Origin of the sequence: Streptomyces physcomitrii, assembly GCF_012273655.1 — a bacterium.
GTDB classification, from domain to species: Bacteria; Actinomycetota; Actinomycetes; order Streptomycetales; family Streptomycetaceae; genus Streptomyces; species Streptomyces physcomitrii.
On sequence record NZ_JAAWWP010000007.1, the window covers coordinates 282,872 to 329,573 of the forward strand.

A 46,702-nucleotide genomic window follows, 5' to 3' on the forward strand; every position below is an offset into this window, starting at 1 on the left:
TCCAGGACCACCCGGAGCAGGGTCTGCATGTCCTGCCAGCCGAAGCTCGCCGAGCCGCGGACCACCTGCACCACCGCGTCCCCGGCCGGGGGCAGTTCGACGAAGCGGTCCCGGGAGTCGAAGAGGGTCTCGTGGCACTCGGCCCAGTTCTGCGCGAAGGCGGCGGCCAGCCCGTCCACGGCGGGGCCCCGGACCTCCACATGGGTGTCCCGCCACTCCTTCGGCCCGCGGGCGTCACCGCACCACTCCTCGGCGATGCCGACGCCGCCGGTGAAGGCCTGCCGCTCGTCGACCACCAGGACCTTGCGGTGGCAGCGGTGGTTCTGCTTCAGCGGGGAGATCCAGGCGGGCCGCCGGAACCAGGAGACGTCCACCCCGGCGCGCGCCATCAGATCGAGCTGGTCCTGCTCGATGAGGCGGCTGCCGAAGCCGTCGAGCAGCAGCCGCACCCGCAGCCCGGCGCGGGCCCGGTCGGCGAGGGCCTCGGCGAACTCGCGGGCGATGCCGCCGGTCCAGTAGACGAAGGTCATCATGTCGACGGTGTGCTCGGCGGCGCGGATGGCCGCCAGCATCGCGGGGAAGATCTCGTCGCCGTTGCGCAGCGGCCGGACGCTGTTGCCCTCCGTCGCCGCGATGCCGATCAGCCGCTCCAGGCGGCGTCTTATCTCGGTTCCGGGCGGGGTCTCGGTGCTGGTCATGGTGTCCTCGGGCTTCTTCGGGGAGGGGGTGGGGAGCGGTCCGTCCGCGGTCCGTCTTGTTTCCGGGTACGCGGCGGGGGCAGCCGATGAATGCCGAACGGCAACGGTTCGCCCGGCACACAGTAGCCAGCGGAGCCGTGAGAGAGGACGGACATCATGATCATTATCGGAATTGTGGGCATCTGCCTGGTTCTGCTCGTCCTCGCCTTCCTGATGCCGCGCTTCTCGCGGCACCCGGAGCGGGGCACTCAGAAGGCCCTCGGCCTGGGCACCCGGACCGGTGGCAAGGCGCCCGGCCCGCTCGGCCGCCTGCTGAGCAAGCCCTTCCGCAGCAGCCAGAAGGCGGTGGGCCGCAGCGGCTCGGCCGGCCGCCGGGGGCGCGGCAAGCTGCCCTTCTGACCTTCCGCGGGACCCGCCCGGCCGTCCTTCCACGGGACCTGCCCCGCGGCTCCGGGCCCTTGAGCGCCCGGCACCACCCCCCTGGGGGTGGCCTGACTTCGTACCTGGCACCGCGGCACCGAGTACGGTGCGGCGAGACCGTGCCGATGGGCCGCCGAGGCGGCGGGCACGGCGAACGAGAGGACTTCGATGCAGCCCCTGACCGAGCAAGTGGAACTCGACTTCACGGACGAACTCCGGGCCAGAGCGGGCCTCTTCGCCGATGAGCACGTGGGCCTGTGGGTGGCCGTCACCGCACCCAACACGGTCAACCTCGGCGGCGCGCGCTCCGCCGAGGTCCTGCAGGCCGCGGCCGACTGGCTGGCCGCGGACGAGAGTGCCGAGGTGACCGCCCTCGCCTGGTCCCGCAGCCCCGAGGACCCGCCGCTGCGCCTGAGCATGCGGCTCGCCCAGGCCCCGGTGAAGTAGCCGCCCCCGCCCGGCCCGCGCCCGGCGCCCCGCCCGCGTCCGGCGCCCGCCCGCCGGTCCGCCCGCGCCGATCACGCGTAGAGCCCCGGCCCGCCTCCTTCGGGAAGCGTGCCGGGGCTCGAACGCGTCGGCCCGTTCCGGTGCCGGTCAGGGGCGGTTGACGAGATAGCCGCCCATCGCGGTGAAGTACTCGGTGGCGGGCAGCTCCCGGCCGTCCTCGGTGCGGACCCGGGTGATCGCGAGCCCGTGGTTGCGCCCGGTGCGGGCGTCCGCCCCGGCGACGATCACCACGCCCTCGCCCTCGCGGTAGAAGATCCGCCCGGGGGTGCCGCCGTAACGGCCCTCGGAGACCTGGGCGGTGAGCACGTCGAGCCGCTTGCCCTTGTGGAAGGTGTACGCGCTCGGGTACGGGGCGGACTGGGCGCGCACCAGGCGGTCCAGGTCGGCCGCGGGCCAGGTCCAGTCGAGGCGGCTGTCCTCGGCGGCGCGCTTGTGGAAGAAGCTGGCCTGGGACCGGTCCTGCTGGGTGAACTCGCTCTCGCCCGCGGCGATCCGGGCCAGCGCGCCGGTGGTGACCGGGGCGATCAGCTCGACGGTCTTGTGGAAGAGGTCGGTGGCGGTGTCCCGCGGGCCGACCGCCACCGCCTGCTGGAGGACGATGTCCCCGGCGTCCAGGGTGTCGTCCATCATGTGGGCGGTGACGCCGACTTCGGGCTCGCCGTTGATCAGCGCCCAGATCAGCGGGGAGAAGCCCGCGTACTTCGGCAGCAGCGAGTCGTGGACGTTCAGGGTGCCGTGGCGGGGCAGGCCGAAGATGCGCGGCGGGATCCAGGTGCGCCAGTTGTTGGCGACGATGATGTCCGGGTCGGCTTCCTTCAGCCGGGCGAACAGCTCCTCGTCGTCGGGGCGGTTGCGGATCAGGACCGGGACGCCGTTCTCCTCGGCGAGGTCGGCGACCGAGTCGCTCCAGATCTTCTCGTAGGCGTGCTCGCTCTTGGGGTGGGTCACCACCATGACGACGTCGTGTTCGGAGTCCAGGAGGGCTCGCAGGGTGCGGTGCCCCCAGGTCTGATATCCGAACATGACGACCCGCATGGGGGGTTCCTCCTCTGGGCAGGGATTGGTCGGCGCCCAGTAAAGCAAGGCTTACCTTAGCCTGCAATGGCGCGTGACTGAGGCGGAGTTCACGTCCCGCCGTACCGCTTGACCGGTTTGTCCCGTCGACACTCCACAAGGTTAAGCTTAGGCTTACCTAAGTCCCGGGGGTGTGCGGCGTGGAGCCGCCATGCCCTCGGACGCATGCCCCCTTCCCCCGCGCCCGAAAGCGGCTGCCCGCATGATGGGAGTGACATGTCTCAGGCTCTTCCTGGCGACGACGCACCTTTGATCCACGACCTCATAGGGATCGGCTTCGGCCCCTCCAACGTGGCCATGGCGATCGCGCTCAGCGAGCACAACGCACGCGTCGGAAGGCAGGAGGCGGTCACTGCTCACTTCTTCGAGCGGCAGCCGAACTTCGGCTGGCACCGCGGCATGCTGATCGACGACGCGACCATGCAGGTGTCCTTCCTCAAGGACCTGGTGACACTGCGCAACCCGGCCAGCGAGTACAGCTTCCTGTGCTATCTGCAGAGCAAGGGGCGCCTGGTCGACTTCGTCAACCACAAGAACCTCTTCCCGCTGCGGGTGGAGTTCCACGACTACTTCGAGTGGGCCGCGGCCAAGGCCGACGACATGGTCTCGTACGGGCACCAGGTGGTCTCCGTCGAGCCGGTGGAGCGGGACGGCGTCGTCGAGTACCTGGACGTGACCTCCCGCTGCGGCGAGGAGCTGGTCGTCCACCGGGCCCGCAACCTCGTCGTCGGCACCGGGCTCACCCCGAGGATGCCCGAGGGCGTCGCCCGCGGTGAGCGGATCTGGCACACCTCCGACCTGCTGCGGAAGGTGGACGCCCTGGAGGGCACCGAGCCCACCCGCTTCCTGGTCGTCGGCGCCGGGCAGAGCGCCGCGGAGAACGTGGCCTATCTGCACCGCCGCTTCCCCACCGCCGAGGTCTGCGCCGTCTTCTCGCGCTACGGCTACAGCCCGGCCGACGACAGCGCCTTCGCCAACCGGATCTTCGACCCGGACGCGGTGGACGACTACTTCAGCGCGCCGGAGGCGGTCAAGCGCAAGCTGATGGACTACCACGGCAACACCAACTACGCCGTGGTGGACATCGACTTGATCGACGACCTCTACAAGCAGGCGTACCGGGAGAGCGTGCTCGGCACCGAGCGGCTGCGCTTCCACAACGTCTCCCGGCTCACCGAGGTGCTGGCCGGACCCGACAAGGTCCGCGCCACCGTCGAGTCCCTGGTCACCGGCGAGAAGACGCCGCTGGACGCCGATGTGGTGGTGTACGCCACGGGGTACGAGCCCGCCGACGGCCTGGCCCTGCTCGGTGAGGTCGCCGGGAGCTGCCTGCGCGACGAGGCCGGCCGGGTCCGGGTCGAGCGCGACTACCGGGTGGCGACCGAGCCCGCGCTGCGCTGCGGCATCTACCTCCAGGGCGGCACCGAGCACACCCACGGCATCACCTCCTCGCTGCTGTCCAACACCGCGATCCGGGTCGGCGAGATCCTCGACTCGATCGTGGAGCGGGGCCTGAAGTCCGCCGCCGACGAGGCCCGTCCGGTCGTGGACGGCATCAGCACCGCGCGCTGACCCCCGTAGCCCTGGTGGGGCGCACCGCCCAACCGCCCTGCCCCGCCCATTGGTTCACCGTCCCCACGTCCGCCGAGCCACCCGGCCCGGCACCTCGCTGAGCCGCAGCCCCCCGCAGCAACGCCACCCCCTGGAGAGCCTGCCCCGAGCACCGGGGCTACTCTCACCGCCGCGCGCCGCCCGCTCGCGCTGCCGTCCGGCAGCCCGGCGGCGCCGTGAACTCCCCGAAAGGAAACAACGTGTCCCAAGGCACACCCGTGCTGACGCGGTTCGCGAGATACCTCCCCAAAGCGGCCGTGGCCGTGGCCGCCGCGCTCGCGCTGACCGCCTGCGGGGGCGGCTCCGACGACTCCGGCTCCGAGGGGTCCAAGGACGCCAAGGGCGGCTCCAGTTCGGGGGCCTTCCCGGTCACCGTGGAGCACAAGTACGGCTCCACGAAGATCGACAAGGCGCCCGAGAAGGTCGTCACCCTCGGCCTCTCGGACCAGGACACCGTGCTCGCGCTCGGCATCAAGCCGGTCGGCTCGGTGGACTGGTTCAAGGAGCGCCCGTACGGCAAGTGGCCCTGGACCAAGGCGAAGTGGGGCTCCGAGACGCCGCAGATCGTCGGCGAGCGCGACGAGTTCAACATGGAGAAGATCGCCTCCCTCAAGCCGGACCTGGTCATCGCCCAGTACTCCGGCATGAAGAAGGAGCAGTACGAGACGCTCTCCAAGTTCACCAAGGTCGTCGCGCAGCCCAAGGGGCACCCGGACTACGCCGCCCCCTGGAAGGTGATGACCCGTCAGATCGGCAAGGCGCTGGGCAAGGACGCCGAGACCGAGAAGCTGATCAAGGGCATCGACGCGCGGTTCGAGAAGGTGCGCACCGAGCACCCGGAGTTCGCCAGGATGACGCTGGCCGTCGCGGACAGCTTCGAGGCGGGCAAGTACAGCGCCTTCACCAAGACCGACCCGAAGGCGATCTTCTTCGAGGAGTTCGGCTTCAAGCTCAAGCCCGAGGTCGACAAGCTCGCCCAACCCGGCATGAACGCGGCCGAGTTGAGCGCCGAGAAGCTGAGCGTGCTGGACACCGACCGGCTGGTCTGGGTCACCTCCAGCACCGAGGCGAACGAGCGCATCAAGGGCGAGGCGCTCTACAAGAAGCTCAAGGTCCACCAGGACAAGCGCGACCTGTTCGTGCCCTACCAGGACCCCGACATCGGCGCGGCCTTCTCCTTCAACACCGTCCTGTCGATCCCGTACGCGATCGACGAGATCCTGCCGCTGCTGACCGACATCAAGTAGCCGCGGCCGCCCTCAGGCACCACAAGACCGGCGGCCGGTGGCGAACTCCCGCGCAGGACAGCGGAGTTCGCCACCGGTACGCCCGGCGGGGCCGGCACAGCAGCATCGTGCGGCCCCGCCGAGCCGCGCCCGCCGCCCCCCCCCCCCCGCGGGCACCCACCCGCACCGCACGCACCACGCGCACCACCCGCACCGCCCCGCTCCATCGCACCCCCCACCTCCTCGCCATCGCTCCACCAGAGAAGGGCCCCCGAAGATGTCTGACGCCGCGCCGGACCGGACCGCCACCGCCGGAACTCCCCTCACCGGCGGGCAGTCGGGCATCTGGCTCGCCCAGCAGATCGAGCCGGACAGCACGGCCTTCCACATCTCCTTCGTCCTCGAACTGAGCGGCGAGGTCGACCTGGAGCGCCTGACCGCGGCCGTCCGGCAGGCGGTCGACCAGGCCGAGGCCCTGCACGTCCGCGTCGAGGACCACGGGCAGGGACCCCGGCAGACCGTCGCGCGCCGGGAGTTCGAGGTGCCCGTGCTCGACTTCCGTGCGGAGGCGGACCCGGCCGCGGCGGCCCGCGACTGGCAGGAGGCCGAGCGGAGCCGGCCGGTGGACCTCGCCGCCGGACCGCTGTTCGCGCAGGCGGTGCTGCGGGTCGGCGACCGGCGGGTGCTCTGGTACCAGCGCTACCACCACCTCGTCCTGGACGGCATGGGGGTCGCCCTGCTCACCCGCCGCGCCGGACAGCTCTACACCGCGGGCGCGGGGGCCCCCGCCCCGGCCGACTGGTCCCTGTCCGGGCTCCTCGACGCCGAGGCCGACTACCGCGCCTCCGCGGCGTACGCCGAGGACCGCGCCTACTGGCAGCGGACTCTGGCCGGGCGCCCCGAGCCGGTACGGCTCGTCGAGCGCGGCCACGCCCCGATGTCCCGGCGGCTGCGCACCACCACCGAACTCACCGCCGGGGACCTGGAGTTGCTCGGCGCCGCCGCCCGGCGCGCCGGGGTCAGGCCCTCCCGGCTGCTGCTCGCCTCCGTCGCCGCCTATCTGCACCGGGTCAGCGGCGCCCAGGACCTCGTCCTCGGACTGCCGATCCCGGCCCGGCAGGACGCCGTCTCGGCGACGGTGCCCGGCATGGTCTCCAACATCGTCCCGCTGCGGATCGCCGCCCGGCCCGGCACCACCGGCGCCGCACTCGTCGCCGAGGTGGGCCGCGCGGTCTCCGGTGCGGTACGGCACGGGCGCTACCGCGCCGAGGAGCTGGCCAAGGAACTCGGCCTGACCGAGGGCGTACCCGAATTGGTCGGGCCGACCGTCAACATCATGCCGCGCGCGGAGGACCTGCGGTTCGCCGACCACGAGGCCGACATCCACCCGGCCTGGCTCGGCCCGGTCAGCGACCTCGCGGTCAACTTCGCCGAGTGCGACGGCGGCAACGGCGTCCGCCTGCACCTCGACGCGGACGCGGACCTCTGCGACGAGCGGCAACTCCGCGCCCACCAGGACCGGTTCCTGCGGCTGCTGCGCGCCTTCCTCGCCGACCCGGACCTGCCGCTCGGCCACCTGGAGCTGACCTCCGCCGCCGAACGCACCGTCCTGCTCGACGAGTTCGGCCTCGCGCCGCACGAGTCGCCCGAACTCACCTGGCCCGCCGCCTTCGAGGAGCGGGTGCGCCGCGCGCCCGAGTCCACCGCCCTGGTCTTCGAGGACCAGGAGCTGAGCTACGCGGAGCTGAACGCCGCCGCCAACCGCCTTGCCCGGCTGCTGACTTCACGCGGAGTGGGCGCCGAGGACATCGTCGGCATCGCGCTGCCCCGCACCCCCGAACTCGTGGTCGCCCTGCTCGCGGTGATGAAGGCGGGCGCCGCCTATCTGCCGCTCGACGCCGACCATCCCCGTGAGCGCCTCGCCTATATGCTCGCCGACGCCGGTGCGCGCACCGTGGTCACCGTCCGCGGACTCGCCGGTGACCTGCCCGCCGAGCCCGGGCCCGCCCTGGTGCTGCTCGACGACGCGGCCACCGCCGCCGAGCGCGCCGCCCAGGACCCCTCCGACCTCGGGCTGCCGCTGCCGCTGGACCGGGCCGCGTACGTCATCTACACCTCCGGCTCCACCGGGCGGCCCAAAGGCGTCGTGGTCAGCCACGACGGCATCGGCAGCCTGATCGCGACCGCCGCCGAGCGCCTCGGTGTGGACGCCTCCAGCCGGGTGGCGCAGTTCGCCTCGGTCGGCTTCGACGTGACCGTCTGGGACCTGGTGATGTCGCTGTGCGCGGGCGGCCGGGTGGTCCTGGTGCCCACCGAACGCCGCGTCGCCGGGCCCGCGCTCACCACCTATCTGGAGCGGCACGGCGCCACCCATATGATCCTGCCGCCCTCGCTGGTCTCCGCGCTGCCGCGGGAGTGCCGCCTGCCCGAGGGCGCCGTCCTCGTCGTCGGCACCGAGGCCGTGCCGAGCGAGCTGATCGCCCGCTGGTCCGACCGGCTCCAGGTGGTCGTCGCCTACGGACTCACCGAGGCGAGCGTCAACTCCACCCTCTGGCGCGCCGAGGCGGGCCGCCCCGGCCCCGCCCCGATCGGCGTACCCGACCCCAACACCCGTGCGTACGTACTGGATTCGGCGCTGCGGCCGGTGCCGGTCGGCAGCGAGGGCGAGCTGTACGTGGCCGGCCGCGGACTGGCCCGCGGCTACCTCGGGCGGCCCGGGCTGAGCGCCGGGCGCTTCGTCGCCGACCCCTTCGGCGCGCCCGGCAGCCGGATGTACCGCACCGGTGACCGGGTCCGCTGGAACGCGGCGGGCGAGCTGGACTTCCTCGGCCGCGCCGACGGGCAGATCAAGATCCGCGGCCACCGCATCGAACCCGGCGAGGTGGAGAGCGCCTTCATGGCCTGCCCCGGGATCGCCCAGGCCGGGGTCCTGGTCCGCGAGGACCACCGCGGCGTCAAGCGCCTCGTCGCCTACCTGGTCACCGGCGGCGAGGACCGCGAGGCGGGCGAGGCCGCGGTGGCCGCCGCCCGCGCCGAGGTGGCCGCCACCCTGCCCGACCACCTGGTGCCCACCGCGGTGGTCGTCCTGGACCGCCCGCTGCCGCTGACCCCCAACGGGAAGCTGGACACCGCCGCCCTGCCCGCGCCGCGCTGGACCGCGCTCAGCGGCGCCGACGCCCCGGCGGGCCCCGCCGAGAGCGCCCTGGCCGCGCTCTTCGCCGAGGTCCTCGCCCTGCCCTCGGTCGGCGTGCACGACAGCTTCTTCGAGCTGGGCGGCGACAGCATCGTCGCCCTCCAGCTGGTCAACCGCGCCCGCGAGGCCGGCTATCTGCTCAGCCCCCGCGAGGTCTTCCGGCAGCGCACGGTCTCCGCGCTCGCCCGCACCGCGGCGCGCGCCCCCGAGCGGGCCGCCGCCCCCGCCCTCCGCCTCGACGAGGACGCCCTGCCGGTCTCCCCGCTCCAGGAGGGCTTCTTCTTCCACGCCTCCTTCGAGCCCGAGGCCGCCGACCTCTACCTGGTGCAGGAGGTCCTCGACCTCGCGGGCGAGATCGACCCGGGGAGGCTGCGCGGCGCCCTCCAACTCCTCCTGGACCGGCACCCCTTGCTGCGCGCCGCCTTCCGGCAGCTGCCCGGCGGCCGGGTCGTGCAGCGCCTCGCGCCCGGGGCCGAGCTGCCCTGGCGGGAGGCCGACACCCGCGAGGCCGCCCTGGCGGAGATCCTCGCCGCCGACCGTGCCGAGGGCTTCGACCTGGCCCGGCCTCCGCTGCTGCGCGCCACCCTGATCCGGGACGGGCAGCGCCACCGGCTGCTGCTCACCCTGCACCACATCATCGCCGACGGCTGGTCCGTCGCCGTGCTGCTGCGCGAACTGGGCACCGCCTACCGGGGCGGCGCCCTGCCCGCCCCCGCCTACCCGGGCGGCTACCTCTCCTGGCTCGCGGGCCGGGACCGCGAGGCGGCGCGCGAGGCCTGGCGCACCGCGCTCGCGGAGCTGCCCGAGCCCGCCAGGCTGCCCCAACTCGCCGCCGCCGAGGGGGAGAAGGCTCCGGCCAGCCCCCGGCATGTGGACGCCCGGCTGCCCGCGGAGCTGAGCACCGCGCTCGCCGCCTACGCCCGCCGGGAGGGACTGACCCTGAGCACCGTGGTGCACGGGCTGTGGGGCGTCCTGCTCGGCGGACTCACCGGCGGCGACGACCTCCTCTTCGGCAGCACGGTCTCCGGACGCACCACCGAGGTCGCCGGACTCGACTCCGCCGTCGGCCTGTTCATCAACACGGTGCCCGCGCGGGTGCGGCTGCGCGCCGGGGAGAGCCTGACCGGGCTGCTGCACCGGGTGCAGGACGAGCACGCGGCGCTCCTGGAGCACCAGCACCTCGGCCTCGCCGAGATCCAGCGCCTCGTCGCGCCCGGCGGCGGTGAACTCTTCGACACCCTGGTCGTGTTCGAGAACTTCCCGGCCGCGGAGCCCTCCGGCGCAAAGGACCCGGACGCCCTGCGGGTGACCGGCGTCGAGGTGCACGACGCGGTGCACTACCCCCTCGCGCTCATCGTCGAGCCGGGCGGGGCGGACCGCGCGGAGCTGCGGCTGCGCCTGAAGTACGACGCCGCCCGCCTCGGCCGGCACGAGGTCGCGGTGCTGGCGAGCCGCTACACCGCCCTGCTGCGCACCCTGGTCACCGAGCCCGGACTCCCGCTCGCCCGCGTCGAGTTGCTTTCCCTCCGCGAGCGGGACCGGCTCGGCGAACTCAACGCCACCGCCCGCCCGGTGCCCCCCGCCACCCTCGCCTCGCTCTTCACCGCGCAGGCGGCCCGCACCCCGGAGGCCACCGCCGTGGTCTTCGAGGGCAGCACGCTGACGTACGCCGAACTCGACGCCCGGGCCGAGGAGTTGGCACGGCGGCTGCGGGCCAGGGGCGCCGGTCCGGAGGGCTTCGTCGGGGTCGCGGTGCCGCGTTCGGCGGAGCTGATGGTCGCCCTGCTCGGGGTGCTCAAGTCGGGCGCCGCCTATCTGCCGCTGGACCTGGACTACCCGGCCGAGCGGGTCGCCTTCATGCTCACCGACTCCGGCGCCCGCACCGTGGTCACCACCGCCGGGGCGGCCGGACGGCTCCCGGAGGTGCCGGGCCTGGACACCCTCGTACTCGACGGGCCCGGTACGGACGGGACCGGTGCGGAGGGGACCGCCACGGACGGGACCGCGGCGGAGGCGGGAGTGCCCGCCGCGCCGCACCACCCCGCCTATCTGATCTACACCTCCGGTTCCACCGGCCGCCCCAAGGGCGTCGTCGTCACCCACGAGGCGATCGCCAACCGGCTCGCCTGGATGCAGGGGGAGTACGGACTCGGCGCCGGGGACCGGGTGCTGCAGAAGACGCCGTCCAGCTTCGACGTCTCGGTCTGGGAGTTCTTCTGGCCGCTCGCCGAGGGTGCGGCCGTCGTCCTCGCCCGGCCCGAGGGGCACCGCGACCCCGCCTACCTCGCCCGTCTCATCGCGGCCGAGCAGATCACCACCCTGCACTTCGTGCCCTCCATGCTGGGCGCCTTCCTCCAGGTCATGGAGGCCGAGGGCGAGCCCGGCTGGGCGGCGAGCCTGCGCCGGGTGTTCTGCAGCGGCGAGGCGCTGAGCGGCGCCGACGCCCGGCGCTGGCGGCAGCTGACCTCCCGCGACGGCCGCACCCCGGTCCCGCTGCACAACCTCTACGGGCCCACCGAGGCCGCCGTGGACGTGACCTGGTTCCCCTGCGCGGCGGGGGAGGGCGACGGGGCGGCGGGCGTGCCCATCGGGCGGCCGGTGTGGAACACCCGGCTGCATGTCCTCGACCCCTTCCTGCGGCCCGTCCCGGACGGGGTGCCGGGCGAGCTGTACCTCGCCGGAATCCAGCTGGCCCGCGCCTACCACGACCGGCCGGGCCTGACCGCCGGGCGCTTCGTCGCCGACCCCTTCGGCGGGCCGGGGGAGCGGATGTACCGCACCGGTGACCTGGTGCGGCGGCGCGCGGACGGGGCCTTGGAGTACCTGGGCCGCACCGACCGGCAGGTCAAGATCCGCGGCAACCGGGTCGAACTCCCGGAGATCGAGGCGGCGTTGGCCGCACTGCCGGGGGTGGCCCGGGCCGCCGTGATCGTCCGCGAGGGCGCGCTCGCCGGGTACGCGGTGCCCGCGCCCGGCGCCGGACTCGACCCCGGGGAGCTGCGCGGGGCCCTCGCCGCGGTGCTGCCCGCCGCGCTGGTGCCCGGCGCCGTCCTGGTGCTCGGCGAACTCCCGCTCACCGCCAGCGGAAAGCTCGACCAGAACGCGCTGCCCGCGCCCTCCCACACGCCCCGGGCGGGCGGCCGCGCCCCGCGGGACGCCCGCGAGCAGGTGCTCTGCGAGGTCTTCGCGGCCGTGCTCGGGGTGGACGGCATCGGCCCCGAGGACGACTTCTTCGTGCTCGGCGGCGACAGCCTCACCTCCATCGCCGTCGCCACCGGCGCCCGCGAACGCGGACTGCCGCTCAGCCCGCGCGAGGTCTTCACCCACCGGACCCCGGCCGCGCTCGCCGCCGCCCTCGCCGAGGCGGAGGCCGAACAGGCCGCCGAGGAGCCCGAGTCGGGCCCACCGGCCACCGACGCCGTCACCGTCTCCGCCGCCGACGCCGGAGCCGCGGCCACCGCGCTGCGGGCGATGCTCGCGCAGCAGGAGCAGTCCGGCGCGGCCGTCGACCCGGCGCTGCGCGCCCTCCTCGACCAGCTGAACGCGGGGGCCCCGGCGGAACCGGAGCCCGCAACCCCCGGCCCGCTGGGCGGACTTGAGCTGACCGAGGAGGAGCGGGCGCGGGTCGCCGAGGTGGCCGGGCTGCCGCTCGCCGACCTCTGGCCGCTCTCCCCGCTCCAGGAGGGCATGTACTTCCACGCCACCTACGACGCGGGCGAGGCGCTCGACGTCTACCTCTCCCAGGAGACCCTGGACTTCGACCGCCGGGTCGACCCGGACCGGCTGCGCGCCGCCTGCCGGAGCCTGCTCGACCGCAACCTCAGCCTGCGCGCCGGATTCACCAGCGACGGACTGCCCCGTCCGGTGCAGTTCCTGGTCGACGGCGCCGAAATCCCTTTGTACGAGGAGGACTTGACCGGCCTCGGCGCCGAGGAGGCGGACGCCAGGGTCGCCGGCCTGCTCGCCGCCGACCGGCGCCGCCGCTTCGACCTCTCCGCGCCGCCGCTGTGCCGACTGCTCCTGCTGCGGCTGCCGGACGGCCGGGACCGCCTGGTCGTCACCCACCACCTCATCCTCTGGGACGGCTGGTCCGCCTGGCTGTTCCTGGAGGAGCTGTTCACCCTCTACGAGCGCGCCGGGGACGCCACCGGCCTTGCCCCGCGCGGCAGTTACCGCGACTACCTGGCCTGGCTCGACGAGCAGGACGCGGGCGAGGCGCTGACCGCCTGGCGCACCGCGCTCGCCGGTTTCGAGGAGCCGACGCTGCTCGCCCCGACGGGCCGCGACAGCGGCCCGGTGATCCCGGTCGACCACGAGTCCGTACTCGACGAGGCGACCGGCGACCGGCTGCGCGCCGCCGTCCGCCGCCACGGCCTCACCCTCAACAGCGTCCTCAACGCGGCCTGGGGCCTGGTCCTCTCGGCGCTGACCGGCCGCGCGGACGTCGTCTTCGGCATCGCGGTCGCCGGGCGCCCCGCCGAGGTCCCCGAAGTCGGCGGCATCATCGGCATGTTCCTCAACACGGTGCCCGCCCGCGTCGCCCTCGACCCCGCCGAACCGCTGCCCGCCCTGCTGCGCAGGCTCCAGTCGGAGCGCGCCGCCGTGATGCCCTACGAGTACGTGGGGCTCGGCACGCTCCAGCAGGAGACCGGCCACCGGCGCCTCTTCGACACGCTGTTCGTGCTGCGCTCGGCGGACGGCGAGGACCGGGCGGCGGCGCTGCGCGAGCGGCACGGCATCACCGGGGTCTCCAATGTGGACGGCACCCACTTCCCGCTCACCCTGATCGTCACCCCGGGCACCCGGCTGCGGGTCACCCTCGCCGCCCGGCCCGACCACTTCGACGCGGCGGCCGCGGGCACCATCCTGGCCCGGTTCACCGCCGTCCTGGAGCGCCTCACCGAGGCCCTCGCGGCGCCGGACGCGGAGGCGGCCCGTACCGTCGGGCTCGATCTGCTGCTGCCCGCCGAGCGGCGCGCCCTGCTCGCCGAGGGGGCCGCCGCCCGGGAGCCGGTGCCGGACGAGACCATCGCCGACCTGCTCGCCGCGCAGGCCGCCCGTACCCCGGACGAGGTGGCCGTCGTCTTCGGCGAGCAGGCCCTCAGCTACGCCGAACTCGACGCCCGCATCAACAAGTTGGCCCGGCTGCTGCTGGCCAGGGGCGCCGGTCCCGAGCAGGCGGTGGCGCTGGCGCTGCCGCGCTCCCTGGACATGGTCTGCGCCCTCTTCGCGGTGCTGCGCACCGGCGCCGCCTACCTCCCGCTCGACCTGGACCACCCGGCCGAGCGGCTGCGCCTGATGATCGAGGACACCCGCCCGCTGTGCCTGCTCTCCACCGCCGCCACCGCACCCTCGCTGCGCGCGGCCGAGGGCCCGCTCGCCCCTGAACTCCTGCTCGACGCAGCGCAGTCGACCGAGGAGCTGGCCGCCCTCTCCGGCGCGGAGATCGCCGACGCGGAGCGGCCCGCCTTCGCCCGCGGGGTGCCCGGACGCCTGGAGCACCCGGCGTACGTGATCTACACCTCCGGCTCCACCGGCCGCCCCAAGGGCGTCGTCACCCCGTACCGGGGGCTGACGAACATGCAGCTCAACCACCAGAAGGAGATCTTCGACCCGGCCATCGCCGCGGCGGGCGGACGGCGGCTGCGCATCGCGCACACCGTCTCCTTCGCCTTCGACATGTCCTGGGAGGAGCTGCTCTGGCTGGTCGAGGGCCATGAGGTGCACGTCTGCGACGAGGAGCTGCGCCGGGACGCCGAGGCCCTGGTCGCCTACTGCGACCGGCACCGCGTCGACGTCGTCAACGTGACCCCGACCTACGCCCAACTCCTCATCGAGGAAGGCCTGCTGGAGCAGAGCGCCGAGCAGCACCCGCGCGGGCGGCACCGTCCGGCCCTGGTGCTGCTCGGCGGCGAGGCCGTCTCGGAGACCGTGTGGAGCAGGCTGCGGGACACCGAGGGCACCTACGGCTACAACCTGTACGGGCCCACCGAGTACACGATCAACACCCTCGGCGGCTCCACCACCGACAGCGCGAGCCCCACCGTGGGCCGGCCCATCCGCGCCACCCGTGCGCACATCCTGGACACCATGCTGCGCCCGGTCCCGCCGGGCAGCCCCGGTGAGCTGTACATCGCCGGGGTGGGCCTGGCCCGCGGCTACCACGACCGCCTGGCGCTGACCGCCGAGCGCTTCGTCGCCGACCCCTTCGGGGAGCCCGGCGAGCGGATGTACCGCACCGGCGACCTGGTGCGCCGCCGCGCGGACGGGCAGCTGGACTTCCTCGGCCGCACCGACGACCAGGTGAAGATCCGCGGCTACCGGGTCGAACTCGGCGAGATATCCGCCGCGTTGACCTCGCATCCGGGGATCGCGCACGCCGCCGTGGTGGTCGCCCCGCACGCCGGGACCAAGCGCCTGGTCGGCTATCTGGTGCCCGAGGAGGGCGCCCCGGCGGCCGAGGAACTGCTCACCGCGGTGCGCGCCCGTCTGAAGACCCTGCTGCCCGACTACATGGTCCCGGCCGCCCTGGTCACCGTGCCCACCCTGCCGCTGACCGTCAACGGCAAGCTCGACACCAAGGCGCTGCCCGCCCCGGAGTTCGGCCAGGGCGGTACCAGCCGCCCGCCGCGCACCCCGCAGGAGGAGACCCTCTGCGGCCTCTACGCCGAGGTGCTCGGCCTGCCCGCGGGCAGCGTCGGCATCGACAGCGACTTCTTCGACCTCGGCGGCCACTCGCTGCTCGCCACCCGCCTGGTCAGCCGCGCCCGTACGGCACTGGAGGCGGAGCTCGCGATCCGGGACCTCTTCGAGGCGCCCACCGTCGCCGAGCTGGCCGAGCGGGTGGCCCGCGCGGGCGGTGCGGCCCGTCCCGCGCTGACCGCCGGGGAGCGCCCCGGTGAACTCCCGCTCTCCTACGCCCAGCAGCGGCTGTGGGTGATCCAGCAGATCGAGGGCGCCTCCGCCGCGTACAACTTCCCGCTGGTGATGCGGCTGCGCGGACCGCTCGACCCGGCCGCCTGGCGGGCCGCGCTCGGAGACCTGACGGGGCGTCATGAAGCCCTGCGGACCCTGTTCACCGAGCGCGAGGGCCAGGTCTTCCAGACGATCCTGCCCACCGCGCAGGCCCAGCCGGTGGTCGAGCAGCTGCCCGCCACCGAGGCGGAACTGCCCGCCCTGGTCGACGCCGCGGTCAACCGGCCCTTCGACCTCTCGGCCGAACTCCCGCTGCGCGCAACGGTCTTCGAGGTCGGCCCCCAGGACCACCTGGTCGTCCTGCTGCTGCACCACATCACCACCGACGAGTGGTCCGACCGCCCCTTCCTGCGCGATCTGGCCACCGCCTACCGGGCCCGGCTCGCGGGCGGCGCCCCCGCCTGGGAGCCGCTGGCCGTCCAGTACGCCGACTACGCGCTCTGGCAGCACCGGCTGCTCGGCGACCCGGCCAGCCCGGAGAGCCTGGCCGCCCGCCAACTCGACTACTGGGAGCGGTCCCTGGCCGGGGCGCCGGAGGAACTGGAGCTCCCCACCGACCGCCCCCGCCCGGCCCGCCCGGCCTTCACCGGGGCCGAACTCGACCTCGCCTTCCCGGCCGAGGTGCACGAGGGCCTCAAGCGGCTCGCCCGGGAGAGCGGCGCCAGCATGTTCATGGTGGTCCACGCGGCGGTCGCCGCACTGCTGCACCGCCTCGGCGCCGGCAGCGACCTCCCGCTCGGCGCGCCCATCGCGGGCCGCGGCGATGAGGCCCTGGACGAGCTGGTCGGCTTCTTCGTCAACACCCTGGTGCTGCGCACCGATGTGAGCGGCGACCCCTCCTTCACCGAACTCCTCGGCCGCGTACGGGAATTGGACCTGGCCGCCTTCTCGCACGCGGATGTGCCCTTCGAGTCGGTCGTGGAGCGGATCAACCCGACCCGCTCGCTGTCCCGCAATCCGCTCTTCCAGGTCATGGTCGGCTACCACGCCCGCGGCGGCGAGGACGTCCGACTGCCGGGCCTGCAGGCGGAGTACGTGCCCTTCCGGGTCCGCAACGCCAAGTTCGACCTGGTCTTCAGCTTCACCGAACGGCTCGGCGCCGACGGCGATCCGGGCGCCCTCGGCTGCCGCCTGGAGTACGCCGACGAACTCTTCGACCACGCCACCGCCGAACGCCTCGGCGCCCGGCTGCGGCACCTGCTCGCCGCCCTGGTCGCGGCGCCCGGCGCGCCCCTGTCCCGTACCGAGATCCTCGCCGAGGGCGAACGGGAGCTGGTGCTCGGGGAGTTCAACGCCACCGCGCGGGAGGTGGCCGAGGAGTCGCTGCCCGCGCAGTTCGCCCGGCAGCTGGCCGCGAAGCCGGACGCGCTCGCCGTCACCGGCCACGACCGCTCGCTGAGCTATGCCGCACTGGACGCGCGCGCCAACCGGATCGCCCGGCTGCTCGCCGCCCGGGGCGTCGGCACCGAGAGCGTGGTCGGGGTGGCGGTGCCCCGCAGCACCGACATGGTGGCCACCGTGCTCGGTGTGCTGAAGCTCGGCGCCGCCTTCCTGCCGCTCGACCTGGTCCACCCCGCCGACCGGCTCAGCTATATGACGAAGGACTCCGGGGCCGCGCTGATCGTCGGCACCGAGCAGGTCGCCGGGAAGATCCCCGAGGTGGCGGGCGTTCCCGTGCTGCTGCTCGACGCCCCCGGGACCGCCGCCGAACTGGACGGGCTGCCCGGCGAGGCACCGGCCACCGGCCCGATCCCGCTTGACCGCGCCGCCTACGTCATCTACACCTCGGGCTCCACCGGGCGGCCCAAGGGCGTCGTCGTCCCGCACGAGGGCATCGCCAGCCTGGTGGCCACCGCGGTCGACCGGATGGGCCTGCGCGAGGACAGCCAGGTCCTGCAGTTCGCCTCCATCGGCTTCGACGTCTTCGTCTTCGAGCTGGCGATGGCGCTCTGCCACGGCGGGCGCCTCGTCCTGATCACCGAGGAGGCCCGGGTCGCGGGCGCGGCCCTGACCGACTTCCTCGCCGCCGAGCGGATCACCCATATGATCCTGCCGCCCTCGCTGGTCTCCGCCCTGCCGCCGGGCTGCCAACTCCCGGACGGCTCCACCGTGTTGGTCGGCACCGAGACGGTCCCCCCGGACCTCTTCGCCCGCTTCGGCGAGCGCGCCCACCTGATCTGCGCGTACGGACTGACCGAGGCCACCGTCAACTCCACGCTCTGGCCCGCCAGGGAGCACGGCGGACTGCCCTCGGGCCGGGTCCCGATCGGCCGCCCCGACCCCAACACCCGGGCGTACGTGCTCGACGAGAACCTGCGGCCGGTGCCGCCCGGGGTGGCCGGCGAGCTGTACATCGCCGGGCGCGGACTCGCCCGGGGCTACCTCGGCAAGGCCGCGCTGACCTCCGAGCGCTTCCTCGCCGACCCCTTCGGGGCGCCCGGCAGCCGGATGTACCGCACCGGGGACCGGGCGCGCTGGGCCGCCGACGGCAACCTCGACTTCCTCGGCCGGGTCGACACCCAGGTGAAGATCCGCGGCTTCCGTATCGAACTCGGCGAGATCGAGGCGGCGCTGGCCGCGCACCCCTCGGTCGCCCAGGCCAGCGTGGTCGCCGACCGGGACGCCGACATCGTGCGCCTCGTCGGCTACGCGGTGCCGGAGTCCGGCGCCGCGCTCGACGCCGGGGCCCTGCGCGCCCATGTCGCGGGCCTGGTACCGGAGTACATGGTCCCCGCCCTGGTGGTGCCGCTGGTCGGGCCGCTGCCGCTGACCGCCAACGGCAAGGTCGACCGCAAGGCGCTGCCCGCGCCCGACTGGTCGGAGCTGACCGGCGGCGCCCGGCCCGCCACCGGCACCCAGGCCCGGCTGGCCGCGCTCTTCGGTGAGATCCTCGGCCTGGCGGACGTCGGCGTGCACGACAACTTCTTCGCCCTGGGCGGCCATTCGATGGCCTCGATGCGGCTGCTCGGCCGGATCCGCGCCGAGTTCGGTGTCGAGCTGCGCATCCGCGACATCTTCGACGCGCTCACCGTCGCGGGCATCGCGGCCAAGGTCGAGGGCGCCTCGGCCTCCCGGCCCCCGCTGCGGGCGGCCGGGGACACCGGCGGCGACCCGGGCGCGGACGGGCCGCTCGCCCCGGTGCAGCACTGGCAGTGGGAGGCGTACCGGGCCGCCCCGGCCTTCGACCACGCCCTGGTGCTGCGCTCCCCGGGCGGCCTCGACGCCGGGGCGCTGTCCGCCGCGCTCGCCGATGTGACGGGCCGTCATGAGCCGCTGCGTACCGCCTTCGCGGTGGACGCGGCGGCCGCGGTCCGCGCCCGGGCCGTCGAGGCCCCGGTGCTCGCCGTGGAGGAGTGCGCGGGCGACCTGGACGCACGGGTGGCCCAACTCGCCCTGGAAGCACCGGACCTGGCGCGGGAGGCGCCGCTGCGCGCCCGCCTGCTCACGGCCGCCGACGGCAGCCAGGCGGTCCTGCTCACCCTGCACTACCTCGCCGTCGACGAGTGGTCGGTGGTCCCCCTCTTCCGCGACCTCAGCACCGCCTACGCCGCCCGCAGCCGGGGGAGCGCCCCCGAGTGGCCGCCGCTGCCGGTCGCGTACCGGGACTACGGCCGCTGGGCCCGCGAGGTCCTGGGCGACCCGGCCGACCCGGAGAGCCGCGGTGCTCGCCAACTCGACTACTGGCGGCGGACCCTGGCGGGCGTCCCGGCCCGGCTGACGCTGCCCTCGGGCGGATCCGGTACGGACGCGGCGGGCGATCGTGTGCCCGGGGCGGCCGAACGGCCCGTCCAGCACGTCGACTTCACCCTCGACGCGGAGCTGCACGCCGAGGTGGACCGGCTCGCCCGCGCCACCGGCACCAGCATGTTCATGGTGCTGCACTCGGCGCTCGCGGCCGTGCTCACCGCGCACGGGGCGGGCACCGACCTGCCGATCGGCACCATGGTCGCGGGCCGCACCGACGACCAACTCGCCGATCTGGTGGGCTGCTTCCTCAACACCGTCGTGCTGCGCACCGACACCGCGGGGGACCCCTCCTTCGCCGCGCTCCTCGGCCGGGTGCGGGAGACCACCCTGTCCGCGCTCGACCAGCAGGAGGTCCCCTTCCACGAGGTGGTCCGGGCCACCGCGCTGCCGCCCGGCGGACCCCAGGTCATGGTGATCCACCACGAACAGGCCGACCTGGCACGGCTGGAGGGCGGCATGGGCGACCTCCTCGCGGTGCCGACCGCCTCGGCCCGCGCCCAACTCGCCCTCAGCTTCTACGAGCCGCGCGGCGAGGGCCCGGTGCACTGCGCCCTGCTGCACGCCACCGCGCTGCTCGGCACCGCCGAGGCGGAGCGGCTCACCGGCGAACTCCTCGCCGTACTGCGGACGGTGGCGGCCGACCCCGGGCTGCGGCTCTCGGAGGTGATCACCACCGCGCGCCTCGGCTGAGCGGCCACCCGATCGGGTCACGTGCCGGGGCGGCGCGTGACCCGGTGCCGCCCGCCGCGTTCTGCACCTTAGTCGGCCGGAGCAGGCCGGCCGGTCGTGGTCGTGCAGACAGGTGGAGAGCTCAATGGATCTCGCGCAGCAGGGCGCCGGTACCGTCGCGGAGCAGCTCGGCGAGGTGGTGGCGCGCAACTTCGGCGTCGATCCCCGCGAGACACCCGAGGACACGCCCCTGCACGGGCTGCGCCTGGACTCCCTCGCCCTGGAGGAGCTGCGGCTCCTCGTGGAGGACCGGTTCGGCATCGACCTCGACGATGTGGAGCTGACCACCCGCGACAGCTACGGGCAGCTGGTGGCGGCCGTCCACGGCAAGACCTCGGCATGACCGCGCCGGGCACGCCCTTCCCGGTGGCCGTCACCGGCCTCGGGATGGTCACCGCCGCGGGCCTGGACGCCGCGCGCACCTGGCGGTCCGTCACCACCGCCACCGCGCCCACCGGCATCACGCACCCCGAGGAACTGCGCGAACTGCCCTGCGACTTCTTCTACGCCGCTCACGAGCTGGACGTGGACGCGCACCTCGGGGTGGCCGCCCGGCGCCTGATGGACCGGGTCGGGCAGCTGGCCGTGATCGCCGCCCGCGAGGCCGTCGCCGACGCCGGTCTGGACACCGGGTCCTGGGACGGCGCCCGGGTCGCCGTGGTGATCGGTTCGGCCCACGGCGGCCTGCCCTTCTACGACCGGCAGGCCGCGGTGCTCGCCGAACGCGGCGCCCGCCGGGTCTCCCCGATGGTCTCCGTGCTCAGCACCCTCAACGGGCCCACCGGCAGCGTCTGCCGCGACCTGGACGCCCGCGGCCCGAGCCTCTCGCTCTCCACCGCCTGCGCCTCCGGCACCGACGCCATCGGCACCGCCTACCAGATGCTCCGCGCGGACATGTGCGACCTCGCGCTCGCGGGCGGCGCCGAGTCGGCCCTCTCCCGGCTGCTCATCGCCAGCGGCTGCCAGATGAGGGCGATGAGCACCCGCCGCGAGGACCCGGCCGCCGCGGTGCGCCCCTTCGACGCCGACCGGGACGGCTTCGTCACCGGCGAGGGCGCCGGACTGCTCGTACTGGAGCGGCCCGAGCACGCCGCGGCGCGCGGCGCGCGGGCCCGCGCCCACCTCATGGGGTACGGCTCCACCAACGACGCCTACGCGCCGGTGGCCCCCGAGCCCGACGGCCGCGGTCTGGAGCGCGCCCTGCGCACCGCGCTCGCCGCGGCCGGGCTGAGCGGCGCGGACCTCGGGCACGTCAACGCGCACGGGACCTCCACCGCGCTCAACGACCTCGTCGAGTCCCGGGTGCTCCACCGGGTGTGCGGGGAGGGCCCGTTGGTCACCTCCACCAAGGCGATGACCGGCCACACCCTGGGCGCCTGCGGCGGCATCGAGACCGCGCTGACGGTGCTCGCGCTCCAGCACGGGCTCGTGCCCCCGACCGTCAACCTGGACGCCCAGGACCCGGAGGTCCCGGTCGAGGTGGTCGCCAAGGCGGCCCGCGCCGCGGACCTTCAGTGCGCGGCCAAGACCTCCCTCGGCTTCGGCGGCCACAACGCGGCGCTGGTCCTCACCCGTGCCTGAGCCGCCCGCGGCCGAGGGCCCCGGCCCGGCCCCCGCACCCCGAAGAGCCGCGCCCGGGGAGGTCATCCGCACCCTGACCGTGGACGGACTGCGCTACGCCTACCGGCGGCTGCCCCACCCCGCCCCGCTCACCGACCCGGTGCTCGTCCTCGGCGGCGCGCGGCAGGGCATGTACGGCTGGACGCGGATCGAGGAACTGCTGGGTCCGGTCACCGAGGTGATCACCGCCGACCTGCCGGGCATGGGCCGCGCCGACGCCCTGCGCCCCGGCGACGACAACCTGCTGCTCTGCCGCGCCGTCGAGCGGCTCATGGACGAGCTGGGCCCCGCCCCGCTCGGCATCTTCGGCTACTCGCACGGCGCCTCGCTCGCCTTCACCTGCGCCCAGCAGCGGCCGGAGCGCGTCGCCCGCCTGCTGCTCGGCGGCGTCCCGTACGGCACCACCGAGGCGGAGCGCGCCTACTGGGTGGCCACCGTCGACGAGCTGGCCGCCGGGCGTCCCGAGGAGTTCGCCACCCGGGTCGCCGAGGGCATGCTCTGCACCGACCCGGCCCGCCATGTCCACCGCCGCCGCCTCGCCTACAACTACGTACGCCGACTGCATCTGTACGAGGTGGCCCGCAGGCCGGACGCCGCGGCCGAGCTGTACCGCTCGCTGCGGCGGGCACTGCCCCTGGACGGCGGGCTGACCGGCGTCCCCACCCTGGTCTTCTGCGGCGAACACGACAACCTCACCCCGCCGCACCGCCAGCGCGCCTTCGCCGCCACCATCGCGGGCAGCGCCTTCACCACCCTCGCGGACTCCGACCACTGGGTCGTACTCGAACGCGGCGACGCGGTCGCGGAGTTGGCGTACGCGTTCTTCACGGGGGCGACCGGCACCCCCGCCGGGGAGGCCGTGCCGCTGCCGGGGCCCCGGCGGAAGGAGACCGCCGGGCCGCGCGCCGGGCGGCACTGACCGCGGCACGGTTTCCGGTGCCCGGGCGGCCGGGCACGCTGCTGGCAGGAGGTGGTGGCTCATGGCGGACAACGGGGCGGGACCCAGCCTCCTGACGATCGGTGCCGCGCGGGTGGCCTTCACCCAGCAGCCGCTCACCGGGCGGCAGTTGGTGTACTACGCGATCAGCTCGACCGGGCCGCGGGGCAGCCTGGGCTGGGACGCGGTACGCGGTCTGGCCACCGAGCGGGCGCGGTGGCAGGCGGCGGAGGAGCGCTTCCACGCGGACGTCAGGGCGGCCTGGGAGGGGTACCGGGCGGCGGTGCCCGAGGGGGCCGCCCGTCTGCTGCCGGGGGCGCGGCGGCGGTCCGTACGGGCCGAGGAGCGCATGAGCCGGGCCCTCGACGAGGCCGAGGAGCGGTACCGGCCGGTGCGCGAGGAGCTCGAACGCCGTCTGGCCCGCCACGAGCGCGAGGAGCGCCGCGCCCGGGAGGAGCGCGCCCACCACTGGGAGACCGAACGCCTCGCCGCCCGGGAGCGCGAGCGGATCCGGCGGGAGCGCGCGGACCGCTGCTCGGCCCTCGCGGTACGGCCGCTGTGGGGCTGGCGGCTCGACGAGAGCGGCGGGACGGCGTACGTCCACCGGCACGACGTGGACCCCGCCGAGGCACCGCCCGCCGGTACCCGCGGCTCCACCCGGCCCTGGTGCGCCTACGACCTGGAGGACCAGCTGCTGCGGCTCGGCGCCGAGGGCACCCGGCGGCTCGTCTGGGACCAGGCGGCCAGGGAGGCCGTCGTGGTGGAGTGCTCGACGCCCCGGGACCCGATGGCCTTCGAGGAGTGGTGGGCCACCGTCACCCGCCGCCGCTGGACCTCCTCCCAGCTCATCCCACCACCCGAGCCGCCCGCCCCCGATCCCGGCAACTCCCCGCCCCGGCACGGCCCTTCGGGCTCCGACTACGGCGGCACCGGCGGGATCGGCGGGTTCGGCGGGGACTCCGGCGGCGGGCACGGCGGTGGGTGGAGCGGCGGGCACGGGGGCTTCGGGGGGTACTAGGGGGTGCCGGGGCGGGAAGCCGGGAGGCCGGTTTCCATGGCCAGACCTCGGCCGCCCCGGCTCAGTCCTCGGCGGCCACCGGCTCGCGCGCCGCGGCTCCGGGGTCCGAAGCCGCGGGCGCGGACGGCGACTTGGCCGCCTCCGGCTCCGAAGCCGCCGACCCCGCCGCCGACTTGTCCGCCGCCGGGACTGAATGAGCGCGCCCTTCACCCGACTTGGCCGCCCCCGGCTCCGCCGCCCCCGCCTGCTCCGGTACCACGCCCGATCCCTCGCCCCCCTTGCGGCTGTCCGACCAGGCGGTCCAGAGGGCGGCGTAGCGGCCCCCGGCCGCGACCAGTTGCTCGTGGGTGCCGGTCTCGACGACGCGGCCGCGGTCCAGGACGACCACGCGGTCGGCGGTCGCGGCCTGGGGGAGGCGGTGCGCCACCAGCAGTCCGGTGCGGCCCTCCAGGGCGCGCAGCGCGGCGGCCTCCAGGACACGGGCGCCCGCGCTGCCCGCGTCGGCGGTGGCCTCGTCCAGGATGGCGATCGGCGGATCCGCGAGGACCAGCCGGGCCAGCGCCAGGTGCTGGGCCTGGGTGACGGTGAGCCGGTGGCCGCCCTCGCCGACCACGGTGTCCAGGCCCTCGGGCAGGGCGCCGACCCAGTCCAGGGCGTCCACCGCGGTGAGCGCGGCGCGCAGTTCCTCCTCGGTGGCCCCGGGCCGGGCGAGCCGCAGGTCCTCGGCGAGCGGTCCGGCGAAGACGTGCACCTCCTGGCTGATGAGGGTCACCGCCCGCCGGATGCCCGCCGGGCCCAGTTCGCCGGTGCCGGTGCCGCCGAGGCGGATGGTCCCGGCGGAGGGCTGGTGGACGCCCGCGATCAGCTTGGCCAGCGTGGTCTTGCCCGCGCCGCTCGCGCCGACCAGCGCGATCCGCTCGCCGCCGGCGACCTTGAGGTCGACCCCTTCGAGCACCGGGTGGCCGGAGACGTAGGAGTAGCCGAGGCCGGACACCTCGACGGTGCCGTCCACCGGGCGGGGCGCGTCCTCGGCGTCGGGTTCACCCGCGAGCGAGGAGACCCCGACCAGGCGGGCGAGGCTGGCGCCCGCCGACTGGGCGTCGTCGATGAGGAAGAGGGCGGCGTTGATCGGGTTGAACAGGCTGTGGAAGTACAGGGCGGCCGCGGTCGCCGTACCGATGCTGACGGTCTCCCGGTCGACCAGCCAGAAGCCGGTGACCAGGACCGCGGACAGGCCGATGAACTCGGCGAGGTTGAGCCGGGAGAAGAAGCCGGTGACCACCCGGGTGCCGCGCACCGCGAGGTCGACGGCGGACTGCGAGCGGCGCGCCACCAGCTCGGTGTGCGCCTCGTTGAGCCGGAAGGCGCGCACCGTGCGCACCCCGCCCATGCTGTCGAGGAGCTGGTGCTGGAGCGCCCCGGTCGCCACCCGGTGGGCGGCGTACACGGGCGCGGCACGGCGCAGATACCACCGTACGGACAGCCACTGGACCGGCATCGCGAGCAGCGCGGCGAGCAGGAAGCGCCAGTCCAGTACGGCGAGGCCGACCAGGGTGAGCAGGATCGTCAGGGTCGAGCGGGCGAACTCGGGCAGCGCCTGGCGCACCGACTTCGCGATCGTCGAGACATCGCCGGTGACCCGGGAGACCAGGTCGCCGGAGCCCGCCTCCTCCACGCGTTCCAGGGGCAGCCGCAGGGCCCGTTCGATGAACCGCTCGCGCAGCGCGGCGAGTACGGTCTCGCCGAGCCGGGCCACCAGGGAGCTGCCGAGCGCGGTGGCGCCGCCGCGCACCAGGGCGACCACGACCAGCAGCACCATCGGCAGGTGCAGGGAGCCGGTGCCCCGGTCCTCCACCACCAGGTCGACGATGTGCCCGAGCAGCGGCGCGGTCAGCAGTCCGATGCCGGTGCCCGCGACCAGGACGCCGACCGCGCCGAGGGCGAGCAGGCGCTGCCCGTGCAGCATGCCGCGCACCGCGGCCAGGGTCTCGGCGCCGCTCGCGGTCGGCAGCAGGGTGCGCTCGGGGGACTTCGCCGGATCGCTCATCGTGGGGTCGGTCCGTTCCTCGCCGCGGGGCGGTACGTCCTCGGACAGGGGCTGGGCTTCGGTGGACCGCGCGGCAGCGGGCGCGGTGGTGTCGCGGCCGGTGCTCATGCCAGCACCGCCGCCCGGTAGGAGGCGTCCTCGGCGACGAGCCGGGCGTGCGGTCCCTCGTTGCTGACCGTGCCGCCGTCGAGCACCACCACCCGGTCGGTGACCGCGAGCAGCGCCGGGCTGGTGGTGACCAGGACGGTGGTGCGGCCCCGGCGGATCTCGCGCAGCCGGGCGGCGATCCGGGACTCGGTGACCGTGTCCACCGCCGTCGACGGATCGTGCAGTACGAGGACGGGCCGGTCGGCGGCCAGGGCGCGGGCGAGCGCGACGCGTTGGCGCTGACCGCCGGAGAGGGAGCGGCCGCGCTCGGCGAGCACGGTGTCCAGGCCCTCGGGCAGCAGGGCGGCCACGTCGTCGGCCGCCGAGGCCGCGAGGGCGGGGGCGATCTCCTCGGGGCTCGCCCCGGTTCCGGCGCGGACGTTGTCGAGCAGGCTGGTCTCGAAGAGGTCCGCGTCGTGCGGGGCGACCAGGACGAGGCGGCGCAGCGCGTCCGGGTCGAGCCCGGTCAGCGGGACCCCGTCGAGGCTGAGGCTGCCCTCCTCCGGGTCCGACTCCCGGGCCAGGCAGCGCAGCAGGGCGCCCGCCACGGCCGGGTCCCGGGCCACCACGCCGGTGAGGCTGCCGGGCGCGAGGTCGAGGTCGAGTCCGCGCAGCGCCCCGTGGCTCACCCCGCTGAGGCGGATGCTCCCGGCGACCGGCTCGGGGACGGTGGCGCCGCCCGGCTCCACGGCGGCGGGCGAGGCGAGCACCTCCTCGATACGGCGGGCCGAGGCGCGGCCCTGGGCGTACTCGGCGTTGACGTAGGTGAGCAGCTGGAAGGGGCCGATGAGGAACTGCGCGAGGCCGACGGCGGCGACGAGTTCGCCGACGCTGATGTCGCCCCGCATCGCGAGGTAGGCGCCCGCGAGGCCGATGAGCGCGATGAAGACGCCGGTCAGCGAGAGCACGGCGCCCTCGTGTCCGGCGCGGCTGCGGGCGGCGCGCAGCGCGGCGCCGAGCGAGTCCTGGCTGGTGCCGCGGTACCGGGCGACGGCGGCCGACTCGGCGCCCATGCCCTTGAGTACGCGCAGCCCGGCGACCAGGTCGGCGGCGACCCCGGAGGCGTGCGCGGCGCGGTCCTGCTCGGTCTCGCTGCGGCGCTCCAGCGGCCGGCTGATCCGGTGGCCGAGCCAGAGCAGCGGCGGGATGCCGAGCAGCACGAGCAGGCCGAGCGGTACCGAGATGCGCAGCAGCAGCACCGCGCTCAGCGCGAGCGCGGCCAGCGCGGCCGTCCCGTAGGGCAGTACGCCCGCGGCGGCGCCCACCCGCCTGGCGTCGTTGGTGGCGATGCTGGTGAGCGCGCCGGGCAGCCGGTCGGCGTCGGCGCCGCCGCGCGGGTCCAGGACCCGGGTGCTCAGCTCCAGGCGCAGGGCGTGCGCGGCGCGTTCGGCGGCGGCCTCGGTGATCCGCGCGCAGATCCGGTACGCGGACGACAGCACCAGGAAGAGCACCGCGAGGACGAGCAGCCAGCGCAGCAGGGTGCCGGTGGAACCGGTGGCCACCGCCTCGTCGATGATCACACCGATGACCACGGGCACCAGGGCCTCGCACACCTGATGGGTGCTGGCGAGGAAGGAGGCCCCGATCACGCCCCGGCGCTCCCCCCTGATCGCTCCGCGGAGGACGGATCCCCCGGTCGCTCCTCCAGCTGGCATGCGGTTCCTCCGCGGTGGTCGGATCGTGCGGGACGTGGGTGGTGCGGGACGTGGGTGGTGCGGTGCGGCCGGTGGTGCGCTCCGGCCGGGCGCGCGCGTGCTCGAAGGGCGCGCGTGCCCGGACCGTACGCGTGCCCGATCCGTACGCGTGCTCCGGCGGGTGGGGATGATCGGCTGGTTAGGTAAGCCTAAGGTGAGGCTACCGCAAGGGTGTTGTCCACCCGGCCGGGGCGGGGGCTTTCCCGGGGCCGCGCAAACCCCGGTCCGGTAAGGGGAATTGAGGGACGATTGCGGACATAGGGCCGGGGTGGGCGGCTCGCCCCGAGGGTCCGTTGACCCTCCGACCGGTGCTCGGTTAGGCTCGCCTAAGTAGCGCCCGGCCGTCCGTGCGTCCACATGTCCTGCCGTATGCACCGCCGCTCGCCGCACCCGGGGCCCGCCCCGGATCCCTCGCGGGCTCCGCCGCGGGCAGACGCCGGTGAACCGCAGCCAGGGGGAGTTGTCCGTGTCGGTCGAAGCCCAGGTGGTGCCCGGGAAGCCGGGGAGCGGGGACACCGGTCCCGAGGCGCCGCGGGCGCGCCCCCGTGTGCAGGCGCTGCGCGGGTTCGGGCTGCTGCTCGCCCTCGGCGCCCTCGTCCTCGTCGGACTGCTCAGCATCTGGCTGGGCACCGCGGGCATCCCCTTCACCGCCACCTGGCGGCTGCTCTGGCAGCCCGACGGCTCCGAGGCCTCGGTGATCATCCACGACTACCGCATCCCGCGCACCGCCCTCGGGATCCTGGTCGGCGCCGCCCTCGGGGTGTCCGGCGCGCTGATGCAGGCGCTCACCCGCAATCCGCTCGCCGACCCCGGGCTGCTCGGCGTCAGCCTCGGCGCCGCCTCCGGCATCGTCCTCGCCCTCGCCTTCCTCGGGGTGGGCTCGGTCCTCGGCCACGTCTGGTGCGCGCTGCTCGGCGCCGCCCTCGCCTCCGTGGTGGTCTTCCTGCTCGGCTCCTCCGGGCGCACCCTCGCCACCCCCGACCGCCTGGTGGTCGCGGGCGCCGCCCTGACCGCCGTGCTCTACGCCGTCAACTCCGCAGTCCTGCTGCTCAAGCCGCGCGCCTTCAACGAGTTCCGCTTCTGGACGGTGGGCGCGCTCGCCGGCCGCTACTTCGAAGTCCTCTGGACCGTCCTGCCGTTCATCGCCGCCGGACTCCTGCTCGCCCTGCTGCTCGCGCCCTCCCTCAACGCCCTCGCCCTCGGCGAGCAGGTCGGCCGCGCCCTCGGCGTGCACGTCGGGCGCACCCGCGTCCTCGGCGCCCTCGCCGTGATGCTGCTCTGCGGGGCGGCCACCGCCGCCGCCGGGCCGATCGGCTTCGTGGGCCTCGCCGTCCCGCATGTGGCCCGCTTCCTCACCGGCCCCGACCAGCGCTGGATCCTCGCCTACTCGGCCCTGCTCGCCCCCGTCCTCCTCGTCGGCGCCGACGTCCTCGGCCGCGTCCTCGGCTCCCCGGGCGAGATCCAGGTCGGCATCATCACCGCCTTCCTCGGCGCCCCCCTGTTCATCGCCCTCTGTCGCCGGAGAAAGCTGGTCATGCTGTGAGCGCGCCACCCCAGGCCGACGCGGTACGCAAGGACCCGGCACCCGGCACCGCCGGGGACCGGCTCCCGCGCGCCGTCAGCGGTTTCGTCGTGCGCGCCGGGCGCGGCCGCCTCTCGCTGCGGCTGTACCCGCGCCCGGCCGCCGTCTCCGTCCTGCTGCTCGCGCTGCTGCTCACGGTGATGGGCGTCAGCCTGACCACCGGCGACTTCGAACTCTCCCTGACCGAGGTGCTGAAGGCGCTTACCGGCAACGGCGACCCCGGCGCCGACTTCATCGTCAACACCCTGCGGATGCCGCGCCTGGTCACCGCGCTGAGCGTCGGCGCCGCCCTCGCGGTCAGCGGCGGCATCCTGCAGAGCCTCACCGGCAACCCGCTCGGCAGCCCCGACATCATCGGCTTCACCAACGGCTCCGCGGTCGGCGCCCTGATCGTCATCGTCACCCTGCACGGCAGCATGACCGACATCGCGATCGGCGCCCTGATCGGGGGCCTGGCCACCGCGCTCGCCATCTACCTGCTCATCCGCGGCCGGGGACTCCAGGGCTTCCGGCTCGTGGTCATCGGCATCGGCGTCAGCGCGCTGCTGCTCGCCGTCAACTCGTATCTGATCACCCGGGCCAGCTGGCAGGAGGCACTGGAGGCGCAGGCCTGGCTGATCGGCAGCCTCAACAACCGCGGCTGGGACCAGGCCAGGGCGATCGGCCTCGCCTGCCTGATCCTGCTGCCGCTCGCCTTCGTCCTGGCCCGCAGGCTGTCCATGGTCGAGCTGGGCGACGCCACCGCGACCGGGCTCGGCGTCGAGGTGGCCCGCACCCGTACCGTGCTGCTCTTCGTCTGCGTCGCCCTGTCCGCCTTCGCCACCGCGGTCGCCGGGCCCATCACCTTCGTCGCCCTGGCCGCCCCGCAGCTCGCCCGGCGGCTGACCGGCTCCAGCGGGCCCGCGCTGATCCCCACCGCGCTGATGGGCGCGGTCCTGCTGACCGGGGGCGACCTCGCCGTCCAGCGGCTCTTCGCCCCGACCCCGCTCCCGGTCGGCACGGCGACCGGCACCCTCGGCGGCCTGTACCTGATCTGGCTGCTGATCACCGAGTCCCGCAAGAGCCGCGCGTGACGGACCGCGAGAACCAGGCACGTGAAGGAGAGGAGCCGCGCATGAAGGACGGGAAGGAAGGGCGGATGAGCAAGTCCGGTACGGGCGGCATCCGTACGGCCAAGTCCGGTGCGGCGCCCGGCACTTCGGGTGCCCGGGCAGCGGCGGACGGCCCCCGGCTGCGGGCCGAGGACCTGACCCTCTGCTACGACCAGCGCACCGTCGCCACCGGCCTCGGCGTGGAGATCCCCGACGACTCCTTCACGGTGATCATCGGCCCCAACGCCTGCGGCAAGTCCACCCTCCTCAAGGCGCTGGCCCGGATGCTCAGACCGCAGCGGGGCCAGGTGTATCTGGACGGCGCCGCCATCGCCTCGTACCGCTCCCGGGAGGTGGCGCGCAGGCTCGGGCTGCTGCCGCAGTCCTCGACCGCGCCGGGCGGCATCACCGTCGGCGACCTGGTCGCCCGCGGCCGCTACCCGCACCAGCGGCTGCTGAAGCAGTGGTCCGCCGAGGACGAGGCCGCCGTCGTCGAGGCGATGGAGCAGACCGGCGTACGGGAACTCGCCGACCGCCCCGTCGACGACCTCTCCGGCGGCCAGCGCCAGCGCGTCTGGCTCTCCATGGTGCTCGCCCAGCAGACCCCGCTGCTGCTCCTCGACGAGCCGACCACCTTCCTCGACATCGCCCACCAGGTCGAGGTCCTCGACCTCTGCGCGGGCCTGCACGCCCGCCGCGGCCACACCGTCGTCGCCGTCCTGCACGACCTCAACCAGGCCTGCCGGTACGCCAGTCACCTCATCGTGATGCGGGCGGGCGGGGTCATCGCCGCCGAGGGCGACCCGGCGAGCGTGATGACCGCCGAACTCGTCGAGGACGTCTTCGGACTGCCCTGCCGGATCATCGAGGACCCGGAGACCGGCACGCCGCTGATGGTGCCCGCCGCTCCCAAGTACCACGCGCCGCAGTCCGGGCAGCCCGGTCGGCCGCAGGCCGCCCCCGGCACCCCGTCCACCGCCGCCGTCCTGGCCGAGACCCCCTAGGGACACCGCCGATGCTGCTGAGTACGAGGCTGACCAACGCGCAGTTCCTCACCATGGACCCGGACCGCCCGCTCGCCCGCGACCTGGGCATATGGCAGGGCCGCATCGTGGGGCTCGACGAGGCCGTGACCTCGCTGCCCGCCCGCGAGGTGATCGACCTCCAAGGGGCCACCGTGCTCCCCGGGTTCATCGACAGCCATGTCCACCTCGCCTGGACCGGGCTGCGCGAGGCCACCGTGAGCGTCGCCCCCTGCGCGCGCGTCGAGGACGTCCTCGCGGTGGTCGCCCGCGCGGTCGCGGACGCCCCCGAGGACGCCTGGGTCAGCCTCGCCGGTTACGACCAGCGCGGCCTCGGCCGCCACCTCACCGCCGCCGAACTCGACACCGTCAGCGCCGGGCGCAAGCTCTTCCTCCTCCACGACTCCGGCCACGGCTGCCTGGTCAACTCCGCTGTCCTGCAACGGCTTCCGGACGGCATCCCGCACCAGGACGGCTTCCTCGCCGAGGGCCCGATGGCCGCCGTACGGGCGCTGCGGCCCCCGTACACCCAGCAGGAACTGGCCGCCGCGCTCGCCCGCGCCGCCCGCACCTGCCTGGCCGAGGGCGTCACCGCCTGCGCCGAAGCGGGCATCGGCGGCGCCCTGTTCGGCCACAGCCCGGTCGAACTCGGCGCCTACCAGCTCGCCCGCGAACAGGGCCAACTCCCCCTGCGCGTCCAGCTGATGGTCTCCGCCGACACCCTGCGGCAGTCCACCGCGCCCGAGGCGGACGGCATCCCGCGCGCACTCGACCTCGGGCTGCGCACCGGCTTCGGCGACGACTGGCTCTCGGTCGGCGCGCTGAAGATCTGGACCGACGGCGGCATGATGGCCCGCACCGCCGCCCTGACCAGCCCCTACGAAAACCTCGACCACAGCGGGGAGTTGCAGGCCGACCCCGAGGCGCTCACCGACACCATCGTGGCCGGCCACCTCGCGGGCTGGCAGCTCGCGGTGCACGCCATCGGCGACCGCGCCGCCGACCTCGCCCTCGACGCCCTGGAGAAGGCCCAGCGCCTGCGCCCCCGCCCCGGCGCCCGCCACCGCATCGAGCACGCCGGACTCATCCGCCCCGACCAGCTGCCCCGCTTCGCCCAACTCGGCGTCAGCGCCGTCGTCCAGCCCAACTTCCTGCGCTACTTCGGCGACGACTACGCCGCCGTCATGGGCCCCGACCGCGCCCCCTGGCTCTACCGCGGCAAGGGCTTCCTCGACCACGGCGTCACCCTGGTCGGCAGCTCCGACCGCCCCGTCACGGACGGCTCCCCGCTGCGCGCCATCCAGTTCCTCGTCGAACGCGCCTCCCTGACCGGCCAGTTGATCGGCCCCGAGGAGGGCATCACCGTCGACCAGGCCCTCCGCACCTACACCCTCGCCGGCGCCCACGCCTGCCACTGGGACACCCACGCCGGCAGCCTCACCCCCGGCAAACGCGCCGACCTGACCGTCCTCGCCGACGACCCCCGGCGGGTGGACCCGTCGCGGATCGGGGACATCGAGGTGGCGGGGACGTGGGTGGATGGGGTGGATCGGCTCAAGGTCGGGGGTTAGGGCGGGAGTTGGGGGCGGCGGATCGGGTACGTCGAGCCGGGCACATCGAGTCGGGCGCGCCGGGACGGGTGTCGGTACGGGGGCGGGAAGGAACCGGGGCAGCTTGCCGGACGGGGCCCTGGCCGGGCCCGCCGTCCCGCACGAACTAAGGCGAGGCTAACCTTGGTCCCGCTGCTTCGTCAGGCCGCCCGACAGGGCACGTACGCCTGCCGCCGCCGCACCCCACACCCGGTGAACCGAGGAAGGAAAGCCTTGATCACGGCCGCCCCGCCCCCTGCCGCCCTGCCCTCCCGCACCCGGCTCGCCAGCGCCGGACCCGCCACCGGTGGGGCCTGTCGCCGGGACAGCGGGATCGTGGGGGGACGTGGACGGGAGGCCACGGTCACGGCCACTGCTTCGGTCCGTGGCGGCCGGGAGGCCGTAGCCACCACTCCGGTCCGCGGCGGTCGGGAGACGGCGGCGGCCGGGTCCCGGGTGCGGGTGGCGCGGCCCACCGACGCCCCCGAACTCGCCCTGCTCTCCGGCCTGTTCGTCCGCTCCGGCGCCCTGCGCCCCCGCCCGCTCGCCCTCTACGCCGCGCACGCCGCCGACTTCCTCGTCGCCGAGGGCTCCGACGGCACCCTCGAAGGCTTCCTGGGCCTGCGCCACCACCCGGCCGCCCCCTCCGCCGACCGGGGCCCCTCGGCCGTCCTCTACAACTTCTGCGTCGCCCCCCACCGCCAGGGCCACGGCGTCGGCGGCCGACTCCTCCGCGCCGCCTTCACCCAGGGCCGCGCCCACGCCCTCGACACCCTCTTCACGGCCACCACCGGCACCGGCGACCTCTTCCTCCGCCATGGCTTCACCCCGGCCCCGGCCCATCTCGCCCCGCCCCGCTGGGTGGGGGCCTTCGACCCGGGGCGGGCTACTCGGGTGTTGGCGCGGGGGTTGTGAGGGGGGGCTTGGCGCGGGGAGGTATGGGGTTCGGGCAGGCATGCTGTGGATCGGGGAACGACTCCATGCCTGGAACACTGTCCGTACGCTTGGCGGGGTGGGAGTCGGCGCGGTAAGCCGGGCGCATCGGAAGTGACGGAAATCGGTGGCTGGGCACGGAAAACCTGCAGGTCACTTAGTGTGCTCCCCGCGCGTGCGGGGGTGGTCCTGAGCCACGGGTGCTGCACTATGTACCTGCCAAGTGCTCCCCGCGAGCGCGGGGATGGTCCCAAGGAAGGCCCCCAGGCCCGACGGCTGCGACGCTGCTCCCCGCGCATGCGGGGCCCGAGTGGACTCCTCCCGGCCTCGGCCGACCCCCGGGCTCTCACGCCTCCCGAACCGTCGTGCCCGGGAATGGCTGGCGGGAGCCGCTACCTCGTAGCCCTCAAGTACGTACCGTCATGACTTCGTACGTGCGGCCCGTCGCTGTCCAGGGCGTCGAGCAGCCGGATCGCGTAGGCCTCGGACATCCGCTCGGTGATCTCGGCCGGGGTGAGCCACTCGACGGCGGACGATTCGCTGGACGTTGTCTCGGTGCCGCCGGAGGGCTTGCAGCGGAAGACCAGGGCCACGATGCCGCGGGTGGTGTTCTTGTAGACGCCGGTGAGCCGGTCCACCTCGATGTGAATGCCGGTCTCTTCCCGGACTTCGCGCCGGACTCCGTCCTCGGGCGTCTCCGTCAGTTCGAGTACGCCACCCGGAAGCTCCCAATTGCCGTTGTCGGCACGGCGGATGGCCAGCAGCCTGCCGTCTTCTCGTACCACGGCTCCGGCCACGGACACCGAATGCAGTGGCGTTGACGGGGCTTCCCGGGCGCTGTTACTCATGTGCAGGAGCATAGGAGGCAGAGAAGGACTATGGGAAACACTGCAGGAGGTGGCAAGGCGGTGCCACGGTACATGCAGATCGCCGAGGAAGTCGTGGGGCAGATTCAGGCGGGCGTCCTGAAGCCCGGCGAACTGATCCCCAGTGAGTCGGAACTCGTCAGGACCTACGGCGTATCGGGCGGCACGATCCGTAAGGCGATGGCCGAGGTCCGTGCCAGCGGGCTGGTGGAGACCCGGCACGGCAAGGGCTCGACCGTCGTGGACAGGCCGCCCGTACGGCATCGCTCCTCGGACCGTTTTCGCCGCTCACACCGGCAGGGTGGCAAGGCCGCCTACCTGGCGGAGTCCGCGCAGTCCGGTGCCACCGCGGAGGTGAAGGTTCTCCATATCGGTCCGGTGGAGGTGCCTGCGGAGATCGCAGACCGCCTCGGAGTGGACGCTGCCGCACAGGTCCTCGCCAGGCGGCGCCTCTATCTCCGTAATGGCACACCTGTCGAGACGGCCACCTCCTACCTGTCGTGGGACGTGGTCAAGGACATCCCGGAGTTGTTCGCCGAGAACCCCGGCGGTGGTGGCATCTATGCCCGACTCGAAGACCACGGCCATGAGTTCGCCGAGTTCGTGGAGACGCTGCAGGCGCGCCCCTCCTCCAAGGTGGAGGCCGCGGAGCTGGCGCTGACCTCCGGAGCGCCGGTGATCCGCCTGGTCCGGGAGGCGGTGACGACGTCGGGCCGTGTGGTCGAGGTCTGCGACACCCTCATGGCTGCTGACCAGTTCGTATTCCAGTACCGGATCCCGGCGGCGGACTGAAGAAGGCCCCTTCTCCGCTCACTGCGCGCAGTCGACCCGTCACGTTCACCCTCGTGACGGGTTGACTCATGTATAGGAGTGATGCACTCTTGCTTCTGTCGCTCCTTTGCATGAGTGACTAACTCCGTTACATGTAGAGGAGGTTGGCTGTGGTGCCTGACTCCCTCGTCGAACAGGACAGGTCCCGATCCGGCTCACCTGTGCGCGGTTTCGACGTGAGCTTCCCGTCGCTGGAGTCGCGGGTGGCGGATGCCCGACGTCTTGCCGAGGCGTACTTACGCCTGTGGGATCTGTCCCCCTTTGTGGACGAAGTCGTCCTGGTCGTCTCGGAGTTGGTCACCAATGCGGTGCGCTACGGAAACGGGCGTCCGGTGGTGCTGCGGGTGTACGTCTCCGACGGTGCGCTGGTGATCGAGGTGCGCGACGGGTCTCCGCTACCGGCCCGGTTGCGTCTCGTGGACGAGGAGGCGGAGAGCGGACGGGGGTTGTTCCTGGTCGCGGCTCTGGCACGGGAGTGGGGTGTCAGTCCGGACGGGACGACGACCTGGTGCGCCCTCGAACTCCCCATGCAAGGGGAGGAGGCATGAGGCCCTTCACGGATCCCGACCGGATGCCGCCTTCCCGTGACCTCGCACACGAGGCCGCTTACGCGCTTCAATCCGCCCTGAGTAAGCACCAGTTGGGCGGCTTCCCCACCCCCTACGCCGACCGTGGCCGCATCGTGCTGGGCGAGATCTCCGCCCCCACGGCCGACCGTCTCGCCACCCTCCTCGGTGCTGAACCGGCCTCCACCCGGAGCGAGTTGCCGGACTGGACCGAAGGGCGCCGGATTGTCCAACGGCTACGCGAGGCCGTACGGGCTGCCGTCGAGGGCGAGTTCGTGGACGTCGACTTCTGGCCCTACTGCCCGCGGTGCGACGAGGACCCGGTCGTCACCCTCGGCAGCCTCTCCCCAGTCGCCGCACGCAACCTCACCCGCGCTCTGGCCGCCGGGGTCCGACTGCCCGGACGGGGAGGGCAGTGACCATGCTCAGGAGAGGAGGCGATGGGTCGGCGCGAACAGGGGGATGGCGCCAGCCGAACTCGACGGCTCGGCACCTCCGTCGACACGTACTCGTCCACCCCGCTCGGCAAGGGCGGCAGGATGGACGCCGACTTCGGCGGCAACGCGACACGGAACCAGGTGTGTTTCTCTGGCCGGCGTCAGGTCCGGTTGAGAATGCCCGCTGACCGCGCCGCCGCACTGCGCCTCGCCCTCGCCGACAAGATCGCGGTCGGCGACCCCACCCTCGATCCCTCCTGGGTTGACGCCGTCGCCATCGTCCCCCGCGAGTTGTTCGTCCGGGACGCCGTCTTCCGCCCCACCGGAAGCGGATGGACGCCCGTGCGTCGGACCGAGATCGGCGACGACGACTGGCTGACGATGGTCTACAGCGACTCGACCTGGGTCACGCAGATCGACGGGCAGGACGTCGCCGACACCGAGGGGCCGATCACCGGCAGCCCCACCTCCTCGGCCACCCTGCCCTCCCTCGTCGCACGCACCGCCCAGGTAGCCCAACTCCGGTCAAGACAGCGCGTACTGGAGGTGGGCACCGGCACCGGCTACTCCACCGGCCTCCTGTGCCATGTCCTCGGCGAAGAGAACATCGTCAGCATCGAGTACGACACCGGCCTGGCTGCCACCGCCGCAGTCCATCTGCACGCTGCCGGGTACCACCCCACCCTCGCGGTGGGAGACGGTCTCCGCGGATGCGGGGAGCACGCCGACTACGACGCGATCATCGCCACCTGCTCCGTGCGCCACATCCCCCCGCACTGGTTCTGGCAGCTCAACGACGGCGGCTCTCTCACCACCACCGTCTGCGGCTGGATGCAGGTAGCCGGTCTCATCCGACTCGCCCTTGACGACGAAGGAACCGCCCACGGGCGATTCACCGCCGACAAGATCACGTACATGCTCGCCCGTCCCCACGAGCGGCCCCCGTCCCCGCTGTTCTTCAAGATCGACGGTACGGCCACCTCCACCCGCCTCGATCCGGCGCTGCTGGAACGGTGGGAAGCACGGTTCGTCGCTCAACTCGCGGCCCCCTCTGCCGAGTTGATAGGCACCGGTTCCGGCGTCATCCTGCGCGACGTCGCCACCGGCTCCCAGGCGTGGACGGAGCCGAAGGGCGCCGGATGGATCGCGCACCAGCACGGGCCACTCCGCCTCTGGGACCAAGTCGAAGACGCGCTCCTGGAGTGGCAGAGTGCCGGAGCGGCCGACCTCACGGAGTTCGGCATGACGGCGACCCCCGAGTCCCAGACCGTGTGGATCGGCTCGCCGCAGGGGCCCAGTTGGCGGCTTCCGGTCTGAGGTCTTCTGGTGCGGGCCACTCTGCTGCGGCATCGATGTCCCAACCCACTCATCGGCCGGGACTACTCGTCCAGGGCCGGTACTCATGGAGGGACGCCCGGCGCTGGGCCCCGCCGAGTACGAGGACGCGACCGCCGATAGAGGTCGATCTTCTCGCCACGCGTCGCTTCGAGAGGAGGCTGGCCGTTCCGGTGGGCGGTGGCTGTCGGTGGGGGGCAGACTGATGTCGGCCGGATCGGGTTGGCGGGGTAGGTGTGGGCTTCCGCGAGTCCGGGAGAGACTTTCTCCAGGTGCGGACTGCGTCGGTGCACGGCGTGGAGAGGGTGGGTTTTGTCGGATATGCCGGTCTCGGTGAAAGTTGATGAAAACCAGGGTGGAGCGGACTGAACGTCCAGGTCAGTTAGTGTGCTCCCCGCGCGTGCGGGGGTGGTCCCGTAGCGTCCGGGTCCGGGCCGACCGGCTTGTGGTGCTCCCCGCGCGTGCGGGGGTGGTCCCGACGAAACCGGCATCATCGCCGCCGGCCGGGAGTGCTCCCCGCGCGTGCGGGGGTGGTCCCAAGATTGAAGGATGCGGGGCGGTCAGGGCCCCGTGCTCCCCGCGCGTGCGGGGGTGGTCCCTCGCCCTTCAGGGTGTTCAGGACGCGCTCGGGCGTGCTCCCCGCGCGTGCGGGGCTGGTCCCAAGACCGGGGCCAACGGGGAGTCCTACCGGCGTGCTCCCTGCGCGTGCGGGGCTGGTCCCAGCCAGTCATACATTCTGGCGACACTGGGGGTGTGCTCCCCACGTGTGCGGGGGTGGTCCCATCACCTTCGAGCTGCGCGACTCGACCGGCAGGTGCTCCCCGCCCATGCGGGACACCCCCGACCCGCGCCCGACTAAGGCACCCCTGCTGGCCCCCAGTTCCGCTCCACAGCCGTAGCAGTGCCCCTCGGCGTCCCTGCCCCTGCTGGCCCTCCGAACCAAAGCACCTCGCTCAGCCTCCCAGCACCGCCCCCAGCACCCCCACCACCTCCCGCGCCCGCTCCTCCGGCAGGTTCAGTGGTGGGGCCAGCCGCAGGGTTGCCGGGCCGATGGTGTTGAGGAGGAGGCCGGCTTCCTGGGCGGTCGACTGGATTGCGGCGGCTGTCGGTTCGGTGAGTTCGATCGCCAACAGCAGTCCTGTGCCCCGGACTTCGCGTACCAGTGGATGCCGGGGCCCTTCGATGCCCTCTCGCAACACGGCACCCACCCGCTGGACTTGAGGAAGCAGCTTCTCGTTCTCGATGGTGTCCAGTACGGCGAGGGCGGCCGCGCACGACACCGGGTTGCCGCCGAAGGTGGAGCCGTGCTGGCCGGGGCCGAGGAGGCGGGCGGCTGCGCCGAAGGCGAGGGTGGCGCCGAGGGGGAGGCCGCCGCCGAGGCCCTTGGCGAGGGTGACGACGTCGGGGTCGATGTCCTGCTCCACCTGGTGGGCGAACCAGTGGCCGGTGCGGCCGATGCCGGTCTGCACTTCGTCCAGGACGAGCAGGCTGCCACGCTCGCGGGTGATCTCGCGGGCGGCCCGCAGATAGCCCTCGGGCGCGGGGATCACGCCCGCCTCGCCCTGCACCGGCTCCAGGAAGACGGCGGCGGTCTCCTCGGTGACGGCGGCGCGCAGGGCGTCCACGTCGCCGAAGGGCACATGCCGTACGCCGTCCGGCAGCGGGAGGAAGGGGGCCTGTTTGCCCGGCTGGCCGGTCAGGGCGAGGGCGCCCATGGTGCGGCCGTGGAAGCCGCCCTCGGCGGCGACCACCTGCGGACGTCCGGTGCGTCGGGCGATCTTGAAGGCCGTCTCGGCGGCCTCCGCGCCGGAGTTGGCGAGGAAGACGCGCCCGCCCGCCCTGCCGGACAGGCGCAGCAGGCGTTCCGCGAGGGCGACGGGCGGCTCGGCGGCGAAGAGGTTCGAGACATGGCCGAGCCGGGCGATCTGGGTGCCGACCGCCGCCACCACGGCCGGGTGGGCGTGGCCGAGGGAGTTGACCGCGATGCCGCCGGTGAGGTCGGTGTAGGCGCGCCCCGACTCGTCCCAGACCGTGCAGCCCTCGCCGCGGACCAGGGCCAGGGACGGGGTGCCGTAGGTGTCCATGAGGACGTCGCGCCAGCGCGCGGTGAGCGGCGCGGCGCCCTGCTCCCGGGGGCTCATACGCCCGCCTCCGCGGCGCCGGCCACCGCCCGCGGAGCCGCGTCCGCAGCGGGGCGCCCGAGGGCTGCGGTCACGCTCGCGTCAGTACGGAGGCCTCCGGTGCCCGTGCCGACGGCCGTGCCCGCGTCGGCGGATCTCCCGGCCCCCTCCCCCAACACCACAGTCGTCCCAGGCGAGTTGGCCCCCAGGACACCCCCCACCAAGGCATGCGGTACCCGGCCGTCCAGGACGTGGGCGCGGTCGACGCCGCCCCGTACCGCGCGGAGGCAGCCCTCCATCTTGGGGAGCATGCCGCTGGCCAAAGACGGGAGGAGGGCGTCGAGTTCGGGGGCGGTGAGGTGGGTGAGGATCTCGGTGCTGTGGGGCCAGTCGGCGTACAGGCCGGCCACGTCGGTGAGCATGACCAGTCGCTGGGCGCCGAGGGCGACGGCGAGGGCGGAGGCGGCGAGGTCGGCGTTGACGTTGTAGGTCTGGCCGTCGGTGCCGCGGGCCACCGAGGAGATCACCGGGATCTTTCCCTGGTCGAGGAGGGCCCGTACGGTCTCCGGGTTGACGTCCACGATCTCGCCGACCAGGCCGATGTCCACGGGGTGGCCGTCCACCCAGGCGGGGCGCCGCTCGGCGGTCATGGTGTGCGCGTCCTCGCCGGTCAGGCCGACCGCGAAGGGGCCGTGGGCGTTGAGGCAGCCGACCAGTTCGCGCTGGACCCGGCCCGCGAGCACCATCCGCACCACCTCCATCACCTCGGGGGTGGTCACCCTGAGGCCCGCCTCGAAGCGGGTCTCCAGGCCGAGGCGGTCGAGCATCGCGCTGATCTGCGGGCCGCCGCCGTGCACCACGACCGGCCGCAGGCCCGCGTGCCACAGCTCCACCACGTCCTCGGCGAAGGTCCGCAGCAGCTGCCCGTCGACCATGGCGTTGCCGCCGAACTTCACGACGACCGTGCTGCCTTGGAGTTCCTCGGGCCAGGGCAGCGCGGCGGCTGCACCCGCGTCGGGGTCCGACAACTCCGTTACGGGAGACGGCGGTACCGGACTCGTGACGGCCCCCGCCCCCGCTGCGGCCGCCGCCGCGCCGACCCGTGCCGCCTCCGTCGCCTTCTTCTCCGCCTTCCCGGCCTGCCCCGCCATGTCCGCCGTCTCCGCCGTCCGCACCGTCCGCAGCCTCCGCACCGTCTCCGCCATCTCCGCCTTCTCCACTGTCTCCAAGAGCCTTATGCCGTCGGGAAGTTGTGCCGGTGTCCGGTTCATGAGCTGTAGGCGCTGTTCTCGTGTACGTAGTCGGCGGTGAGGTCGTTGGTCCACAGCACCGCGGAGTCCTCGCCGGTGCGCAGGTCCACGGTGAGGGTGAGGTGACGCGGTGTCAGGTCGGCCTTCTCGCGGGGTTCCCCGGCCATGCCGTCGCGGCAGACCCAGACCCCGTTGATCGCGACGTCCAGGCGGTCGGGGTCGAAGCGGGCCGAGGTGGTGCCGATCGCGGACAGCACCCGGCCCCAGTTCGGATCCTCGCCGTGCAGCGCGCACTTGAGGAGGTTGTTGCGGGAGATCGCGCGCCCCACCTCCTCCGCGTCCGCCTCACCGGCCGCGCCGAGTACCCGGATCTCGATCTCCTTCGAGGCGCCCTCGGCGTCCGCGACCAGCTGCCGGGCCAGGTCGAGGCAGACCGTGTGCACGGCCTCGGTGAAGGCCGCCGCCTCCGGTACGAGGCCGGAGGCAGCCGAACTCAGCAGCAGGACCGTGTCGTTGGTGGACATGCAGCCGTCCGAGTCGACCCGGTCGAAGGTGGTGCGGACCGCCGCGCGCAGGGCCGTGTCGAGGAGCGCGGCGTCCGCCGCGGCGTCGGTGGTGAGCACCACCAGCATGGTGGCGAGGCCCGGCGCGAGCATGCCCGCGCCCTTCGCCATCCCGCCCACCGTCCAGCCCTGCTCGGTGACTTGGGCCGTCTTGTGCACCGAGTCGGTGGTCTTGACGGCGCGGGCGGCAGCCTCGCCGCCCTCGGCCGAGAGCGCCCCGGCGGCGGTGTCGATGCCCGCGGTGACCCGGTCCATCGGCAGCGGAACACCGATCAGCCCGGTGGAGCAGACCGCCACCTCCTCGGCCCGGACCCCGAGCGCCCGGGCGGTGCGCGCGGCCATCGCCTGCGCGTCCCGCTCGCCCGCGGGGCCCGTACAGGCGTTGGCGCCACCGGAGTTGAGCACCACGGCGGCCAGCTGCCCGCCTGCCAGGACGCGGCGCGACCAGCGGACCGGCGCGGCCTGGACGCGGTTGGCGGTGAAGACCCCGGCGGCCGCGCAGGAGGGGCCCCGGTTCACCACCAGGGCCAGGTCCGGGGCGCCGGAGTCCTTGATCCCGGCGGAGATCCCGCTCGCGAGGAATCCCCGGGCGGCGGTCACGCTCACGGTGCCACTCCGTTCTTCGGCAGCCCGCACTCCTCGGGCAGGCCGAGGGCGAGGTTCATGCTCTGCACCGCGCCGCCCGCGGTGCCCTTCACCAGGTTGTCGATCGCGCTGACGCAGACCAGCCGGTGCGCGTCCGCGTCCACCGCGATCTGCACCTGGGCGGTGTTGGCGCCGAGTACGGCGGCCGTGGCGGGCCACCGCCCCGGCGGCAGCAGCTGGACGAACGGCTCGGCGGCGTAGGCGAGTTCGTAGGCGGCGCGGGCCTCGGCCGCCGCCTCCTCGGGGTCGGCTCCGGGCCGGAGCCTGGCCGAGCAGGTGGCGAGGATGCCCCGGGGCATGGGCGCCAGGGTGGGCGTGAAGGAGACCGTCACCGGCTCGCCCGCCACCGACGAGAGGTTCTGGGCGAGTTCGGGGGTGTGCCGGTGGCCGCCGCCGACGCCGTACGGGCTCATCGAGCCCATCACCTCGGAGCCGAGCAGATGCGCCTTGGCGGCGCGGCCCGCTCCCGAGGTGCCGCTCGCCGCGACGATCACGGCCTCCGGCTCCACCAGACCGGCCCGGTACGCCGGATAGAGCGCGAGGGTCGCGGCGGTCGGGTAGCAGCCGGGTACGGCGATACGGTTCGTGTCCTTCAACGCGCGCCGTGCGGAGGGGAGTTCGGGGAGTCCGTACGGCCAGGTGCCCGCGTGCGGGGAGCCGTAGAAGCGCTGCCAGGCGGCCGGGTCGCGCAGCCGGAAGTCGGCGCCGCAGTCCACCAGCAGCGCCTCCGGCTCCAACTCGGCTGCCAGGGCGGCGGATTGGCCGTGCGGCAGCGCGAGGAAGACGACATCGTGGCCGCGCAGCTCCTCGGCCGAGGTCGGCCGCAGTACCCGGTCGGCGAGCGAGGCCAGCTGCGGCTGCACCTCGCCGAGCGTCCGGCCCGCGCTGCGGTGCGCGGTCAGGGTGCCCAACTCGGCCTCGGGGTGCGCCGAGAGCAGGCGCAGAAGCTCGCCTCCGGCATAGCCGCTGGCCCCGGCCACTGCGACCCGTACGGTCATCGTCCTCTGTCTCTCTCGGTTCTCGGGCTCGGTTCTCGGGTTCGGTTCCCGGGCAAGGCGGCTCCCGGGCGCGGGGGCGGGCCGCGTGCCGCGCGGGGGCGGCGGTGCGGGGCGGCAGGTCAGACCTGGTGCTGCTCCTGGCCGGGGGCGGGTGCGCGCAGTGCGGCGGGGTCGCGGACCAGCTCGACCACCGGGGCGCGCCCCGCCGGGAAGGGCCGGACGGAGTGGTTCTGCATCCGGTGCGCGAGCAGTGCGGCCCGGGAGGGGGCGGGCTTCCAGGGGACGCGTGGCGCGGGGAGCGCGGTGCCGACCGGCATGGCGTAGGCCTCGATGACCGGCAGCTCCATGCGCGCACCTCCTCCCTGTCGGCCCAGCAGTTATTGAGCTTAGCCTAACCTAAGTTTCGAGTTGGGTGGATGAGCAGGGAGAGGGCGTGAGCCGCCCCCAGGAAGGTGCCGGAGCCCGGACGTGAGCACCGGTGAGGCGGCGGAGGGCCGGGTCGGCGGGAGCGCGTCCCGCCGGGTGGCGACCGCGTAGGCGGAGACGCGGCGGCGGACCTCACGCCTGGCCCGGTGGCCGCTCGCCCGCGAGGATCAGGCGGTAGCCGTAGTCCATGTCCTCCCTGGTGAGCAGGTCCGCGTGGCGGCGCCGCCAGGTGCCGGAGGCGAGGTCCGCGCGGAGCCGGGAGATCGCCGATTCGACTACGGCGGGCGGGAGTTGGGGGAAGGTGGAGCTGGCCGCGCGCAGCACGGGGTCCAGGAAGCGCTCCGGCCGCCGCCAGTACGCGATCTGGAAGCCGTCGGTGAAGTCGTGCGGGATGCGGAAGGGCAGCACGGTGTGCGCGCCCAGCGCCTCGGCCACCTCCGGCAGCGGGGTGAAGCGGGCGTGCTCCAGGTCCCGTATCTCCGGCAGATACTCGTCGAGCAGCCACAGCCGCGGCAGATGGGCCGGATCCCAGGTGAAGACGGCCTGGCTGCGGGCCACGCGGCGCAGTTCGCGCAGCCCCCGGTGCGGATCCCGCCAGTGGTGCACGGTCAGCACGGCCATCGCCGCGTCGAAGGCGCCGTCGCGGAAGGGCAGCGCCTCGGCCCGGGCGACCAGCTTCCGTGCCCCCGGGTGCTGGTCGAGCATGACCCGCGAGGGGTCGACCGCGGTGACCTCGGCGTGCTCGGGCTCGTAGGAACCGGCCCCGGCGCCGACGTTCACGACGGTCCGCGCCCCCGAGAGCGCCGCGCCGATCAGCGCGTGCAGGCGGGGGTCGGGGCGCCGGATCCGCCGGTAGCCGGAGCCGATGAGGTCGTAGGTGGCCGGGGTGCCGTGGCCGGCGGCGCGTTCCATGCGGGCCAGCTCATCAGGGCGCGGCCCCTGGTGGCCAGGGCTCGGGGCGAGATCACACAGGACGCTGAAGACGCCCCCAGACGCCCCCAGACGCCCGGTCGGCCCCGTCCGGCGCCCCTGCCGACCCGGTGGCCTCAGTGGAAGGTCACCGTGAACCCCGAGCACCTGGTGCAGTTCCGTACGACGTCGTTGCCGGGGACGGTGTCGTTGCCGGACCAGGAGTACGCTTTCGGGCAGTGCTCGGAGAGGGTGCGGCTGTAGTCGGTGTCGGGGGAGTCCCGGTTCGGGTTGTCGCAGTACAGGGGGGTGCCGGAGGCCGGGTCGGTGACCAGGTCGTCCGGCGGGCAGAGGGGGAGCAGGTCCTCGGGGCAGCCCGCGGTGGAGCACTCGCCGGTCTCCGGGACCGGGTCGACGTTCGCGTCCACCGTGACCGGGACGGAGAAGCCGTCGACATAGCTGGTGTCGTACCAGAGGCCGAGCGGATCGTTGCGGTCGAAGTGGAACTCCGCGTAACTGGCTGGCTGCGGAGTGTAGATCGAGCAGTGATCCGCGTACGGTCCGCAGTCGCCGACCTGGCAGTGGAAGTCCCCGCCGTCCTCGCCGCCGCACTTCTGGCGGGGCACGAACTTCCCGTACCACTGGCCCGCCGCGTTCTCCGGGAGGGTGACGGTGGCCTGCCGGCCGTCGTCGAGGGCGGGCAGCCCGGTCAGCGTCTCGGACCCGGGCTCGGCGACGCTGCCGATCCACAGGCGCTCGCCCGTGTGGTTGACCAGGGTGACGGTGTACGGGTCGGCGGCCGCCCCGGCGGTGCCCGCGCACCCCAGGAAGGCGAGGAGGGCGAGGACGGCGGTGACGGCGGCCGGCCAGGCGGAACGCAGGCGCATCGGCTTCCCTCGGCTGGGTCGGGGCGGTCGCCGGGGCCTTTGGCCGGAGCCCGGGTAGGCCGCAGGTAGGACAGGGGTCGCTCGCTGGTAGGACGACGGTCCCGCCTGGTGCGCGCGGTGTCAACGGGGCCTTTTGTGCCGGTAGTTGGCGGTGTACGGGGCGCTCGCGAGGGTGGCGGGGCCCGCCCGGGGGAGCCGGCCGGGGTGCGCGAGGGGCCGTCACCGGGGGATTCCTGCCCGGGGACTCCGCCCGAGGGCGGAGAAGGAGTCGGCACTCCAGCGGGACGTGACGGGTTTCATCCGCTGCCAGGCTGGTAGCAGTTTGTTTCACCCCTGGCACCGACGAATCCGACTCACCCCCGGACGCCCCATAAGGCCGGATGCCGCAGCTAAGGAGGAGGGGCCGATGACCAGTGGCCACGCGATCGAGGTTCAAGGGCTGACCAAGCGCTACGGGGAGAAGGTCGCCGTCAGTGACCTCTCCTTCACGGTGCGGCCGGGCATCGTGACCGGGTTCCTCGGCCCGAACGGCGCGGGCAAGTCGACCACCATGCGGATGATGCTGGGCCTGGACCGGCCCACCTCCGGCGACGTCCGGATCGACGGCGTCCACTACGACCGCCTCAAGGAACCCCTGAAGGACATCGGGGCCCTGCTCGACGCCAAGGCGATGCACGGCGGGCGCAGCGCCTACCACCATCTGCTGTGTCTGGCGCAGTCCAACGGCATCCCGGGCAGCCGGGTGCACGAGGTGCTGGACACGGTCGGGCTGACGGCGGTGGCGAAGAAGAAGGCCAAGGGCTTCTCGCTGGGTATGGGCCAGCGGCTGGGGATCGCGGGGGCGCTGCTGGGCGATCCGCGGATCCTGATGTTCGACGAGCCGGTCAACGGCCTGGATCCCGAGGGCATCCACTGGATCCGCAATCTGATGAAGTCCCTTGCCGCGCAGGGCCGTACGGTCTTCGTCTCCTCGCATCTGATGAGCGAGATGGCGCTGACCGCCGACCAT

At 74.0% G+C, this 46,702-nt stretch carries 30 protein-coding genes, 1 pseudogene and 1 CRISPR repeat array (1 of these 32 only partly in view); of the genes and pseudogenes, 19 read left to right on the forward strand and 12 right to left on the reverse strand.

Annotation, left to right across the window (positions count from 1 at the left end):
* Nucleotides 1–698 carry the 5' portion of a phospholipase D-like domain-containing protein gene (locus HFV08_RS14525; RefSeq protein ID WP_168539510.1) on the reverse strand. The gene continues 472 nt to the left of window position 1, outside the view, so the window shows 698 of its 1,170 coding nt (coding positions 1–698); the start codon lies at nucleotides 696–698; its stop codon lies off the left edge, out of view.
* A gap of 156 nt (nucleotides 699–854) precedes the next feature.
* Here HFV08_RS14525 and HFV08_RS14530 point away from each other — a divergent pair, with 156 nt between their 5' ends.
* Together HFV08_RS14530 and HFV08_RS14535 are read left to right on the forward strand one after the other, a co-directional pair.
* Nucleotides 855–1,097 (forward strand): DUF6411 family protein, encoded by a 243-nt coding sequence (locus HFV08_RS14530; RefSeq protein ID WP_168539512.1) that lies wholly within the window; start codon nucleotides 855–857, stop codon nucleotides 1,095–1,097.
* A 189-nt stretch (nucleotides 1,098–1,286) separates the two neighbouring features.
* On the forward strand, nucleotides 1,287–1,565 hold the full coding sequence (locus HFV08_RS14535) for a hypothetical protein (protein WP_168539514.1): 279 nt from the start codon (nucleotides 1,287–1,289) through the stop codon (nucleotides 1,563–1,565).
* A gap of 147 nt (nucleotides 1,566–1,712) precedes the next feature.
* Here the strand turns inward: HFV08_RS14535 and HFV08_RS14540 are convergent, their stop codons facing one another.
* Nucleotides 1,713–2,660, reverse strand: a complete 948-nt coding sequence (locus tag HFV08_RS14540) for a methionyl-tRNA formyltransferase (protein ID WP_168539516.1) — start codon at nucleotides 2,658–2,660, stop codon at nucleotides 1,713–1,715.
* A gap of 255 nt (nucleotides 2,661–2,915) precedes the next feature.
* Here HFV08_RS14540 and HFV08_RS14545 point away from each other — a divergent pair, with 255 nt between their 5' ends.
* From HFV08_RS14545 to HFV08_RS31160, 7 genes are all read left to right on the forward strand, one after another.
* A complete protein-coding gene (locus tag HFV08_RS14545; RefSeq protein WP_168539518.1) occupies nucleotides 2,916–4,271 on the forward strand; it encodes a lysine N(6)-hydroxylase/L-ornithine N(5)-oxygenase family protein in 1,356 nt (451 codons plus the stop codon).
* 239 nt (nucleotides 4,272–4,510) lie between these two features.
* Nucleotides 4,511–5,557, forward strand: coding sequence for an iron-siderophore ABC transporter substrate-binding protein (locus tag HFV08_RS14550; protein ID WP_168539520.1), 1,047 nt, complete (start codon nucleotides 4,511–4,513; stop codon nucleotides 5,555–5,557).
* 256 nt (nucleotides 5,558–5,813) lie between these two features.
* Complete coding sequence (locus HFV08_RS14555; RefSeq protein ID WP_168539522.1) at nucleotides 5,814–20,141, forward strand: non-ribosomal peptide synthetase; 14,328 nt, start codon at nucleotides 5,814–5,816, stop codon at nucleotides 20,139–20,141.
* A gap of 124 nt (nucleotides 20,142–20,265) precedes the next feature.
* On the forward strand, nucleotides 20,266–20,523 hold the full coding sequence (locus tag HFV08_RS14560; RefSeq protein ID WP_040250783.1) for an acyl carrier protein: 258 nt from the start codon (nucleotides 20,266–20,268) through the stop codon (nucleotides 20,521–20,523).
* Nucleotides 20,520–21,761 (forward strand): beta-ketoacyl-[acyl-carrier-protein] synthase family protein, encoded by a 1,242-nt coding sequence (locus HFV08_RS14565; RefSeq protein WP_168539525.1) that lies wholly within the window; start codon nucleotides 20,520–20,522, stop codon nucleotides 21,759–21,761. The genes HFV08_RS14560 and HFV08_RS14565 overlap by 4 nt, the downstream gene beginning before the upstream one ends.
* Nucleotides 21,754–22,719, forward strand: a complete 966-nt coding sequence (locus tag HFV08_RS14570) for an alpha/beta fold hydrolase (protein ID WP_168539527.1) — start codon at nucleotides 21,754–21,756, stop codon at nucleotides 22,717–22,719. The genes HFV08_RS14565 and HFV08_RS14570 overlap by 8 nt, the downstream gene beginning before the upstream one ends.
* Nucleotides 22,720–22,780: 61 nt before the next feature.
* The gene (locus HFV08_RS31160) at nucleotides 22,781–23,755 is read left to right on the forward strand and encodes a hypothetical protein (protein WP_210430269.1); all 975 of its coding nucleotides are present in this window, start codon (nucleotides 22,781–22,783) and stop codon (nucleotides 23,753–23,755) included.
* 61 nt (nucleotides 23,756–23,816) lie between these two features.
* Here HFV08_RS31160 and HFV08_RS14580 read toward each other — a convergent pair whose 3' ends face one another.
* Complete coding sequence (locus HFV08_RS14580; protein WP_168539613.1) at nucleotides 23,817–25,802, reverse strand: ABC transporter ATP-binding protein; 1,986 nt, start codon at nucleotides 25,800–25,802, stop codon at nucleotides 23,817–23,819.
* A 104-nt stretch (nucleotides 25,803–25,906) separates the two neighbouring features.
* Complete coding sequence (locus HFV08_RS14585) at nucleotides 25,907–27,604, reverse strand: ABC transporter ATP-binding protein (RefSeq protein ID WP_168539529.1); 1,698 nt, start codon at nucleotides 27,602–27,604, stop codon at nucleotides 25,907–25,909.
* Nucleotides 27,605–28,109: 505 nt separating this feature from the next.
* On the opposite strand from HFV08_RS14585, the gene HFV08_RS14590 reads away from it, so the two are divergent.
* The 5 genes from HFV08_RS14590 (at nucleotide 28,110) to HFV08_RS32350 (ending at nucleotide 33,842) form a co-directional block, all read left to right on the forward strand.
* Entirely contained in the window at nucleotides 28,110–29,186 is a 1,077-nt protein-coding gene (locus HFV08_RS14590) for a FecCD family ABC transporter permease (protein ID WP_376770631.1), read from the forward strand.
* Nucleotides 29,183–30,298 (forward strand): FecCD family ABC transporter permease, encoded by a 1,116-nt coding sequence (locus tag HFV08_RS14595; RefSeq protein WP_168539531.1) that lies wholly within the window; start codon nucleotides 29,183–29,185, stop codon nucleotides 30,296–30,298. Before HFV08_RS14590 ends, HFV08_RS14595 begins: the two co-directional genes overlap by 4 nt.
* Before the next feature lie 41 nt (nucleotides 30,299–30,339).
* On the forward strand, nucleotides 30,340–31,320 hold the full coding sequence (locus tag HFV08_RS14600) for an ABC transporter ATP-binding protein (RefSeq protein WP_246341729.1): 981 nt from the start codon (nucleotides 30,340–30,342) through the stop codon (nucleotides 31,318–31,320).
* Nucleotides 31,321–31,334: 14 nt separating this feature from the next.
* The gene (locus HFV08_RS14605) at nucleotides 31,335–32,909 is read left to right on the forward strand and encodes an amidohydrolase (protein ID WP_168539617.1); all 1,575 of its coding nucleotides are present in this window, start codon (nucleotides 31,335–31,337) and stop codon (nucleotides 32,907–32,909) included.
* Between the two features lie 252 nt (nucleotides 32,910–33,161).
* A complete protein-coding gene (locus tag HFV08_RS32350) occupies nucleotides 33,162–33,842 on the forward strand; it encodes a GNAT family N-acetyltransferase (RefSeq protein WP_312885617.1) in 681 nt (226 codons plus the stop codon).
* Nucleotides 33,843–34,252: 410 nt separating this feature from the next.
* Here HFV08_RS32350 and HFV08_RS14615 read toward each other — a convergent pair whose 3' ends face one another.
* Nucleotides 34,253–34,720: an NUDIX hydrolase gene (locus HFV08_RS14615; protein ID WP_168539533.1), complete on the reverse strand. Its 468-nt coding sequence runs from the start codon at nucleotides 34,718–34,720 to the stop codon at nucleotides 34,253–34,255.
* A gap of 18 nt (nucleotides 34,721–34,738) precedes the next feature.
* Between HFV08_RS14615 and HFV08_RS14620 the strand changes: the two genes are divergently transcribed.
* The 4 genes from HFV08_RS14620 (at nucleotide 34,739) to tgmC (ending at nucleotide 37,877) form a co-directional block, all read left to right on the forward strand.
* The gene (locus tag HFV08_RS14620) at nucleotides 34,739–35,518 is read left to right on the forward strand and encodes a GntR family transcriptional regulator (RefSeq protein WP_210430270.1); all 780 of its coding nucleotides are present in this window, start codon (nucleotides 34,739–34,741) and stop codon (nucleotides 35,516–35,518) included.
* Between the two features lie 152 nt (nucleotides 35,519–35,670).
* Nucleotides 35,671–36,105, forward strand: a complete 435-nt coding sequence (locus tag HFV08_RS14625; RefSeq protein WP_312885618.1) for an ATP-binding protein — start codon at nucleotides 35,671–35,673, stop codon at nucleotides 36,103–36,105.
* Nucleotides 36,102–36,542, forward strand: coding sequence for a hypothetical protein (locus tag HFV08_RS14630; protein ID WP_168539537.1), 441 nt, complete (start codon nucleotides 36,102–36,104; stop codon nucleotides 36,540–36,542). Before HFV08_RS14625 ends, HFV08_RS14630 begins: the two co-directional genes overlap by 4 nt.
* A gap of 195 nt (nucleotides 36,543–36,737) precedes the next feature.
* Nucleotides 36,738–37,877 carry an ATP-grasp peptide maturase system methyltransferase gene (gene tgmC, locus HFV08_RS14635; protein WP_168539539.1) on the forward strand — a complete coding sequence of 380 codons (1,140 nt, stop codon included), beginning with the start codon at nucleotides 36,738–36,740 and terminating at the stop codon, nucleotides 37,875–37,877.
* 405 nt (nucleotides 37,878–38,282) lie between these two features.
* Nucleotides 38,283–38,677: a CRISPR direct-repeat array (repeat unit 29 nt; unit sequence GTGCTCCCCGCGCGTGCGGGGGTGGTCCC).
* A 171-nt stretch (nucleotides 38,678–38,848) separates the two neighbouring features.
* Here tgmC and HFV08_RS14640 read toward each other — a convergent pair.
* The 7 genes and pseudogenes from HFV08_RS14640 to HFV08_RS14670 all read right to left on the reverse strand — a co-directional run bounded on the left by HFV08_RS14640 (nucleotide 38,849) and on the right by HFV08_RS14670 (nucleotide 45,693).
* Nucleotides 38,849–40,036: an acetylornithine transaminase gene (locus tag HFV08_RS14640; protein ID WP_168539540.1), complete on the reverse strand. Its 1,188-nt coding sequence runs from the start codon at nucleotides 40,034–40,036 to the stop codon at nucleotides 38,849–38,851.
* Between the two features lie 149 nt (nucleotides 40,037–40,185).
* Nucleotides 40,186–40,950: pseudogene (gene argB, locus HFV08_RS32535) on the reverse strand (acetylglutamate kinase); the annotation flags it as partial.
* A 332-nt stretch (nucleotides 40,951–41,282) separates the two neighbouring features.
* Nucleotides 41,283–42,434: a bifunctional glutamate N-acetyltransferase/amino-acid acetyltransferase ArgJ gene (argJ, locus tag HFV08_RS14650; RefSeq protein WP_168539541.1), complete on the reverse strand. Its 1,152-nt coding sequence runs from the start codon at nucleotides 42,432–42,434 to the stop codon at nucleotides 41,283–41,285.
* On the reverse strand, nucleotides 42,431–43,471 hold the full coding sequence (argC, locus tag HFV08_RS14655; protein ID WP_168539542.1) for an N-acetyl-gamma-glutamyl-phosphate reductase: 1,041 nt from the start codon (nucleotides 43,469–43,471) through the stop codon (nucleotides 42,431–42,433). Before argC ends, argJ begins: the two co-directional genes overlap by 4 nt.
* A 119-nt stretch (nucleotides 43,472–43,590) precedes the next feature.
* Entirely contained in the window at nucleotides 43,591–43,818 is a 228-nt protein-coding gene (locus HFV08_RS14660) for a cysteine hydrolase family protein (protein WP_168539543.1), read from the reverse strand.
* A 211-nt stretch (nucleotides 43,819–44,029) separates the two neighbouring features.
* The gene (locus tag HFV08_RS14665; RefSeq protein WP_168539545.1) at nucleotides 44,030–44,809 is read right to left on the reverse strand and encodes a class I SAM-dependent methyltransferase; all 780 of its coding nucleotides are present in this window, start codon (nucleotides 44,807–44,809) and stop codon (nucleotides 44,030–44,032) included.
* A 134-nt stretch (nucleotides 44,810–44,943) separates the two neighbouring features.
* Nucleotides 44,944–45,693 (reverse strand): thaumatin family protein, encoded by a 750-nt coding sequence (locus HFV08_RS14670; RefSeq protein WP_168539547.1) that lies wholly within the window; start codon nucleotides 45,691–45,693, stop codon nucleotides 44,944–44,946.
* Nucleotides 45,694–46,099: 406 nt separating this feature from the next.
* Between HFV08_RS14670 and HFV08_RS14675 the strand changes: the two genes are divergently transcribed.
* The coding region (locus HFV08_RS14675) for an ATP-binding cassette domain-containing protein (RefSeq protein WP_168539552.1) at nucleotides 46,100–46,702 on the forward strand (603 nt) is incomplete at its 3' end.

Coding starts and splice junctions, on each gene's coding strand:
- HFV08_RS14530 (WP_168539512.1), top strand. CDS start 855: ATGATCATTATCGGAATTGTGGGCATCTGCCTGGTTCTGCTCGTCCTC.
- HFV08_RS14535 (WP_168539514.1), top strand. CDS start 1,287: ATGCAGCCCCTGACCGAGCAAGTGGAACTCGACTTCACGGACGAACTC.
- HFV08_RS14540 (WP_168539516.1), bottom strand. CDS start 2,660: ATGCGGGTCGTCATGTTCGGATATCAGACCTGGGGGCACCGCACCCTG.
- HFV08_RS14545 (WP_168539518.1), top strand. CDS start 2,916: ATGTCTCAGGCTCTTCCTGGCGACGACGCACCTTTGATCCACGACCTC.
- HFV08_RS14555 (WP_168539522.1), top strand. CDS start 5,814: ATGTCTGACGCCGCGCCGGACCGGACCGCCACCGCCGGAACTCCCCTC.
- HFV08_RS14560 (WP_040250783.1), top strand. CDS start 20,266: ATGGATCTCGCGCAGCAGGGCGCCGGTACCGTCGCGGAGCAGCTCGGC.
- HFV08_RS14565 (WP_168539525.1), top strand. CDS start 20,520: ATGACCGCGCCGGGCACGCCCTTCCCGGTGGCCGTCACCGGCCTCGGG.
- HFV08_RS31160 (WP_210430269.1), top strand. CDS start 22,781: ATGGCGGACAACGGGGCGGGACCCAGCCTCCTGACGATCGGTGCCGCG.
- HFV08_RS14580 (WP_168539613.1), bottom strand. CDS start 25,802: ATGAGCGATCCGGCGAAGTCCCCCGAGCGCACCCTGCTGCCGACCGCG.
- HFV08_RS14585 (WP_168539529.1), bottom strand. CDS start 27,604: ATGCCAGCTGGAGGAGCGACCGGGGGATCCGTCCTCCGCGGAGCGATC.
- HFV08_RS14600 (WP_246341729.1), top strand. CDS start 30,340: ATGAAGGACGGGAAGGAAGGGCGGATGAGCAAGTCCGGTACGGGCGGC.
- HFV08_RS14615 (WP_168539533.1), bottom strand. CDS start 34,720: ATGCTCCTGCACATGAGTAACAGCGCCCGGGAAGCCCCGTCAACGCCA.
- HFV08_RS14620 (WP_210430270.1), top strand. CDS start 34,739: ATGGGAAACACTGCAGGAGGTGGCAAGGCGGTGCCACGGTACATGCAG.
- HFV08_RS14630 (WP_168539537.1), top strand. CDS start 36,102: ATGAGGCCCTTCACGGATCCCGACCGGATGCCGCCTTCCCGTGACCTC.
- tgmC (WP_168539539.1), top strand. CDS start 36,738: ATGCCCGCTGACCGCGCCGCCGCACTGCGCCTCGCCCTCGCCGACAAG.
- HFV08_RS14640 (WP_168539540.1), bottom strand. CDS start 40,036: ATGAGCCCCCGGGAGCAGGGCGCCGCGCCGCTCACCGCGCGCTGGCGC.
- argC (WP_168539542.1), bottom strand. CDS start 43,471: ATGACCGTACGGGTCGCAGTGGCCGGGGCCAGCGGCTATGCCGGAGGC.
- HFV08_RS14660 (WP_168539543.1), bottom strand. CDS start 43,818: ATGGAGCTGCCGGTCATCGAGGCCTACGCCATGCCGGTCGGCACCGCG.
- HFV08_RS14665 (WP_168539545.1), bottom strand. CDS start 44,809: ATGGAACGCGCCGCCGGCCACGGCACCCCGGCCACCTACGACCTCATC.
- HFV08_RS14670 (WP_168539547.1), bottom strand. CDS start 45,693: ATGCGCCTGCGTTCCGCCTGGCCGGCCGCCGTCACCGCCGTCCTCGCC.